This window comes from Streptomyces adelaidensis, from assembly GCF_016598475.1.
Taxonomy (GTDB): domain Bacteria; phylum Actinomycetota; class Actinomycetes; order Streptomycetales; family Streptomycetaceae; genus Streptomyces; species Streptomyces adelaidensis.
In genome coordinates, this window is the sequence record NZ_JAEMUX010000045.1 from 1 (window position 1) to 57671 (window position 57671).

General features: G+C 71.7%; 47 protein-coding genes (1 of these 47 running past the window's edge). 30 read left to right on the top strand and 17 right to left on the bottom strand.

Annotated elements, in window-relative coordinates; genetic code table 11:
* Positions 1–285: 285 nt before the first annotated feature.
* Positions 286–735 carry a DoxX family protein gene (locus I8N67_RS24335; RefSeq protein ID WP_307835350.1) on the bottom strand — a complete coding sequence of 150 codons (450 nt, stop codon included), beginning with the start codon at positions 733–735 and terminating at the stop codon, positions 286–288.
* A gap of 173 nt (positions 736–908) precedes the next feature.
* On the bottom strand, positions 909–3722 hold the full coding sequence (locus I8N67_RS24340) for an AAA family ATPase (RefSeq protein ID WP_200305490.1): 2814 nt from the start codon (positions 3720–3722) through the stop codon (positions 909–911).
* 189 nt (positions 3723–3911) lie between these two features.
* Here I8N67_RS24340 and I8N67_RS42860 point away from each other — a divergent pair, with 189 nt between their 5' ends.
* The 4 genes from I8N67_RS42860 to I8N67_RS42865 all read left to right on the top strand — a co-directional run bounded on the left by I8N67_RS42860 (position 3912) and on the right by I8N67_RS42865 (position 8179).
* Positions 3912–4262 (top strand): hypothetical protein, encoded by a 351-nt coding sequence (locus I8N67_RS42860; RefSeq protein WP_234046211.1) that lies wholly within the window; start codon positions 3912–3914, stop codon positions 4260–4262.
* A 111-nt stretch (positions 4263–4373) separates the two neighbouring features.
* Positions 4374–5015: a helix-turn-helix transcriptional regulator gene (locus I8N67_RS24350; RefSeq protein ID WP_200305590.1), complete on the top strand. Its 642-nt coding sequence runs from the start codon at positions 4374–4376 to the stop codon at positions 5013–5015.
* A 132-nt stretch (positions 5016–5147) separates the two neighbouring features.
* The gene (locus I8N67_RS24355) at positions 5148–5804 is read left to right on the top strand and encodes a Pvc16 family protein (RefSeq protein ID WP_200305494.1); all 657 of its coding nucleotides are present in this window, start codon (positions 5148–5150) and stop codon (positions 5802–5804) included.
* Positions 5801–8179, top strand: coding sequence for an ATP-binding protein (locus I8N67_RS42865; protein WP_307835351.1), 2379 nt, complete (start codon positions 5801–5803; stop codon positions 8177–8179). Before I8N67_RS24355 ends, I8N67_RS42865 begins: the two co-directional genes overlap by 4 nt.
* Positions 8180–8201: 22 nt before the next feature.
* Here the strand turns inward: I8N67_RS42865 and I8N67_RS24370 are convergent, their stop codons facing one another.
* From I8N67_RS24370 to I8N67_RS44290, 3 genes are all read right to left on the bottom strand, one after another.
* The gene (locus tag I8N67_RS24370) at positions 8202–9608 is read right to left on the bottom strand and encodes an RICIN domain-containing protein (RefSeq protein WP_200305496.1); all 1407 of its coding nucleotides are present in this window, start codon (positions 9606–9608) and stop codon (positions 8202–8204) included.
* A gap of 130 nt (positions 9609–9738) precedes the next feature.
* The gene (locus tag I8N67_RS24375; protein ID WP_200305498.1) at positions 9739–11184 is read right to left on the bottom strand and encodes a hydrolase; all 1446 of its coding nucleotides are present in this window, start codon (positions 11182–11184) and stop codon (positions 9739–9741) included.
* Between the two features lie 199 nt (positions 11185–11383).
* On the bottom strand, positions 11384–13450 hold the full coding sequence (locus I8N67_RS44290; RefSeq protein ID WP_307835352.1) for an eCIS core domain-containing protein: 2067 nt from the start codon (positions 13448–13450) through the stop codon (positions 11384–11386).
* A gap of 303 nt (positions 13451–13753) precedes the next feature.
* On the opposite strand from I8N67_RS44290, the gene I8N67_RS24385 reads away from it, so the two are divergent.
* From I8N67_RS24385 to I8N67_RS24400, 4 genes are all read left to right on the top strand, one after another.
* On the top strand, positions 13754–15334 hold the full coding sequence (locus I8N67_RS24385) for a phage tail sheath subtilisin-like domain-containing protein (RefSeq protein ID WP_200305502.1): 1581 nt from the start codon (positions 13754–13756) through the stop codon (positions 15332–15334).
* Positions 15335–15406: 72 nt separating this feature from the next.
* Positions 15407–15850, top strand: coding sequence for a phage tail protein (locus I8N67_RS24390; RefSeq protein WP_033526822.1), 444 nt, complete (start codon positions 15407–15409; stop codon positions 15848–15850).
* A complete protein-coding gene (locus tag I8N67_RS24395) occupies positions 15850–16386 on the top strand; it encodes a hypothetical protein (protein ID WP_200305504.1) in 537 nt (178 codons plus the stop codon). Before I8N67_RS24390 ends, I8N67_RS24395 begins: the two co-directional genes overlap by 1 nt.
* Positions 16383–16541: a DUF6760 family protein gene (locus I8N67_RS24400; protein ID WP_200305506.1), complete on the top strand. Its 159-nt coding sequence runs from the start codon at positions 16383–16385 to the stop codon at positions 16539–16541. The genes I8N67_RS24395 and I8N67_RS24400 overlap by 4 nt, the downstream gene beginning before the upstream one ends.
* A 512-nt stretch (positions 16542–17053) precedes the next feature.
* Here I8N67_RS24400 and I8N67_RS24405 read toward each other — a convergent pair.
* The 3 genes from I8N67_RS24405 to I8N67_RS24415 form a co-directional block, all read right to left on the bottom strand.
* The gene (locus I8N67_RS24405) at positions 17054–17599 is read right to left on the bottom strand and encodes a hypothetical protein (protein ID WP_200305508.1); all 546 of its coding nucleotides are present in this window, start codon (positions 17597–17599) and stop codon (positions 17054–17056) included.
* 180 nt (positions 17600–17779) lie between these two features.
* The gene (locus I8N67_RS24410; protein WP_200305511.1) at positions 17780–18979 is read right to left on the bottom strand and encodes a hypothetical protein; all 1200 of its coding nucleotides are present in this window, start codon (positions 18977–18979) and stop codon (positions 17780–17782) included.
* 366 nt (positions 18980–19345) lie between these two features.
* Positions 19346–19612: a hypothetical protein gene (locus I8N67_RS24415; RefSeq protein WP_200305513.1), complete on the bottom strand. Its 267-nt coding sequence runs from the start codon at positions 19610–19612 to the stop codon at positions 19346–19348.
* Positions 19613–19781: 169 nt separating this feature from the next.
* On the opposite strand from I8N67_RS24415, the gene I8N67_RS43930 reads away from it, so the two are divergent.
* The 11 genes from I8N67_RS43930 to I8N67_RS24470 all read left to right on the top strand — a co-directional run bounded on the left by I8N67_RS43930 (position 19782) and on the right by I8N67_RS24470 (position 32529).
* Complete coding sequence (locus I8N67_RS43930; protein ID WP_200305515.1) at positions 19782–20663, top strand: extensin; 882 nt, start codon at positions 19782–19784, stop codon at positions 20661–20663.
* A 93-nt stretch (positions 20664–20756) separates the two neighbouring features.
* Positions 20757–21182 carry a phage tail protein gene (locus I8N67_RS24425; protein WP_200305517.1) on the top strand — a complete coding sequence of 142 codons (426 nt, stop codon included), beginning with the start codon at positions 20757–20759 and terminating at the stop codon, positions 21180–21182.
* Positions 21183–21198: 16 nt separating this feature from the next.
* Entirely contained in the window at positions 21199–21924 is a 726-nt protein-coding gene (locus I8N67_RS24430) for a CIS tube protein (protein WP_200305519.1), read from the top strand.
* Entirely contained in the window at positions 21924–23843 is a 1920-nt protein-coding gene (locus I8N67_RS24435; RefSeq protein WP_200305521.1) for a VgrG-related protein, read from the top strand. The genes I8N67_RS24430 and I8N67_RS24435 overlap by 1 nt, the downstream gene beginning before the upstream one ends.
* A 131-nt stretch (positions 23844–23974) precedes the next feature.
* On the top strand, positions 23975–24418 hold the full coding sequence (locus I8N67_RS24440; protein ID WP_200305523.1) for a GPW/gp25 family protein: 444 nt from the start codon (positions 23975–23977) through the stop codon (positions 24416–24418).
* Positions 24418–26376, top strand: coding sequence for a putative baseplate assembly protein (locus I8N67_RS24445; protein ID WP_200305525.1), 1959 nt, complete (start codon positions 24418–24420; stop codon positions 26374–26376). Before I8N67_RS24440 ends, I8N67_RS24445 begins: the two co-directional genes overlap by 1 nt.
* 133 nt (positions 26377–26509) lie before the next feature.
* Positions 26510–27067, top strand: coding sequence for a phage tail protein (locus I8N67_RS24450; RefSeq protein ID WP_200305527.1), 558 nt, complete (start codon positions 26510–26512; stop codon positions 27065–27067).
* Complete coding sequence (locus I8N67_RS24455; RefSeq protein ID WP_200305529.1) at positions 27064–28443, top strand: NADase-type glycan-binding domain-containing protein; 1380 nt, start codon at positions 27064–27066, stop codon at positions 28441–28443. The genes I8N67_RS24450 and I8N67_RS24455 overlap by 4 nt, the downstream gene beginning before the upstream one ends.
* Before the next feature lie 105 nt (positions 28444–28548).
* Positions 28549–30729 carry an McrB family protein gene (locus tag I8N67_RS44295; protein WP_200305531.1) on the top strand — a complete coding sequence of 727 codons (2181 nt, stop codon included), beginning with the start codon at positions 28549–28551 and terminating at the stop codon, positions 30727–30729.
* A complete protein-coding gene (locus I8N67_RS24465) occupies positions 30726–31949 on the top strand; it encodes an McrC family protein (RefSeq protein ID WP_307835353.1) in 1224 nt (407 codons plus the stop codon). Before I8N67_RS44295 ends, I8N67_RS24465 begins: the two co-directional genes overlap by 4 nt.
* A 25-nt stretch (positions 31950–31974) precedes the next feature.
* Positions 31975–32529, top strand: a complete 555-nt coding sequence (locus I8N67_RS24470) for a glycoside hydrolase family 25 protein (protein ID WP_200305594.1) — start codon at positions 31975–31977, stop codon at positions 32527–32529.
* Between the two features lie 139 nt (positions 32530–32668).
* Here the strand turns inward: I8N67_RS24470 and I8N67_RS24475 are convergent, their stop codons facing one another.
* From I8N67_RS24475 to I8N67_RS24485, 3 genes are all read right to left on the bottom strand, one after another.
* Positions 32669–33388, bottom strand: coding sequence for an NADPH-dependent F420 reductase (locus tag I8N67_RS24475; protein WP_267912822.1), 720 nt, complete (start codon positions 33386–33388; stop codon positions 32669–32671).
* A 171-nt stretch (positions 33389–33559) separates the two neighbouring features.
* Positions 33560–33772 (bottom strand): EF-hand domain-containing protein, encoded by a 213-nt coding sequence (locus tag I8N67_RS24480; protein ID WP_200305535.1) that lies wholly within the window; start codon positions 33770–33772, stop codon positions 33560–33562.
* 72 nt (positions 33773–33844) lie between these two features.
* Positions 33845–34759, bottom strand: coding sequence for a MerR family transcriptional regulator (locus I8N67_RS24485; RefSeq protein WP_200305537.1), 915 nt, complete (start codon positions 34757–34759; stop codon positions 33845–33847).
* Positions 34760–34816: 57 nt separating this feature from the next.
* Here I8N67_RS24485 and I8N67_RS24490 point away from each other — a divergent pair, with 57 nt between their 5' ends.
* Positions 34817–35458 (top strand): GNAT family N-acetyltransferase, encoded by a 642-nt coding sequence (locus tag I8N67_RS24490; RefSeq protein WP_200305539.1) that lies wholly within the window; start codon positions 34817–34819, stop codon positions 35456–35458.
* Positions 35459–35468: 10 nt separating this feature from the next.
* Here the strand turns inward: I8N67_RS24490 and I8N67_RS24495 are convergent, their stop codons facing one another.
* From I8N67_RS24495 to I8N67_RS24520, 6 genes are all read right to left on the bottom strand, one after another.
* The gene (locus tag I8N67_RS24495) at positions 35469–36074 is read right to left on the bottom strand and encodes an ADP-ribosyltransferase (RefSeq protein ID WP_200305540.1); all 606 of its coding nucleotides are present in this window, start codon (positions 36072–36074) and stop codon (positions 35469–35471) included.
* Positions 36075–36172: 98 nt separating this feature from the next.
* Positions 36173–37423: a YncE family protein gene (locus I8N67_RS24500; protein WP_307835355.1), complete on the bottom strand. Its 1251-nt coding sequence runs from the start codon at positions 37421–37423 to the stop codon at positions 36173–36175.
* A 317-nt stretch (positions 37424–37740) separates the two neighbouring features.
* Positions 37741–38244: an ATP-binding protein gene (locus I8N67_RS24505; protein WP_200305544.1), complete on the bottom strand. Its 504-nt coding sequence runs from the start codon at positions 38242–38244 to the stop codon at positions 37741–37743.
* 340 nt (positions 38245–38584) lie between these two features.
* Entirely contained in the window at positions 38585–39352 is a 768-nt protein-coding gene (locus I8N67_RS24510) for an enoyl-CoA hydratase/isomerase family protein (RefSeq protein WP_200305546.1), read from the bottom strand.
* 174 nt (positions 39353–39526) lie between these two features.
* Positions 39527–40720, bottom strand: a complete 1194-nt coding sequence (locus tag I8N67_RS24515) for a L,D-transpeptidase (protein ID WP_200305548.1) — start codon at positions 40718–40720, stop codon at positions 39527–39529.
* A 241-nt stretch (positions 40721–40961) separates the two neighbouring features.
* On the bottom strand, positions 40962–42188 hold the full coding sequence (locus I8N67_RS24520; RefSeq protein ID WP_200305550.1) for a L,D-transpeptidase: 1227 nt from the start codon (positions 42186–42188) through the stop codon (positions 40962–40964).
* Positions 42189–42340: 152 nt separating this feature from the next.
* Between I8N67_RS24520 and glgX the strand changes: the two genes are divergently transcribed.
* From glgX to I8N67_RS24570, 10 genes are all read left to right on the top strand, one after another.
* A complete protein-coding gene (glgX, locus tag I8N67_RS24525; protein WP_200305552.1) occupies positions 42341–44611 on the top strand; it encodes a glycogen debranching protein GlgX in 2271 nt (756 codons plus the stop codon).
* A gap of 152 nt (positions 44612–44763) precedes the next feature.
* On the top strand, positions 44764–46599 hold the full coding sequence (locus I8N67_RS24530) for an ABC transporter ATP-binding protein (protein WP_200305554.1): 1836 nt from the start codon (positions 44764–44766) through the stop codon (positions 46597–46599).
* Positions 46596–48494 carry an ABC transporter ATP-binding protein gene (locus I8N67_RS24535; protein WP_200305556.1) on the top strand — a complete coding sequence of 633 codons (1899 nt, stop codon included), beginning with the start codon at positions 46596–46598 and terminating at the stop codon, positions 48492–48494. The genes I8N67_RS24530 and I8N67_RS24535 overlap by 4 nt, the downstream gene beginning before the upstream one ends.
* Before the next feature lie 125 nt (positions 48495–48619).
* The gene (locus I8N67_RS24540) at positions 48620–50368 is read left to right on the top strand and encodes an ABC transporter ATP-binding protein (RefSeq protein ID WP_200305558.1); all 1749 of its coding nucleotides are present in this window, start codon (positions 48620–48622) and stop codon (positions 50366–50368) included.
* Positions 50365–52137, top strand: coding sequence for an ABC transporter ATP-binding protein (locus I8N67_RS24545; protein WP_200305560.1), 1773 nt, complete (start codon positions 50365–50367; stop codon positions 52135–52137). Before I8N67_RS24540 ends, I8N67_RS24545 begins: the two co-directional genes overlap by 4 nt.
* A gap of 106 nt (positions 52138–52243) precedes the next feature.
* Complete coding sequence (locus I8N67_RS24550) at positions 52244–52462, top strand: hypothetical protein (protein WP_200305562.1); 219 nt, start codon at positions 52244–52246, stop codon at positions 52460–52462.
* A gap of 301 nt (positions 52463–52763) precedes the next feature.
* Positions 52764–54845: a M4 family metallopeptidase gene (locus tag I8N67_RS24555; RefSeq protein ID WP_200305564.1), complete on the top strand. Its 2082-nt coding sequence runs from the start codon at positions 52764–52766 to the stop codon at positions 54843–54845.
* A 324-nt stretch (positions 54846–55169) separates the two neighbouring features.
* A complete protein-coding gene (locus I8N67_RS24560; protein WP_200305566.1) occupies positions 55170–56831 on the top strand; it encodes a M4 family metallopeptidase in 1662 nt (553 codons plus the stop codon).
* A 75-nt stretch (positions 56832–56906) separates the two neighbouring features.
* On the top strand, positions 56907–57443 hold the full coding sequence (locus I8N67_RS24565) for a DUF1990 domain-containing protein (RefSeq protein WP_200305568.1): 537 nt from the start codon (positions 56907–56909) through the stop codon (positions 57441–57443).
* 197 nt (positions 57444–57640) lie between these two features.
* Positions 57641–57671, top strand: partial view of an AAA family ATPase gene (locus I8N67_RS24570; protein ID WP_234046225.1) — the 5' portion only. It continues 1376 nt past the right edge of the window; only the first 31 of its 1407 coding nucleotides appear in the window; it begins with the start codon at positions 57641–57643; its stop codon lies off the right edge, out of view.

Here is a 57671-nt window from a genome sequence, read left to right on the forward strand (position 1 = left end):
ACGCCGGTTCGTCGGCTCGGGCGAATGCTCGCCCGGACGTCGACGCCGTTCTTGATTCCGCCCGCACAGCGTATGCCGAGCGCTGCCAGATACCTTGCAGGTAAGCATCAGCAAGGAGTCCCCGAAAAATCCCGGGCGCCACGCGAGCCACGCTTTCTGCGCCAAAACGCCAGGTCAGCGCCTTGATCAAAAGCAGCTGACAGGTCCGTGAAGTACAGGGAGACGGCGCGGGGCGGGCTCGCGGAGAACGTCGTCGAGTGTTGAGGGGGAGGGTCTTCGTGTCTCCTACGAAGACTGCTCGCTCACTCGGTGGGAGTCCGGGCGGTTGGTGCTTTCGCGGCTGGTGAGGCCTGCCAGGGACAGGGCTCCTGGGCCCGTGAAGACCAGGAGGAGGAAGCCCCAGCAGAAGAGGGCGGGGGAGAGGCCGCCGTTCTGGAGGGGGAAGAGGCCTTCTTTTTGGTGTTCTGTGAAGTAGGCGAAGGCCATGATGCCGGAGCTGAGGAAGGCGGCGGGGCGGGTCGCCAGGCCGAGGAGTACGAGGATGCCGCAGGTCAGCTCGATGACTCCGGCGTACCAGAAGGGCCAGTCACCGACCGGGCTCGCCTTGCGGTCCAGTATGCCGAAGACCGTGGCGGCGCCCTCGCTGGCGAAGAGCACGCCCAGGACGATGCGGAACAGGCCCAGCACGAGGGGTTGTCGCGTGGTGAGCCAGTCGTTCAGGCGTGGGGTGTTCACGGGTGCTCCTCGGATGTGTGCGATGTGTTGGGTCGGTCGGCTCAGGGGTGGGGTGCTACGCGTGGGTCCTCCCGGTTTTTGGCTACGCATCTGCCCTGCTTCGGGTTCAAGGAATCCGCCGGGGGCTTTGCGGAGAGCGTGGTCTTGACGGTCGTCGCGAGTGGGCGGCCTCGTCATGCGCTCTCGCCGGTGTTCGCCAGGGCCGCGCCCAGTTCGGATCGGCGGCGTATGCCGAGTTTGCGGTAGGTGCTGGTGAGGTGGGTTTCTACGGTGCGGCGGGCGAGGTGGAGGAGTTCGGCTATCTCGGTGTTGGTGCGGCTCTGTGCGGCGAGTTCGGCGATGCGGCGTTCGCCGGCGGTGAGGGCGCGGGGTCCGGTCAGGGAGGCCGTGCGGCGGGCGCCGCCGTCGCGCAGGGCGGCCTCGGCGACGGTATGGAGGCGGACCGCGCCCAGCCGTTCGGCGCGTTCGGCCGCCTCCCGGAAGGCGTCCCGGGCCCGCGCACGCTCGCCGGCGGCGGCGAGTCCCCGTCCCTGTGCGACGAGCGCCGGGATCAGCTCCGTCTCGACGGGTTCTCCGGCCGGCTGGGTGCCGTCGACGCCCTGCCGTAGCACCCGTACCGCCCGGTCGCCCAGTTCCAGGCCCCGGCGGCCGCCCGTGGCCGTGCCGAGGGTGCTCAGGGCGCGGCCGAGGACTCGGGGGGTGTTCCAGGTGTTGGCCAGGCAGAGTTCCTGTTCGGCGAGGGCCAGGGCTTCGTGGGGGCGGCCGAGGGCCAGGTGGCACGCGGCGGCGGCGGTCCGCCACGGGGTGACGATCGGGCTGGCCACGTCGCGGGCGGACTGGCGGCGGCCGCACTCCAGGAAGTCGTCGAGGGCGGCCGCCGGGTCGTCAGTGGCGGCGCGGAGGAGGCCTCGGGCGTAGAAGAAGCGGTTCAACTCCCAGGAGTCGTGGGTGTTGCGGAGGTCGAAGCCGTCGGCCAGGTGGGCGGCTTCGGCGGGGCGGCCGGTCTCGACGAGGGCGATGACCGCGTGGGCCAGCGCGTTGGGGGATTCCGCGCGGCCGTCGGCGGGGCGCCACACCTCGGGGGCGGCGAGGACCTCGTCGTAGGAGCCGCGGGTGGCCGCGATGTCGATGCGGACGTTGAGCAGGGCCAGGTGCATGGGGTGGAGGAGCGACGTGCGCTGGCCGGTCAGGCCGCGCCGGACGAGGCGTTCGGCCTCGTCGAGCTGGTCGGCCCATTGGGCGACGGCGGCGGCGGTGCCCAGCAGGAAGACCTCGGCGAGCGGGTCGGCCGGCTGAGCGAGGAGGGCCCGCACGCGGTGCATCGCCGAGGCCGCGGAGGTGAGGCCGGCGGTCGCCTCGTAGCGTACGAGGAGGGCTTGGCCTGCCGTGCCGACCAGGCTGGGTGATCCCTCGGCGGTCTCGCGGAGCCAGCGGTACACCTCCTGTCGTACGCCCTGGTCGTGGTCGGAGAGGAGGGCGGAGGCGGTCTGGACCGTGCGGATCAGGTCCGGGTGGCCCGTCAGGTGTTCGTCGCGCAGGCCGCGCAGGACGTCGACGGCGGCGCGGGCCTCGCCGCGCCGGGCCAGGGCGGTGCCCAGCGCGACCGCCGCGTGGACGCGTTCGCGGGGCGGTCCTGGCAGGCGCATCGCCTCGGCGAGCCGGGGTATGCCGGCGGTGGATCGTACGGTGGCGTACTCCAGGGAGCCCAGTTCGGTGAGGACGACGGTCCGGCGGGCGGCCGGCATCGGTTCGTCGAGGGCGCGGCGGAGGTAGGCGAGGGCGTCGTCGCTGCGGTCCGCGCGGACGGCGAGGTCGGCGGCGTCGAGCAGCACACCGGTCGCCCAGGCCTCGCCGACGGGCCCGGACCGCAGCAGTTGTCCGGCGACGGCCTCGGCGTGGTCGCCGCGGTGCAGCATCGCCTCGGCCGCCCGGCGGTGGGCGGCCTGCCGCGGCGCGGTCGCCCACCCGGCGAGCACCGCGTCCCGCAGCAGCGGGTGGGCGTAGCGGGGGCGCCCCTCGGGGTCCGGGCACAGCAGGCCCAGGCAGGTCATCGCCGTGAGCCAGCCGGGTACGCGGGCGGGGTCGGCGCCGGCCGTCCGGGCGAGCAGCTCGGCGTCGGCCGACGCCGGGGTGTCCGCGTCGTCCAGTGCGGCGAGCGCGCGGGCGACCTCGGTGGTCGCGGGCCCGGCGCTGTCCAGCCACCAGGACACCGCGGCGGAGTAGGTGCCGGCGTAGAGCGCGGCGCAGGTGTCCGGCAGGGCGGCCGGGAAGCCGGCCGGGTCGGGGCTTCGCAGGTCGTCCAGCAGGGCGCGCAGCAGCAGTGGGTTGCCCGCGCCCGTCGTTAAGCAGGCGTCGACCCACTCCGGCGGGGCGCCGCCGCCGTGGGCCGAACGGACCAGCTCCGCCGCGGCGTTCCGGCTCAGCGGGGCCAGGGTGCGGGTGTGGACGAGGGCGGGCGAGAGGGCGTGCGCGAGGCCGTCCGCCGGGGGGTCGATGTCGTACTGGCTGCGCTCGGTGACCACCAGGAGCACCGGCAGGCGGTCGATGCGGCGGACGGCCTCGACGAGCCAGCGGCGTGAGGAGTCGTCGGCGAAGTGCACGTCGTCCACCGCGACGAGCAGCGGGGACTCGGCGGCGTGGGAGTGCAGCAGACGCCAGAGCCGGGCAGGCCGGCCCCGGTGCGGCGGGGTGCCCGGCGGGTCCGGTTCCTCGCCCGCCGCCTGGTCGAACTCCGGGCTGTGGGAGAGGAGTTGGAAGATCGTGTCGAACGGTACGGAGGTGTGCTCGGGTGAGCAGCGGGCCCGTAGGACGCGCATGCCGTTCGCTGCCGCGTGGTCGGCGGCGGCCTCCAGGAGCGCGGTGCGTCCGGTGCCGGTGGCGCCCCTGAGCAGCACGAGGCGGCCGGCGCCGGTGCGGGCTCGGGCGGCCTCGTTGGCCAGTAGCTCCAGGGGTTCACGGCGTTCCAGGAGCGGTTCGGGTCCGCACATCACTGCCTCCTGTCGTGGACTGTCGTTGCCGACAGCCGTGGACCCCCGTGGATGGTCGTGCTCTACAGCTGTGGGCTGCCGTGGCTGTGCTGACTTCCGTGGCTGTCGTGGACTGTCGTTTTCCGCTTCCGTAGACGGGGCATGCGCTGTCCAGGTGCACCGGACGCGGTCGTTTGGCGTGGAAGTGCCGTGATCGGGCGGGAGACCGGCTTCCATGTGATCGGCCATGTGATCGGGCAGGAGGCCGGGCGCGAGACCGATCTCGTGGTCGGGCGCGGGACCGATCTCGTGGTCGGGCGCGGGACCGATCTCGTGGTCGGGCGCGGGACCGATCTCGTGGTCGGGCGCGGGACCGATCTCGTGGCCGGGCGCGGGACCGATCTCGTGGCCGGGCGCGGGACCGATCTCGTGGCCGGGCGCGGGACCGATCTCGTGGTCGATCTCGTGGTCCTCCACGATTGCGCGGGGCGCACAGGACACAGAAGTGTGGATCGAGCCCATCGGCCACTCCCCTCACAGGAGCGGCGATTTCGCGCATAGCAGGAGAAACGGTTGCGCACCACATTCCGGAACTCGGACGCACTCCCGGCGGAGTCCCAAGGTCCCCAGGGCTCCCAGAGCTCCCAGGGCCCCAAGGGTTCCCAAGGCGGCCTGGGTTCCCAGGAGTCCCAGCGCCGCATCCCCGTCGCGGTCCACACCTCCGACCCCCTCTCGCGGGCCGGTGTGCTCAGCCAGCTGCGCGGGCACCCGGTGATCGAACTGGTGCACGATGCCAGCGTCCGGCCGGGCACCGTGGCCGTGCTGGTCGGTGAGACACCGGACGAGACGCTGCTCGCCGCGCTGCGCCGACTGGTGCGCAGCGAGGGGGCGCGGGCCGTCCTGGTGGTGGGCCTGATCCGCGAGACCGAGCTGCTCGATGTGATCGAGTGCGGGGTCGGGGCCATCGTGTGGCGCCACGAGGCCACCGCGCACCGCCTGTCGCAGGCCGTGCTCGCGGCGTCCCGGGGGGACGGTGATCTGCCCGCCGACCTGCTGGGACGGCTGATCAACCAGGTGGGTACGTTGCAGCGTTCCGTGGCCGGGCGGCCCGGAGCGCCGCTGTCCGGCCTGGTGCCGCGTGAGATCGACGTCCTCCGGCTCGTCGCCGAGGGGATGGACACCGGTGAGATCGCGAGCAAGCTCTCCTACTCCGAACGCACCGTCAAGAACGTGATGCACGGGCTCACCACCCGACTGCATCTCCGCAACCGGGCGCACGCGGTGGCCTATGCCCTCCGGGAAGGCTACATCTGATCGAACGGGCAGACTCACCAGGCCGGTTGGGCAGCATGGAATGCCCCCTGGACGTCCCCGGTGTGTCTACGAGGGCGGCGCCGCGACGGGCAGGATCGGCGGACAGGCATACGACGCGGCAGGAGCACGACCGTGATCCACGAGGTGGACGACGTCCTCAAGGGACTGATCGGCGGTGGTGCCCTGGCCGGCTCCGGCATCGACGTCTCCTTCGAGGCCCCGACCCGCGACTGGGCGGCCCGGCGCAACGCGCCCACCATCAACACCTATCTGTACGACATCCGTGAGGACGTCTCCCGCCGCCAGCGTGGCCAGATGCCGGTCCGTGACGAGCGCGACATCGTCGTACGGCGTCGTCAACCGCCCCGCTGGTTCCGGCTGTCGTATCTGGTCACCGCCTGGACCAAACAGCCGCAGGACGAACACCGGCTGCTGTCGGCGGTGTTGGCCACCCTGCTGCCGCACGAGCTGCTGCACCCCACCGAACTCCCGGGCGCGCTCGGCGCGCTGGGCCTGTCTGTGCCGGTCTCGGTGGCGGGGCTGCACTCCGAGTCGCGGTCCCTCGCCGAGATCTGGTCCGCGCTGGGCGGCGCACTCAAGCCGTCCCTCGACCTCGTGGTCACCGCCCCCTTCCCGGCCTTCCCCGAGTACGACGCCGGGCCCCCGGTCACCGAGGGCGCGGCCGTGCGGGTCCGGGGCATGGACGGCTCCCTGGAGGGTTCCGAGGAGCGCGCCCACCGGCCGCGCCACCTGGCGCCCGCGCCGGACACGGGAGAACGGCAGCGGTGACCACGCACTCATCCCACGCCGGTTCCCGGGCGGCCCACGCAGTTCCCGCCGCCGCCGACCCGCTCCTGACCCGGCTCGCCCGGCTGCGTGACCGGGTGGCCGAGCTGGTGGCCGAGCGCGGTGCCGCCGATCCGACGGCGGGTGACCCGCTGCGGGGGCTGTACCTGTCCGAGGAGGCCGTACGGCATCTGCTGGGGCCCTCGGCGACGCCGTACGCGGCCGTGTTCGAGGGCGGCGAGAGCTCCGGGGCGGTTCCGGAGGGCCGGCTGGAGCGGCTCGCGGGGCGGCTCGGGCTCACCGAGCTGGACACGCGGATCCTGCTCATCGCGCTCGCGCCCGACCTGGACCGCTCCTACGAGCAGCTGTACGGGTATCTGAATGACGACGTCAGCAGGCGGCGGGCCACCGTCGGGCTCGCGCTCGATCTGTGCGGGCTGCCCGTGCACCTGGCGGCGGCACGCGCCCGGTGCCGGCCCTCGGCGCCGCTGAGCGCGCTCGGGCTGCTGACCGTCGAGGACGCCGAACGCCCGTTCCTGAGCCGGGAGTTGAGGGTGCCCGACCGGGTGGTCGCGCATCTGCTCGGTGACGACACGCTGGACGCGGCGCTCGCCGGTCATGTCCGGGCGTTGACCCGGCCCCCGGTCCCGGCGGTGCCCTCGGCGGACGGCGGGTTCACCGCCAGGCTGGCCGACCGGCTGGCCGCCGCGCCGGTCACGGTGTACCTGCGTGAACACCGTGAGGGCGACGGGCTGGTGCGCGCCGCGGCGGCCCTGCGCGCGGCCGGCGTAGAGGCCCTGTACTGCACGCCCCCGGCGGCCGAGGAGGAACTCACCGGGCTGCTCCCCCGCCTGCTGCGCGAGGCCCGGCTGCGCGGCTGCGCGATCGTCGTGTCGCCGTTGCCGGAGCGGCCGGCCCCGCTGCTACGGGCGCTGACGGCGGCCGACGTCTCCGTACTGTTCGCGGCGTCACGGCCGTACGACCCACAGTGGTGCGACCGCGATCCGCTGGTCCTCGACGTGCCCCGGCCGCCCACGGGCGCGGTGGACGTCTGGGCCGCGGCGCTGGGTGTGGGGGCGGGGGGGCCGGGGTTTGGCGCCGGGGCGGACAGTCCAGGGCTCGGCGCCGGGGCAGACGGCCCGGGGCCCGGCGCCAGGGCAGATGGTGCCGGGGCGGACGGCCCGAGGCTCGGTCCCGGGGCGGACAGTCCAGGGCTCGATGCCGGGGCAGACAGCCCGGGGCCCGGCGCCAGGGCAGACGGTGCCAGGGCGGACAGCCCGGAACTCGGCGCCAAAACAGACAGCCCGGGGCCCGGCGCCAGGACAGACGGTGCCAGGACAGACAGCCCGGAACTCGGCGCCAAAACAGACAGCCCGGGGCCCGGCGCCAAGACAGACCGTGCCGGAGTGGGCGGCCCAGGGTTCGACCTCGCGGCCACCGTCGCCCCGTACCGGCTCGGTGGTGATCGGATCGAGCGGGCGGCGCGTGCGGCACTGGGGCTCGCCGCGTTCGACGGGACGCCGGTGACAGCCGCGCATCTGCGGCTCGCCACGCGGCAGCAGTCCGCCTCCGGGCTGGAGCGGCATGCCCGGCGGATCCGTCCCGAGGTCGGCTGGGGCGACCTCGTGCTGCCCGACAAGCCCCTCGCCCAGCTGCGGGAACTCGCCCTGCGCGCCCGCCATCGCGACCGGGTGCTCGGCGACTGGCGGCTGAGTGCCGGTGGCGGCCGGGGCCATGGTGTGCTCGGGCTGTTCGCGGGGGAGTCGGGCACCGGCAAGACGCTGTCCGCCGAGGTCGTGGCCGCCGAACTCGGCCTGGACCTCTATGTCGTGCAGCTCTCCTCGATCGTCGACAAGTACGTGGGCGAGACCGAGAAGAACCTCGAACGGATCTTCACCGAGGCCGACCGTACCGACGCCGTGCTGCTCTTCGACGAGGCGGACGCCGTGTTCGGCAAACGCTCGGAGGTCAAGGACTCCCACGACAAGCACGCCAACATGGAGAGCGCCTATCTGCTCCAGCGGCTGGAGTCCTTCGACGGCATCGCCCTGCTCACCACCAATCTCCGGGCCAACATCGACGAGGCGTTCACCCGGCGGCTGGATCTGGTGGTCGACTTCCCGTTCCCGGACACCGCCCAGCGGCTGGCCCTGTGGCGGCACAGCCTCGCCGCGGTGCCGTGCGCGGACGGCACCGATCCGGGCGCGGTCGCCCGTGACTTCGAACTGGCCGGCGGTTCCATCCGCAGCGCCGTCGTCACCGCCGCCTACGCCGCGGCCGGGCGCGCCGGGCCGGTCACCACCGCCGACCTGCGGGAGGGCGCGGAGCGCGAGTACCGCAAGGCCGGCCGGCTGGTGCCGGGCGAGGGCAACTGGTGACGGCCCCGCCCACCGAACAGGGCTACTCGACGCGCCACTTCTGGTTGGGCGTGCCCGCGCACGTCCACAGCTGAAGTTTCGCCCCGTCGCCCGTGCCGTTGTCCTTCACGTCCACGCACTTGTCGGCCTGCGGGTTGACCAGGTCGCCCTCGGTGCTCAGCACGAACTGCTGGGCCGGGTTTCCGCTGCACCTGGCCACCTGGATGACGGCGCCGTCGTCCCGGGAGCCCCAGGCGACGTCCATGCACAGGCCGAGGGAGCGCACGGTGCCGTCGCCGCGGAAGTCCCACTTCTGGTTGGCGGTGCCGGCGCAGTCCCAGATCTGGAGCGGGGTGCCGTCCTTGCCCTTGCCGTTCTCCGCGTCCGTGACGTCGACACAGCGGTCCGAGCCCCGACCGGTGATCAGGAACCCCTTGGCGGCGGCCGGCTGCTTCGACGTGGCCTTCGTGTCCGGCTCCTTGTCCGACCCCGACCCCGACCCCGACCCGCCCGAACCGGAGCCGGACCCGGAGCCCGAGCCGGACCCGGAGCCCGAACCGGAGTCCTCGGGCTGCTCCTCCTGCTTGGGGACGTCGGGGGTCTGCGAGGGCAGCGGCGCCGCCGAGATGCTCGGCGCCGGGGCCATCGCGGACGGACTGGCGCTCGGCAGAGCCGTCGTACCGGACTCCCCGAGCGGCGTCGCGGCGCTGATGAGCTGGGGCCTGTAGGCGAGCCACAGCGTCACGAAGGTGATCGCCAGCGCGAGGAAGATCCCGAGGCAGGTGGCCAGCCAGCCGGGTAAGAATCCGCGCTGGACATAGGTGCCGTCCACGGACTGCGGTGCGGCGCCCGCCCGTTGGACAGCGAGCGCGTACGGTCGCTCCTGCTTCGATCCGAACCAGATGATCTGCCGGGGCTTCAGCGTCGTCTTCACGAACGCGGCCCGGCCGGGTTCGATCTGGACGTTGGCCGGGTGGATGTCGTACGACAGCTGGTCGCCGTTGTCGCTGCCGCTGACGGCGGCGGTGAGGCGGGTGTTGCCGAGGTTGTCGACGGCCAGCTTGGGCCGTCCCCGGAAGCGTCCCTTCACGGTCGGCGGGACCAGCTCCGCCCGCACCTCCGTGAACGGCGTGATCGTCAGGTTGCCCTCGGGAACGGTGGTCGCCTCGGGATGCTCGGTCGGCGAGATCCGTACGGCGTACGCGTTCGGGCCGGCGGTCGCGTCAGGCGTACGGGGCGGCGCGAACACAAGGTCCACCGACCCCGTCGTCCCCGGATACAGCCGAAGCGACTGCGGCTCGACCATCGTCCACGGCGCAAGGTCGCCGACCGGCTCGAAACGGTACTCGTCGACCACGTCACCGGTGTTGCGCAGCCGCAGCCGCACGGTCGTACTGCCGCCCGGGTCCACGGTGGCGGAGGCGGGTTCAAGGGAGGTCCAGAGACTCACCGTTCGACGTTACGGGGGCGACCCGTGTCCGTCAGGAGCCGCCGGGGCAGGCCGGGCTGCCCCGGCGGTCACCGGGGCCGGCCCGGTTGACCCCGGCCGGCCCCTTCGGCCCACCCTCGGAGAGCCCTTGTCACACGGTGAACTTGACGGCTTCGAGCCAGACGCCGTTGTCGAGGGTGCCGCCGAAGATGAAGCCCTCCCCCTCGTTGGGCTTGTCGCAGGCCATGTTCTGCCAGCCCCTGTCGTGCTGGCGGACGGTCTGGCAGACCGCGCCGCGGCCGCTGTCGACGTTGATGGTGAAGCCCAGCAGGTTCGGGGCGTCCTTCTTGCTGTCGCCGAAGTAGTTGTTGCTGCCGTCGGGGGCGGAGGCCCACGGCTCGACGTAGTGGCCCTGGCCGTTGGTCGACTCGGGGTTGTGGACGAAGGCGGCGCCGGCCGTGCCGCTGACCCCGGACACGGCGACGTTGAGGGCCGTGAGCGGCCTGTTCTCACCCACCGTGCCGGCCATGTCGCCGTCGCACTCGGGCTCCGTCCAGCCCTTGCCCGCCACAAAGGCGCGGTAGCAGATGTGTTTGCCATCGGGGTCGTTCGCGGCCAGTTGCTGGACGGCGGTCGCCGCGGTCCGCTGCTTGGGCTTCTGCTCCGTCTCCTCGGAGCCGCCGCCACCCGACCCGCCGTCGCCGCCGCCGTCGCCGCTGTCGGTCTCCGGCTCGACCGTCGCCTGGGGCGGCGCGACGGGTTCGGAGGACGCGGGCGCCGGAGGGGCCGACGCCGGCGCCGACGGGCTGGGCTCCAGCGTGCTGATGGCGGCCTCTTCGAGCGGTGTCGCGGCGCTGGCGACCGGGCGCTTGTAGGCGATCCACAGCGTCACGAAGGTGATCGCAAGCGCCAGGAGGATCCCGAGGCTGGTGGCCAGCCAGCCCGGCAGGAAGCTCCGCTGCACATAGGTGCCGTCGACATCGAGCGGCGTCACCCCCGACCGCTTCACGGCGAGCGCGTACGGCCGCTCCTCCTTCGACCCGAACCAGATGATCTGGCGCGGCTTCAGCGTGGCCTTCACGAACACCGCCCGGCCGGGCTCGATCTGGACGTTGCTCGGATGGATGTCGTACGACAGCTGGTCGCCGTTGTCGCTGCCGCTGAGCGACGCGGTCACCTTGGTGTTGCCCAGGTTGTCGACGGCCAGCTTGGGCCGTCCCCGGAAGCGTCCCTTCACGGTCGGCGGGACCAGCTCCGCCCGCACCTCCGTGAACGGCGTGATCGTCAGGTTGCCCTCGGGAACGGTGGTCGCCTCGGGATGCTCGGTCGGCGAGATCCGTACGGCGTACGCGTTCGGGCCGGCGGTCGCGTCAGGCGTACGGGGCGGCGCGAACACAAGGTCCACCGACCCCGTCGTCCCCGGATACAGCCGAAGCGACTGCGGCTCGACCGTCGTCCACGGCGCAAGGTCGCCGACCGGCTCGAAACGGTACTCGTCGACCACGTCACCGGTGTTGCGCAGCCGCAGCCGCACGGTCGTACTGCCACCGGGGTCGACGGTCGCGGAGGCTGGTTCGAGGGAAGTCCAAAGGCTCACACAGGGACGCTACGGCAGCGCCCCGCGCCGGATCAGAGACGCCGGGGCAGCCTTCCTTGCCTGAAGGGGCAGCGCGGGGTGGCGGCGGCCCCGTTCACGGTGTCCGCGGCCTTCCCGGTGTCCGCGTCTTCCCGGTGTCCGCGTCTTCCCGGTGTCCGCGTCTTCCCGGTGTCCGCGTCTTCCCGGTGTCCGCGTCCGGTCAATTGCTCTTGCCCTTCACCCGGGAGATCTCGGCCGTCGAGATGTCCACCGAGTTCGGCATCATCGCCTGGGGGCGCAGGAGTTCCCGGAGCAGGAAGTCCATCAGCTCGGCACCGCCCATGGCCTTCAGCCGCTGCGCCAGCGGCGGGTTGGCCTCCTCGAACCGCATGATCTCGACCACCGTGCGCTCGACCAGACCGGGCACGATGTCGGAGCCGGCGAGGATGTTCTTGTGGAGGAGTTCGGGCCGCTTGACCTCCTTCTCCGGGCCGTAGACCATTTGGTCTCCGGGCACTGTGCGGGCGAGCTGCCGCGCGAACGTGTGCGCCTGTTTTTCCTCCGGATCCTGAATGTGGTTGAAGGACGTGGCCATTTCCATCAGCACGTCCTCTCCGAGGCCGCCCCGCTTGAATTCACGCACCGACTTGTAGTCTTTCTGCTTCTCCTTGAGGTCGTACTGATCCGACTTCGCCTTGTGCTCGGGCAGCTCCGGCCGGCCCGGAGGTGCGACGAGTGCGGGGTAGTCACGCTGGATGAAGTCGCTCAGCATGATCCAGCCCTCGCTGACCAGCCTGTCCATGGCGAGCTCGATCCGGAACTCGCCGAAGCGGGGGGCACGGTCCGTCTTGCCCTTGGGCTCGATGTAGAAGAAGACGAAGGCCTCGTTGCCGAGCACCAGTTCATCGACGTTCTGGGTGTTGTTCTTGCTGCCCTCGGCCAGCTCCGACTTGGGTTTCAGCTTCTTCTCGGCCTGCATCATCGCGTCGAGCTGCTCCTGCTTGGTGTAATGGGCGACCACGCTGTTCTGGAATTCGTTCTCCAGTTTGCGCCTGACGTCCTTCACCCAGTCCTTTTTCCCCGTGCTGCCGATCTCCTTCGTCAGTTCCGCCCGGTTCATTTCCGACATCTCGCGGACATAGCCGAACCCGGACATTTCGAAGTTCACGGTCCCCTGCTCGAACTCCGGGTCCTTCCACATGGTGCCCCGGTCGGTCATGGCCTTGTAGGGCTCCAGTGCCTGGGCGGACAGGCTCCCGTCGCGCGCGGACTGGTTTGCCACGGTGTCGATCTCGGTGCGGACGGCCGAGAGCACCTGGGCCAGGTAGGTCTGGTCACCGGCCGGCGCGCCCTCACGCATCGGCATGGCGAGCATCTGGAGGTTCACCAGCTGCTCCAGGCAGCGCTGAGGGTCGCGGACGGTGGACCTGTCGTACGCCTCGACGGCCGCCTTCACCGGCGCCATCGCCTCGGAGACGGGCTTGGCCTTGATCCAGCCGGTGAGCCGGTTGGCCAGCGTGGCGGGGGGCTTGGCCATGTCCTCCAGCGTGTCGTTCCCCTTGCGCTGCACGGTGTGGCCCGGTTCGCGCCGCGCGGTGTGGCCTGATTGGCGCACGGTGTGGCCCGCTTGACGCTGCACCGGGTGGCCCAGTCGCGCCGTGGCCGGCGCGTCCAGGGCTCCGGCGTGCTCCGGGCCGTCCGTGGCGCGCTGAACGGGAGCCGGTCCGCTCATCACCCGCCGGGCGGTTGCCTCCGCCTCCTGTTCGGCCCAGTCGGAGGGGTCGGAGACGCGCAGCCCGGAGCCGTTGTCCGTGCCGGGCACCGTGCCCCGCCGCTGCTGGCGGTAGTGGTCCAGCTCATGGGCGAGCGTGTGCTTGTCCCGGCCGTCCCACACCACATGGGAGCCGGACGTGTACGCCTTCGCGCCGATCTCCGCCGCGGACCGCTGGGCCACGGTGTCGGTGTGGACGCGTACGCCGCTGAAGTCCTCGCCGTCGAACCGGCCCTCCATCTCCGAGCGCAGCGCGGCGCCCAGGGGCTGCCCCGAGGTGCCGAGAACCTGGTGCACCGCCGAGCGCTGCACGGAGGAGGCACCGGCGCCGTGCCCGCAGCCCGCGTCGTGCTCGTGGCGCTGCTCGTCGACGGCACGGGCCACGGCCGCGTTGCCGGCTGCCCGTTGCAGCGCCAGGAGGGCGGCGGCGGGGCCGTGCGCGGGGACGCGTCCGGCCGGGCGGCCCGCGCCGGTCCGGCCTCGGTCCTTGGCGGTCGCCTTGTCCTGCGCGCGCACCGGCACTCTCCTCGAAACTCGCAACTCGCAACTCGCAACTCGCAACTCGAAAGACGGGTACTCGACGGGGTACTCCAGCCCATCAGACATACCGGACGGCCGCGGCACGCGGAAGGTACTCGGGGGCAGATCCGGGGGCAGCACGTCGCCATCGCCTTCACCATCGCCATCGCCGTTGCCCTCGCGACTGCCCCTGCGGGCAACGGCACTGCCCCCGACCAGGCCCCCGAGGACGTTTCGAAGGACGCGCTTCGCGCGTGAGGGTGAGAGGCGACCTGTCTCGTACCCCAAGGAGAGCAGAGCATGCCGTCCTACCTGTCGCCCGGCGTATACGTCGAGGAGGTGGCCAGCGGCTCGCGTCCCATCGAGGGTGTGGGCACCTCGGTGGCGGCCTTCGTCGGCCTGGCCCCGACCGGCCCGCTGAACGAGCCGACGCTGGTGACCAACTGGACCCAGTACGTCGCGGCCTTCGGCGAGTTCACCGACGGCTACTACCTCGCGCACTCGGTGTACGGGTTCTTCAACAACGGCGGCAGCGCCGCGTACGTCGTCCGGGTCGGCGGCACCGCCGCGGACGCGGCCGCCGGCGGACCGGCCGCCGTGACGGGCTCCGCCGCGCCGGCCGCGCTGCCGTCGGGCGAGCCGAAGCAGCTGGGCACCTTCCAGGTGACCGCCATCGCGGGCCGTTCGCTCAGCGTCGAGGTCGCCGACCCGGAGGGCGAGGGTCCTGCCGAGCGGTTCAAGCTCATCGTCAAGGACGGCGACAAGACCGCCGAGACGTTCGACGTGACCGCCAAGAAGGGTGGCCGCAACTACGTCGTCACCCAGGTCAAGGAGCGCTCCAAGCTCATCTCCGTTCAGGAGGCGGCGCCCGCCGCACAGCTGGCGCGCCCCGACAACCAGACCGTGGCGCTGGCGGCCCCCGCCGCTCCCGCCGCCGTCCCGGCCGCCACCGCCTCGGCGGGCGCCGACCACCCGGGTCCGGCCGAGTACCTCGGCGACTCCGCCGACCGCACCGGTTTCGGCGGTCTGGAGGCCGTGGACGAGATCTCGATGGTCGCGGTGCCCGACCTGATGGCCGCCTACCAGCGCGGCGCGATCGACCTGGAGGCCGTCAAGGCGGTCCAGCTCGGCCTGATCGCGCACTGCGAGCTGATGGGCGACCGGGTCGCCGTCATCGACCCGCCGCCCGGCCTCAACGCCCGTCAGATCCGGGTCTGGCGCCAGGAGACCGCCGGGTACGACTCCAAGTACGCGGCCCTCTACTACCCCTGGATCAAGGTCTTCGACCCGGCGTCCGGCCAGTCCCGCATCATTCCGCCGAGCGGCCATGTCGCCGGTGTCTGGGCCCGCAACGACTTCGAGCGCGGCGTGCACAAGGCGCCCGCCAACGAGGTCGTACGCGGCGCGGTGGACCTCGAACTCCAGATCACCCGGGGCGAGCAGGACCTCCTCAACCCCATCGGCGTCAACTGCATCCGCGCCTTCCCGGGCCGCGGTATCCGCGTCTGGGGCGCCCGCACCATGTCGTCCGACCCGGCCTGGCGCTACCTCAACATCCGCCGGTACTTCAACTACCTGGAGGAGTCGATCCTGATCGGCACCCAGTGGGTGGTGTTCGAGCCGAACGACCACGCCCTGTGGGCCCGGATCCGGCGCAACGTCTCCGCGTTCCTGGTCAACGAGTGGCGCAGCGGCGCCCTCTTCGGCCAGCGGCCCGAGGACGCGTACTACGTCAAGTGCGACGACGAGACGAACCCGCCGGAGTCGGTCGACCTCGGCCGGGTCATCTGCGAGATCGGCATCGCCCCCGTCAAGCCCGCCGAGTTCGTGATCTTCCGGCTGGCCCAGTTCTCCAGCGGCAACGGGGAGCTGGAGGAGTAGGCCGTCCGGCCCGCGCCCACCTGCCTCCGTACGCCAGCCATTCCTCAAGCCCCCTAGAAGGACACAGAACAGATGAGTCTCGCGCCGGGTGACGCCCTTACCTCACACAATTTCGGCCTCCAGATCGACGGGGTGATGGTCGAGTACCTCGCGGAGGTCAGCGGCCTCACCCTCGAACAGGACGTCATCACGTACCAGCAGAACTCCGCCCAGGGGCGGCCCGAGGTCAACCTTCTGCCCGGTGTGCAGAAGAACGGGCAGTGCACCGTGGTCCGCGGTATGACCCAGTCGGCCGCGTTCAACACGTGGATCAACGACTCCATCAACGGTCAGATGGGCTCGGCCCGCAAGAACGCGTCGATCATCATGATGGATTATCAGAACAATCCGGTGAAGCGGTACAACATGCGCAACGCCTGGTGCAGCAAGATCGACGCGAGCACCCTCAAGGCGGGCGAGGCGTCCGCCCTCACCGAGACCGTGACCATCGTCTTCGAAGAACTGGTCATCGAGTAATGCGGCGTACGGCTGCCCGGGCGGGCTTGGGCGCGAGCATGAGCGCGGGCTCGATCGTGGACGTACCGGGTGCGGGGGAGGGAGAGGCCGCGGCCGCTCCCGGCCCCGCACTCACGCCCGCGCCCTCTCCCTCGCCGGCTCCGGCCGTCGCGCCGATGGCGCAGCGGCTGCGGACGGAGTTCCCCTTCGAGCTGCCGCGCGGCTATGTCGACGAGGCGGGGACGGTCCACCGGGAGGGCGTGATGCGTCTCGCCACCGCCCGGGACGAGTTGATCCCGCTGCGCGACGTCCGCGTGCAGGAGAACCCGGCGTATCTGTCGGTCGTGCTGCTGGGGCGGGTCATCACCCGCCTCGGCAACCTGCCGATGGTCCACGACGGGATCGTGGAGAACATGTTCGCGTCCGACCTCGCGTTTTTGCAGGACTTCTACCGCCAGGTCAACGCCGAGGGCCACACCCGCGCGGCCGTGGAGTGCCCGCACTGCTCCGAGCCCTTCGAGGTCGAACTCGGCGGGAGCCGCCTGGGGGAATCGTGACGTACGCGACCGACCGGCTGCACGAGGAGATCGCGTACGTCGCCTTCCACTTCCACTGGGGCCACGAGGAAATCCTCGACCTCGAACACCATGACCGCCGCCGCTACACCGAACAGATCGCGTCCCTCGTGACACGGGGCGGGGCGGAGGGCTGACACGTGGGCTTCTTGAACCGCCTGCGCGGCGGCCCGGCCGGATCGACGGGGCGTCGCGGTGGGGACGACGGGGGTGTGGACGCCGGCTCGGGTGCCGGGGCCGGCTCGGGTACTGGGGCTGGCTCGGGTGCCGGGGTCGGCTCGGGTACTGGGGCTGGCTCGGGTGCCGGGGCCGGCTCGGGTGCCGGGGTCGGCTCGGGTGCCGGGGCCGGCTCGGGTGCCGGGGCCGGCTCGGGTACTGGAGTCGGCTCGGGTGCCGGGGCCAGCTCGGGTGCCGGGGCCGGCTTCCGTGGTGGGGTGGGCTCCGGTGCCGGGGCCGGCTCGGGCGGCGGGGTGCGCTCTGCCGCTGGGGCTGGGGTGGCTTCGGAAGCTGGGATCGCTTCGGGGGCCGGTTCGGCTTCGGGAGTCGGGGTGCCTTCTGTGGGTTCCGTGGGTGGGGCCGCTCCGGGTGACGGGGTCGCTCCCGTCGGCGGGGTCGCTTCGGCCGGTGGGTGGAAGGGGCTCGCTCCGATTCAGCGGGCCGTCGTCGGGCGGGATGTCGTCGCCGACGCCGGGTTCAGCGGGCGGTTGTCCACCTGGCAGAACCCGTCCTTGACCGGGACCCTGTCCCACGCCGTCCTGCCCGGAGCGCCGGGTGGGCTGGTCAAGGACGCCCTCACCACGTCGGCGACCCCGGTCTCCGGCCTCGAACTGCCCGCACGCACCTTGCCGGTGGCGTACGACGAGCCCGAAGCTCCGGCCGAGGCGCACGGCGACGCGCCGCCCGTACAGCGCGCCCCGTACCGGGTCACGGGGTCCCGCCCGACCGGGCCCCGCGTGACTCCGGTACCGCCGCGTGTCACTCGGCCGACCCCGTTGACGAGGGTGCCCACCGCACCTGCGGTGCAACGGCGGACGCTGCCGTCGGCACTGCCGCAGAGTTCCGGGACCAGCGGGGCGTCGGGCCGTACGGCATCGGCCGCTACGGCGCCGGGCGTCGCCTCGTCGGGGCCTACCGGGCCGGCGCGTACGGCGTCGGCCTCGGCCGGTTCAAGTGCGGCTGCCGCCGACTCGGCCACGGGTCCGGCCAGTTCAGTCGCGAGTCCGTTCGGAACAGCTCCCGGCGCCGGGGCCTCCGGCGGGGGCTCCGTGTCGGGGCGTACGGCATCGGGCTCGGCCAGTCCGGGCGTGGGTCCCGCCGATTCGGCCCCAGGCCCGGCCAATCCGAGCACAGGTCCGGTCCGGGCAGCCGCCGACACCTATGCCCCCGGTAGCGGCACCACGCCGAGGCCCCCGGCATCGGGCTCGGCCAATTCCGTTCCGGTCAGCAGAGCCGCCAGCCCACGCGGGACGACACATGGCGCCGACACCCCGTTGGGCGGCACCACACCGGGGCCCTCGGCATCGGGCTCGGCCAACTCGGTTCCGGTCAGCAGAGCCGCCAGCCCACGCGGGACGACACATGGCGCCGACACCCCGTTGGGCGGCACCACACCGGGGCGTACGGCATCGGGCTCGGCCGACTCGGGGGCAGGTACTGCCCGTTCGGCCGCAGGTCCGGCCAGTTCGGGCACGGGTCCGGTCGGCCCAACTGCCGGCACCGGCACCTCCGGCGGCGGCTCCGCGACGGGGCCTACGACATCACGCTCAGCCAACCCACGTAGGAGTGCCGGAAGTTCAGTCCCAGACCCGGCCAGCTCAAGCACGGGCCCGATCAGCCCAACCGCCGGCACCCACACCTCCAGCGGCACCCCCACAGCGGGGCGTACGACACCCCGCTCAGCCAACGCACGCACAGGCCCCGCCAGCTCAAGCACCGGCCCGGACAGCCCAACCGCCAGCGCCGACACCGCCGGCGGCACCCCCACAGCGGGACGTACGACGTCGGGCTCAGCCAACTCCCGCTCCGCTTCCACCGGTTCGGCCTCGGGTCCGGCCAGTTCGAGCACAGGTCCGGCCCGAGCAGCCGCCGGAACGGGTGCCCTCAGTAGCGGCGGCACCACGCCAGGGCGTACGACATCTGGCCCAGCCAACTCGGGTGGAAGCCCGGGCAGTTCCGTTCCGGTCAGCAGGGCTGTCAGCTCGCGTGGAACGACATCTTCCGCCGGAGCAGCTGACTCCGGTGGCGGCTCCGCCGTCACGGAGAGCGGCCGGGTCGGCGCGTCGGCCGCGCCCAGCAGCCCGACTCCCAGCGGTTCCGGTAGTCCGTCCGCCGAGGCCGGAGGTCCGGTGACCGAAGCCGCCGGTACGGTGGCGGGGCTCCGCCCCTCCACAACGTACCCCCGCAGCACGGGAGTTGACGTCCAGCGGGCGTCGGCGGATGTCAGCGGCACGGCCACCGGCCCCAGCGCCACGGCGGCCGACCTCAGCCGCGCGGGCATCGACGTCCAAAGGTCGACGCCCTCTCCGGGTCGTACGACAGCCGCCCCCGCCGGAACGGCGACGGGACCGGACGCCACGTCCAATGGCTCCACTGGCTCCACTGACTCCGCTGGCCCCCGCCGGACCGCGAACGGCGGCCTCGGTGGCATGTCGGCGGTCGCCCCGAGCGACGCACCGAAGCATGCAGGCGCAACGGCTACGGGCCCCGGCTTCTCCACACCAGGCAGCTCTCCCACGAGGGCGACCGGCCCCAACAACCCGGCCGCCGGCATCCAACGTGCGCCAATCGCCCCCGGCGGGACGCCAACCGCCCCGGGCAACGCGGCGTCCGGCATCCAGCAGTCGCCGACCGGACGCGGCGACGCACCGAACCGGGCGGGCGCAACGGCGACGGGCCCCGGCTCCACACCGGGCACTCCTGACGCGAGGGCGACAGGCCCCAGTCACCCGGCGGTCGGCATCCAGCGTGCGTCGATCAACCCCAGCAACACGCCACCCAGCACCACCAACGCCGGCTCCGGCTCCGGCTCGACCAGCACCCCGTCACCCGAAGGGGCCGACGTCCAGCGGGCGACGACCGGTCCCAGCCGTACGGCAGCCGCAGCCGCAGCACCCGGACCACCGACGCACCCCGGCGGAACGGCGGCCACCCCTGCCGCCCCCGCCGCCCCCGCCGCCCACTCCCTCCACACGACGACCAGCCCCAGCAACCCGGCACTGGAGCCCGTCCCTCCGGCGGCAGACCAAAGCACCCCTACGGCTCGCCCCACCCCCACGCCCCGGGTCACCCCATCGGCCCTCCCGGGCAAGCCCCCCGTACAGCGAAGCGCTGCCCCCGGCGCAAGGCGCATCGGCCTCGGTGCCCCAATCCCCGGAAAGGTGCCGCCGACCGCCGCACCGCCCGCCCACCCGAGGGCAGCGACCCCACCCGCCCCCACACACCCGACCGGACCCACGCCTCCGGCTCCCCCACGCCAACGCCCCCTGCTCGGCGCCCCCCTCTCCACCCCGCCCCAGAACACGAAGCCCCTGCCCGGCCGCGCCGCCCCCAGCACGCCGAGCCGCGCAGTCCCCCCTCCCCTGCAGCGCACCGCGACGACGGCGTACCCGGCAAAGACCGACCCCGCGCCGGCAGCCCAGCCCCAGCCCGTACGCCTGACACCCCCAGCCGTCGCACCCACGCGCCCCCTGACCCCCACCCGCGCCCTCACCTCAGCGCTGCCCCCCACCGCCCGGCGCCCGGCGCCCCCCGCCGCCGCACCCCTGCGCCGCCCCTCCTCACCGGGCGCCGCCCCCGCCGTACAACGCCTCACGGCCGACAAGCCCACGCCCACTCCCACGCCCCGTAGCGCAGCCGCCCCCGCACCGCCGAAGCGGAGCGGCTCCCCCCTCCCCGTAATCCCCCGGCGCCAGGCCATCCCCACCCCCGCTCCGGCCCCCAAGGCGCCCGACCCCGCCCCCGTACAGCGAGCCCCACGAACCCCCCTGCACCCGACCCCCGCCACCCCAACCACGGCCGTCTCCCCCGACACAGCCACCACAACCCACCGCACAAGCACACCGACCACACCCACCACACCGACGGCCGCCTCGCCCCGAGACACCGCACCCCCCAAAGACCAGTTCGACCCCCGCTCCCTCACCGACTTCCAGCTCGACGAGCTGACCCACAAACTCATCGGCCGCATCACCCGCCTCGTCCGCACCGAGCTACGCCTCGACCGCGAACGAATCGGCAAACTCCGCGACCCCCGCCGCTGAGCCCTCCACCACCCCCACCCCCACCCCCACCCCCACCCCCACCCCCACGCCCACCCCCGCCCCCAACCCCAGTCCGCAGAAAGGCCCTCCCCGATGCCCCGCGATCTCGACCCGGGCTCCACCATCTTCTTCACGCTGACGATCGACGGCGAAAGCCTCGGTTACTTCAACGGGTGTGAAGGGCTGTCGTCCACGGTGGAGATCGAGCAGCGCCAGGAGGGCGGGAACAACGGGTTCGTCTGGCAGCTCCCGTCACGGGTGACGTTCTCGAACATCCGGCTGACGCGGCCGCTGACGCCGGACACGGCGAAGGTCGCGGCGTGGATCTCGTCCGTGGCGACGGGGGTGAAACGCCCGACCGCCCAGATCGCGGCGCTGCGCGCCGACGGCTCGGAGGTGGCGCACTGGGGGCTGATCGACGTCCTGCCCGTGAGCTGGCAGGGCCCGTCGCTGGACCCGGCGAACCCGAGCGTGGCGACCGAGGTCCTGGAGATCACGCATCACGGGTTCACGGACTGAGGGGCGGGGACAGGACATGGCGAAGGGCAACAAGGGCGGCGCGGGCAAGAGTCTCGTGCGGGCCACGCTGGCCATCCACGAGCCGCCGGTCGGGACGAGCACGACACCGGGCGCGCTGAAGAAAACGTTCAACTTCGAGTTCAACCCGGCCGAACTGACACTGCGCCAGGGCGCCCAGTGGAAGCGGACGACGAGCGCGGCGGTCCGTGACGGCGCGCTGCCGGAGTTCATGGGGCCCGATCCCCGGGAGATGAACGTCGAGATCTTCCTCGACTCCTCCGCCAAGCCGAGCGGCACCACGGTGCTGAAGAAGGTGGACACGCTGCTGTCGTGCTGCGAGGTGACGGCCAAGAGCCTCGCCGCGGACCAGCCGTCACCGCCCTGGGTGGTGTTCCAGTGGGGGTCGTTCTCGACGGCCCGTTTCACGGCGTACGTCAGTTCCGTGGACGTCACGTACTCCCTGTTCGGGACGACCGGTGTGCCGATCCGGGCCGCCTGCCGGATGACGCTGCACGAGATCCCCAGTCGGACCGAGGGGCAGAACCCGACGTCGGGCGCGCTCACCGCGCGGAGTGTGCACCGGGTCGTGGCGGGCGACTCGCTGCAGTCGCTGGCGTGGCGGGAGTACGGGAACGCATCCGCGTGGCGGGCGATCGCCGAGGCCAACGGCATCGACGACCCCACGTACCTGCCCACCGGCACCGAACTCGTCCTCCCGGCGGCCGGGGAGGTGGGCCACTGATGGGCGGGAACCAGGCCGGGAAACCGTCCTTCTCCAACGTCATCCGGGTCACCATCGACAGCAGGAAACTGCCGACCGACGCCGCCGATCTGCTGGTCGGCGGCTGGGTCGACCTCGGGGCCGGGGTGCCTGGCGCGTTCCGGCTCACCTTCCGGGACCCGCACGGGCTGCTGCTGGGCAAACTGAACGTCAGGTTCGGCTCCAAGGTGGTCATCTCGCCCGTGGCCGGCGGGAAGGGCGCGGCGAGCCCGGTGTTCACCGGCGAGGTCACCGGTATGGAGACCGACTACGACGGCACCGGCACCTTCACCGTCGTCCGCGGCTACGACCCGGGCCACCGGCTGATGCGGGTGCGCAGGGTGGCGGCGTACCGCAACCAGACGGCCGCCGACATCGCCCGCAAGCTGGCCGGGATGAACGGCGTCCCGATCGGCCAGGTGCAGTCCACCAAGACCGTCTACGACTTCATCAGCCAGTCCAATGTGACGGACTGGGACTTCCTGGCTCGGCTCGCCGACGAGAACGAGATGGTGATGTCGCTGGACGCCAAGGGGAAGTTCCAGTTCGTCAAGCCGAAGCCGGCGTCCGGCGCGGCCCCCCCGAGCCCTCCCGGCCAGAAGAGCCCCTATGAGCTGAAGGCCGGGGTGGACATCCTGCGCTGCCGGGCCGCCGTCACCGCCGCCGACCAGGTCGACAAGGTCGAGGCGCGCGGCTGGAACGTCACGACGAAGAAGAAGCTCACCGCGATGGCGAAGGCGAGCGTCGCCAACCCCGGCATCGCCATCGGTACCACCCCGCAGAAGGCGGCCAACCCGTTCAAGGCCGCCAAGCTGGTCGAGACCGACACCCCGTACGACCTGCAGAGCGAGGTCACGCACGCCGCCGGTTCCCTCGCCGACGACATCACCTCCTCCTTCGCGGAGCTGGAGGTCATGGTGCGCGGCAACCCGCTGCTGCGCCCCGGTGTGCCGATCACGCTCTCCGACGTGGGCGCCCCCTTCGAGGGCAAGTACACCTGCACCTCCGTACGGCACACCTTCGGCGACGGCAGCCACTACGAGACCTGGGTGACCGTCAGCGGGCGGCAGTGGCGCTCGCTGTACGGGCTGACGTCCGGGGGCGGTACGGCGGCGCCCCGGCTGCCGAGTGTGGCCAACGCGCTGGTCACCGACGTACAGGATCCGCTGAAGCAGGGCCGGGTGAAGCTCCAGTTCCCGTGGCTGGACGACGCGTACGTCAGCGACTGGACGCGGACCGTGCAGATGGGCGGCAAGGGCGGCGGCGGGATCTTCCCGCTGGACGTCGGCGACGAGGTGCTGGTCGCCTTCGACCGGGGCGCGCTCGACCACCCCTTCGTCATCGGCGGTCTCTACAACGGTGTCGACAAGCCGACCCCCGTGAAGGACGTGTGGCTGCACGACCCGGTCCGCAAGAAGGCGATCCGGCACACCGTGGCCGACCGGGAGGGCAACCGGATGGACCTGCTCAGCCAGCAGACCGGCCTGCGCAAGCAGGGCGTGCGCCTCGCCACCGGCAACGACCGGCTGATCATCAACCTGGACCGGACGAAGACCGAGATCACCGTGGACAGCAAGGGCGCCGTCTCCATCACGGGCGGCACCTCCGTGTCCGTGAAGGCCGGCACCGATCTGACGCTGAGCGCGCTGCGGTCCGTGACCATCCGGAGCGGCGGGCCGCTCAACCTCCAGGGTCAGGGGCTGGTCAGCCTCAGATCGCTCGGCGGCGCCGTCAATGTGAGCGCGCTGGGTGCGCTCAGCCTCAGCGCGGCCGGCGCGGCGACGCTCAACGCGGCCGGGACCGTGCAGATCAACGCCGTGGGCCAGTTGGGCCTGAAGGCCGTCAAGGTCGACATCTTCGGCGGGTTCTTCGTCAACACGGTCAAGTATCCGTTCGGGTGACGGCCGATGGCGGCCCCTGACGGCCTATGACGGCCGGGAGCCCACCGGCAGCTCACGCACTTCGCACACCACGTACTCGGAAACTCACGTACTCGGAAACTCACGTACTTCAGGAAGGAGGGCGGCCCACGATGGCCGAGCAGTTCGTCGGATCCGGCTGGGCGTTCCCGCTGCGCATCGGGCCCACCGGGGGCATCGCCCTGGTCAGCGGGGAGCGCGAGGTCGAGGAGGCCATCCGGCTCGTCCTGGCCACCGCGCCGGGTGAGCGGCCGATGCGCCCGGAGTTCGGCTGCGCCATCCACGACCTGGTGTTCGCGCCGGTCAACGAGGCCACCGCCGGCCGTATCCAGCACGAGGTGTACGCGAGCCTCGACCGCTGGGAGCCGCGCATCGAGGTGACCGACGTCGACGTGACGGCCGGCGCCGACCAGGGCGTCCTCTTCATCGACGTCCGCTACGCGATCCGCGGCACCAACAACCCCCGCAGCCTGGTCTTCCCCTTCTACGTCATCCCCTCCCACGACGAGCCGGACCTTGCTTCCGAAGGCTCCGAACGTCCTGAAAGCGACCTCTGATGGCCCTGCCCTCCCCGAACCTCGACGACCGCCGCTTCCAGCAGTTCGTCGACGACGCCAAGCGCTACATCCAGCAGCGGGCCCCGGAGTGGACCGACCACAACGTCTCCGACCCCGGCGTCACCCTCGTGGAAACGGTCGCCCACATGGCCGACCAGATCGTCTACCGGCTCAACCGGGTGCCGGAGAAGAACCATCTGGCGTTCCTGGACCTGGTCGGCATCACCCTGTTCCCGCCCTCGGCGGCCCGTACGGACGTCACGTTCTGGCTGTCCGCGCCGCAGGAGGAGCCGGTGCCGCTGCCCGTCGGCACCGAGGTCGCCACCGTGCGCACCGAGAGCGAGGAGGCGGTCGTCTTCGCCACCGAGCGCGAACTGAGCGTCGTGCCCTGCGAGTTGCGGTATCTCGTCGTGCAGCGCAGCGGTGAGCCGGTCGCCGACCTGACCACCGACCTCGCCGAGGGCAAGGACCTGATGTGCTTCGCCGAGGCCCCCCGGCCCGGCGACTGCATGCTGCTCGGCCTGACCGCCGCCGTGCCGCACTGCGCGGTCGCGCTGGAGCTGGACAGCCGGGTCGACGGCGTCGGCGTGGACCCGCGGCAGCCGCCGCTGGTCTGGGAGGCGTGGACCGAGGACGGCTGGACCTCCTGCGAGGTCGACCGGGACGGCACGGGCGGCCTGAACCGGCCGGGCGCGGTGGTCCTGCACATCCCCGGCGGGCACACCCTGTCACGCACCGGCGGCCAGGAGGCCGGCTGGCTGCGCTGCCGGGTCACCGATCCCCTCCCCGGCCAGCCCTTCTACACCACCTCGCCGACCGTCCGCGCCGTCGACGCCTTCACCGTCGGCGGCACCACCGCCGTCGTCAACGCCGAGACCGTGTACGACGAGGCGCTCGGCGAGTCCACCGGCCTGCCCGGACAGCGGCTGCGCCTCGCCCACTTCCCCGTGGTGGGCGACACCCCGCCCGTCCTCCTGCAGAGCGCCGAGCACGACGGCTGGACCGGCTGGGACGTCGTCCCGTCGTTCTCCGCGTCCACCTCCTACGACCGGCACATCACCCTCGACGCGGCCACCGGCGAGATCGCCTTCGGCCCGGCGGTACGGGAGCCCGACGGCACCCTGCGCCAGTACGGGGCCGTCGCCGCCAAGGGCTCCGTCATCCGCGCCGTCCGCTACCGCACCGGCGGCGGCCGGGCCGGCAACGTCGCCCGCGGCGCCATCCGGGTGCTGCGCACCTCGATCCCGTACGTCTCCGAGGTCGTCAACCGCGAGGCCGCGCGCGGCGGTGTCGACGCCGAGACCGTGGAGGAGGCGAAGGTCCGGGCGCCCATCACCCTGCGCGCCCAGGAACGCGCGGTGACCCTGCGCGACTACGAGGAACTCGCCCGCCGCGCGGCCCCCGAGACCGCCCGCATCACCTGCCTTGAGGGCGAGGAGGGCGAGCACGGGGCGTACGCGGTACGGGTACTGGTGGTCCCGCAGGCCGTCCCGGACCCCGGCGGCCGGCTGCGTTTCGAGCAACTGGTCCCCGGCGACGCCCTGTTGCGCCGCATCACCCGGCACCTGGACGAACGCCGCCTGATCGGCACCCGGTTGGCCGTGGGCCCGCCCTTCTACCAGGGCGTCACCGTCGTCGCCACGCTGCACGCCTTCCGCGGCACCGACACCGACCGGGTCCGCCGCCAGGCCCACGACGCGCTCTACCGCCACCTCGACCCGCTGACCGGCGGCGCCGACGGCCGGGGCTGGCCCTTCGGCCGTCCCGTCCAGTCCGGCGAGGTCTTCGCCGTCCTCCAGCGCGTCCCCGGCGTCGAACTCGTCGACGAGGTCCAGCTCCACCCCGCCGACCCGCTCACCGGCAAACGCGGCGACGCCACCAACCGCATCGACCTCTCCCCCCCGTCCCTGGTCTTCTCCTTCGACCACCGGGTCCGCGTGATCGGCGACAAGCCGTGAGCGCCCCGAAGGGGCGCGGGGCTGTGACATATGCGGCTCCGCCGCGCGGACGCGAGCAACCACGATGGCGCCGCACCCGCCACACAACGCATCCCCCCGAGCTACTACGCGCGTCACCGAGAGGCAACCACACATGAGGGGCTCCATAGACGGCCTGGCCTCCTCCGCCCCCATCGGCCAGATGCTCCCCGCCGTCTTCGCCGACGACGACCTCGCCCAACGCTTCGTAGGCGGCCTGGACGACGTACTCGCCCCGATCCTCTCCGTCCTCGACTGTCTGGACTCCTACTTCACCCCGTCACTCGCGCCCCTGGACTTCACCCAGTGGCTCGCCGGCTGGGTAGGCGCCGAGACCGACGGCACCGAGCCGGAGGCCCGGCTGCGCGCCGCGGTCGCCGCCGCCGCGTACCTGCACCGCGTACGCGGCACCCGGCGCGGCCTGTCGGAGGCGGTACGCCTGGTCTTCGGTGTGACCCCGGAGATCACCGAGAGCGGCGCCGCCGCCTGGGACGCGCGTCCGCTCGGCCCGGTCCCCGGCGAACAACGCCCCCGGCTGCACGTGACCGTGCGCCTGCCCGACCCCACCCCGGCGGACGAACACCGGCTGGACAGCCTGGTGGCCGCCGCCCGCCCCGCCCACATGCCCTACACGGTCAAGGTGACCGCCGCCGAAAGGATCCCCGAGAGATGACCAGCCAGACCCCCGGCACCGGCCAGGCCCAGAGCTGCGCCGAATGCGGAACCCGCGGGGAGCCCGGCCAGTCGTTCTGCGACGCCTGCGGCGCGGTACTCGGCTGGTCCGGCGCCCCGGACCGGCCGGCGGCCGACTCCGCCGCCCGCACGGACGCCGGGCGCGCGCGGACCGAAGCGCCGGACCGTACGGCGGACCCGGCCCCGGCCTCCGCCCACCCGAGGGCGGAGGGCCGTACGCCTGGCTGGGACGCCTTCGCCCTCCCGGGCTCGGGCACGGGCACGGCCCGCACGGGCCACGACCCGGCCCCGGCGACCCCGGCAGGTGCCACGGCGGTCCGCACGGACACACCGCCGCCCGCCGCCCCGGAACCGGCCACCCCGGCTCCCCCGGCCTCGCAGGACGCCGAGGCCGACACGACCCCCCTCCCGACCCACACCACCCCCTCGCCCTCACCCTCCCCTTCCTCTTCCTCTTCCGAGGCCTCCGACCGGGCGAGGTCCCTCCTGGTACCGGTCGCCGACCCCGAACCCCGCGCTCCGGCGGAGCCGCCCGTCGCGCCCGTGCTGCCCGGCCGCCCCGATGTGCAGCGACCCCAAGTCCGCGCCCCCGGCCCGGAGTTCGGCACGGAGGGCGGCATACCGTGCCCGTGGTGTGGCACTCCGACGCGGCCGGACCGGCACTTCTGCGGGCGCTGTGCCATGCCGATGGCCGGCCGCCCTCAGGCCCCGGCGCGGCTGCCGTGGTGGCGCCGGATGCTGGACTCCCGCAACTCGGCGACCCCGTGGGCGGGCGACCGCCCCCGGCTGCGCCGGGGCTTCGGCCACATCCTGAACTGGCTGGTCGGCGCCCTCGTACTGGCTCTGATCGTCACCCTCGCCCTGTACGCCGACGACGGCTACCAGGCGACCCGCGACCACTTCGCCAAGCGCGCCCCGGTCGGCCCGAACAGCTTCAAGGCGTCCCGCTCGTTCCCCGCCCACGGCCCGGGGATGGCCTTCGACAAGCACAACAACACCTGGTGGGGTCCGGGTGTCACGCAGTCCGGCGAGGGTGAGTGGGTGGAGGCCCGCTTCGAACAGCCGACCCGCCTGCTCGACGTGATCATCACCTCCGGCGTCTCGACCAAGGTGGACCAGCTCACCCAGTCGGCCCTCCCCCAGCGCATCGAGGCCAGGATCACCGCAGCCGACAGCTCCACCTCCACCAAGATCATCACCCTCGACCAGGCCGCCGGCGGCCAACGCCGCAAATTCCGCGTGGCCGACGCCGTCGCCGTCCGCTTCACCGTCCGCTCCGCCTACGGCGCCGACGCCAAGAAGCAGATAGCCATCGCCGAGATCGAGTTCTTCGGCCGCTCCAACAGCAACAGCTAGCAACTCCTTGAACGGGCCCGGCGCATCCGGCCGTCCCTCGTCGTGACGAGTGCCCACCCCCCTTCTAGGGTGGGCACTTCGAACGCGCGAGGGGCGGGTGGGACTGTGGCGAGACGGCCGGACAGCGCCGATGTGGTGGCGGCGGTGCAGCGGATCTTCCGAGACGGACTGCTGACCGGGAGGTCCGCGTTCGCACCGGATCTGGAGGCCTGGACCGCCGGGACCGCCTCCGATCTGCGCGCCCGCTTCGTCGACCGGCCCGACGAGTCGTCGGACACCTTCCTGGTCAAACTGCGCCGCCAGCTCGCCGGGGCCCCCGACGAGACGATCGCGCTCGCGGCCGAGCTGCTCTTCGTGAACATGGCCCCGCTGGTACCTGAGCAGATCGGCCTGCCGAAGAAACTCCAGATCCTCCGCGAGGTGCTGTCCTGGGCCGACCGGCCGATCGCGGTGCCCGAGAGCCTGGAAGCGGGCCTCAAGGGCTTCCTCCACGGCGGCCAAGGCTTCCTGAACTACCGCTGGGCCCAATTCCAGATCCTGGTCCTCCTGGTGGAGCGACTGGCCGGAACGGACCACCGGGACCGAGAAGCCCGTATCAACGACCCCTGGCGTTTCCGGGACCTCTGCTTCGACATCCAGGACGCGGTGGGCCACAAAAAGGGCCGCGCCCAGATCCACGTACTTCTCTACGCCCTCTTCCCCGACGCCTTCCAGCCCATCGCCAGCGCCCACCACAAACACCAGATCCTTCAGGCGTTCACGGACGAACTCCCCGACGACCCCACCGGCAACGACGACAGAGACCTGCTGGCCCTCAACAGGTCGCTCGAAGCCCAGACCGGCGCGCCCGTCGACTTCTACGACGAACCCTGGGTCGGCCGCTGGCGCAAGGGAGCCGTCCAGCACGAGCAACGCGGCTGGCTGGTCCGTGGCCACAACGTCGACGGACAGAACTTCATCCCGGCCTGGATCAGCCAGGGTTACTGCTCGGTCTCCTGGCGCGAGGCTCCAAAGATCCCCGCCGGAGCCACCAAACCGGACATCCAACGGGCCGTCGCCGAGGCCCTGCCCGAGGCGAGCGCCCAGCTGCGCGCGGCCGCCGCCTACCAGCTGCACGTCTTCCTCACCGTCATACAGCCCGGCGACCTCGTCGTCACCGTCACCCCGGACGAGGTGCATGTCGGCACGGTCCAGGGCCCCGCGTCGTACGACCTCTCGGACGGCCTCGACAACGCCCGGCGCCGCCCGGTGCGCTGGGCCACCGCCGAGCGCCCCCTCGTACGCGCCGACCTCCCCGAGAAGGTGCGGGCCAGACTCCCCCTGCCACCCACGGTGTACGACATCAGCAGCGTGGCGGCCGAGTTGGCGGAGCGCGCGGGCCTGGAGGACGTGGTCGCCGAGGAACTCGCCGGCATCGACGTCACGAAGCCCCTCGAACTACCGCCCGTCACACCGGAGTTGGCCGAGGAGCTCCTCATGCCGCTGGAATGGCTGCGGGAGACCGCCGAGCAGCTCCAGGACCAATGTCAGCTGGTGCTGCACGGCCCGCCCGGCACCGGCAAGACGCATCTCGCCCGCGCGCTCGCCGACCACCTGGCGGGCCCGGACCGGGTACAGCTCATCCAGTTCCACCCCTCCTACACCTACGAGGACTTCTTCGAGGGCTTCCGTCCCGTACGCGGCGAGAACGGCTCGGTGGTGTTCGACGTGCTGCCGGGCCCGTTCAAGCTGCTGGCCGAGCGGGCGCGGAAGGACCCGGCCAACCCGTACGTCCTGATCATCGACGAGATCAACCGGGCCAACCTGGCGAAGGTCTTCGGTGAGCTGTACTTCCTGCTGGAGTACCGCGAGGAGCCGGTCACCACCCAGTACAGCCCGCACGACCCGTTCCATCTGCCCGGCAATGTCTTCCTGATCGGCACGATGAACACCGCCGACCGCTCGATCGCCCTGATCGACGCGGCGATGCGCCGCCGCTTCGCCTTCCGCCGCCTCTCCCCCGAGAAGGCCCCCGTCCAGGGGCTGCTGGCCCGCTGGCTCCGCGCCCGGGGCCTGCCGGACACGGCAGCCCGGCTGCTGGACGAGCTCAACTCCCGTCTCGGCGACGCCGACCGCGCCATCGGCCCGTCGTACCTGATGAAGCCCGGCGCGGCCCGCCCCGAGGGCCTCGACCTCGTCTGGCGCACCCAGATCCTGCCGCTGCTGGAGGACCAGCTGTACGGCACCGGGGTCGACGTCGAGGAGGAGTACGGCCTGGCCTCCCTGCGCGCGGCGCTCGAATCGTGACCGCCGTGCTCACGCCCCCGCTCCGGCTCCCCGTCGACGAGACCGGGCCCGGCACCGTACGGGACCTGACCCCGGACCAGGTCGCAGGACTGCTCCGCGCCCCCGCTCTCGTACGCCTGCTCCCGGCCCCCGGCGGCCGCTGGCGCGTCGCCGGCAACCAGAAGGTCGGCGTCGCCCGCCTGCGCACCCCGACAGGCGACGCGATAGACCTCCTCCTGCGCCCCAAGCTCCCGATCCGCGACCTGCTGTTCCTGCTCTCCTACTCCCCCACGGACCCCTGGCACCCCGAGCCGGTGACGGCGGCCACGACCGACGAGCTGCTGCCCGCCCTCGCGGAGCTCCTGGCCCGCACCACACGCCGCACCCTGGAATCCGGCGTCCTGCACGGCTACCGCACGGTCGAGGAAGACCTCCCCCTGATCAGGGGCCGCATCCGCACGACGGCCCAACTCCGCCGCGTCGGGCTGCCCCTCCCGGTGGCCGTCCGCTACGACGACCACACCCCGGACATCGCCGAGAACCGCATCCTCCTCGCGGCCCTCCATCGCGCCACCCACCTGCCGGGCGTCCCCGCCCCGACCCGCCTGACCCTGCGCCACCTTTCCGACCACCTCCCCGGAGTCCGCCTCCTCCACCCGGGCGCACCCCTGCCCACCTGGACCCCGAGCCGCCTCAACTCCCGCTACACCCGGGCACTCCAGCTGGCGGAACTGCTGCTGTCCGGCCGGTCGATCCAAGCGGAGGGGGGCACGTCCTTCCCCACGGACGGTTTCCTGCTGGACATGCCAAAGGTCTTCGAGCGCTTCCTCGCACTGGCACTCGGTGACGCCCTGTCCCGCCACGGCGTCCGCTGCGCGGCCCAGGAGACCCATCACCGACTGGACGAGGCGGGCCGGGTCCCCTTCCGGCCGGACCTGGTCCTGTACCGCGCGGGCCGCCCCGTCTCGGTGATCGACGCGAAGTACACCGTCCTCGGCGCCACGGCCCCACCCGTGGACCACCTCTACCAACTCCTCGGCTACTGCACCGCCCTGGGCCTGCCGAGCGGCCACCTGATCTACGCGGCGACGTCCGGGGCCACCGCCCCGACGGACCACATCATCCGCGGCTCCGGCATCACGGTCACAGCCCACGCCCTGGACCTGACCCGGCCCCCCGCCGAACTCCTCGCGAAGATGACCGAACTGGCCCACACGACAACGAGCACACCCCCCACCTGACCCCCACACCCCTCGGAGCCCCCCCCTGCTGCGCGGCATAGACGTCAGCTCCCACCAGCCCTCCGCCTACGCGACCACCGGCCTCTCCTTCGTCTTCATCAAGGCCACCGAGGGCCGCACCTACACCAACCCCAAGCTCACCGCCCAGACCAGGACGGCCCGCGAGGCCGGCCTGGTCGTCGGCTACTACCACTTCCTCTGGCCGGGCAATCTGACCGCCCAGGCCGAGTACTTCGTCGGCAAGGCCCCGGAGAAGGCGGGTGACATCCTCGCCGTGGACTGGGAGACCACCGGCGAGGGCACCCACGCGAGCAACGCCGAGAAGGACCGCTTCCTACGCAAGGTGAAGGAACTCCGCCCCCGTCACCGGGTGGTCCTCTACTGCAACCGCAACTTCTGGCTGAACCTCGACTCCACGTCCTACGCCGGCGACGGCCTCTGGATCGCCGACTACGTCGCCGCCGGCAAGCCCCGCATCAAGGCCAAGTGGCGCTTCCACCAGTACACGGACGACCCGCTCGACAAGAACGTGGCCGGCTTCGCGAGCAAGGCCGCGCTGCGGGAGTGGGCCGGCGGCTGACGTGCCGCCCGAGGGAGCCCAGCCGGGAGGTACGCCTTAGGGCGCTTCTGATGGATCTCCGTGGGAGAAGGAGCGGCGTTCGGTGCGTGCTCTCGTCGTGCCGGGCGTCGCGACGCCGCGGAGATCCATCAGAAGCGCCCTAGCCCCGGAACCCCGGCTTGCGCTCCGGCGACGCCTCCGACAAGGCCTTCGCCACGGCCTCGACTCCGGCGCGCAGCCCGTAGACAGGCGTGTCCGGCTGCTGGCGCCAGGAGTCGTCCAGGCCGCCCGCGTCGACCGTGTCGAAGCCGAGTTCGTCGATGAGGGTGCGGATCTTGGACTTGGCCGGCTCGTCGTCGCCGGCGACGGGGAGGGCGAGGCGGTCGGGGGCGTCGGCGGGACGGGGGCGGTCGAGGATGTCCTGGGCGTAGGTGCCGTTGAAGGCCTTGATGACGGGGTGGCCCAGGTGGCGTTCGGTCCAGCGGCTCTCGGTGAGGCCCTCGTCCTCGATGGCGGCGATCCGGCCGTCGCGCTGCTGGGGGTAGTAGTTGCCGGTGTCGAGGACGGCGACGCCGTCCGCCGCGCCGTCGAGGAAGCCGGACGGGAGGTCCGGGACCGCCTTCAGCGGGACCGCGACCACGACGATCTCGGCGCCGCGTGCCGCCTCTTCGACCGGGACGGGCGTCGCGCCCGTCTCCTCGGCCAGGGCCTTGAGGGTGTGCGGGCCGCTGGAGTTGGCCACCGAGACGTCGTGGCCGAGGGCGGTGAGGCGACGCGTGAGGTTGCCGCCGATGTTGCCCGCACCGATGATGCCGATCTTCATGAGAGGCCGCCGTCCTTCAGTTTGCGGGGTCGGGTTCGGGTTCGGGTTCGGGGTCAGGTTCCAGAAGAGCTTGCACAGTCAATGCATGTGCATGCATTTGGTGGCGTCAACCCTGGCGTCCCGTCCGCTGTTCCGGTCCCCGGGATTCCGGTCCCCAGGCGTGGCGAAGCGGCATGGCGAAGGGGCGCCCCCTCCGCACTGCACGGTGGGGCGCCCCTCGGCCACGGCTCACTTGTTCAGGTGGGCCCAGAACTCGTCGAACGACAGAAGCTTGTCGCCGTCGAGGTCGCGGGCGGAGATCAGGACCTCCGCCACGGACTCGGTGACGTTCCAGTCGCCTTCCTGGGCCAGGGCGGTCTTGAACTCGGCAGCGGTGATGAACCCGTCACCGTCCGCATCGATCCGCTTGAACTCCTTGCGTGCTACCTCGATGTCCGCCACCGATCCGCCCCTCCTTGGTGCTCTGCCGTCTCTCAGGCAGCCCTGCTCACAGTCCTACTGACGCAGGTCAGATTAACCGGCCACGTGAGCCCGGAGTGCGGCGACCACCCACGCGAACTCCTCCGCGTGCGCGGACAGCGGCTCCACGCCACGCACCAGCGCGGCCAACTCCCGGAAACGGGCCAGCTCGGTGTGCGACGCCGACTCCATACGCTCCAGTACGGCGGCCCGGTCGGCGTTGCCGACCATTGCGACCAGCACCTCCTCGGCGCGGGGCGACGCGGGGTCGACGCCCTCCCGCAGCGCCTCGCCCGCCAGCCCCACCAGACGGCTCATGAACCACAGCGAGGTGCCCGCCAGCACGTGCGGCCCCCGGTCCGCCGCGTTGAACTCGACCGTCTGCCGCATCCGCACCCGGAACCCGGGGTCCTGGATCAGCTCGGCCAGCTCCACCCAGGCGTCCACCTGCTCGGGTGTGGGGTCCTCGGGCAGATCGCCGAGGCTGAACCGCAGTCGGGTACGGATGTCGGGGTCCGCGGTGTCGAGGCCGCCGAAGGTCTCCTCCAGGAAGTCGTCGATGATCCGTTTCCGTTCGGCGGCCGACAGGCGCGCCAACTTGTTCATCAGTGTCGTCTCCTCCGCGGTCGAGCCGCGTCGCGCCACAGTGGACAGCACCGCCCGGGTCACCTTCAGCGCCCTGATCTGCGCGTCCAGCGCGGCCACGTGGGCGGCCGCGACCTCCGCGACGGTCGTCTCGCCCGCCAGCACCCGGCGTACGTGGTCCAGGCCGAGGCCCAGCTCCCGCAGGGTGCGGATGAGTTCGAGCCGGGCCATCGACTCGGCGTCGTACAGCCGGTAGCCGCCCGCGCTCCGGGTGACCGGGTGCAGGACACCCTCGTCGGACCAGTAGCGGATGGTGCGGACGGACAGGCCGGAGCCCCGGGCGAGCTGCCCGATGGTGAAAAGGCCGGTGCCGTTCTCGATCATGTCTGCGAGTGTGGGCCTTCCAGTGGGTGGAGACTCAAGAAGCACGGTGGTGGGGAATTGGAGACTCTGCGGGAGATTCTCGACGCGGCGGCCCTCGGTGTCTTTCCGCCGCCGGACGGCCGCACGACCGTCGTCCCCCAGCCGTCCCCCCGTGACGCGGGCGTCCTCGCCTTCACCGCGCACTCGGTCGTCTTCACGGACGAGGACCCGGAGTGGGTGGACGAGGCCTTGCGGGCCGTGGACTGCGACGCTCTCGCGGCGACCATGAACGCCCGGTTCCTCACCGCGCTCATGGACCGCACCGGACGCCGTACCGACACGATCGACGTGCTGACGGTGGGTTCCCCGCTGCCGGGCGAGCCGCCGCTCGCCCTGACGGAGATCGACGACCCGGCGCATCCACGGGTCGGGACTTCCCGCGGGCGCCGCGACGACGTGCGGGTCTGGACGGCGCAGGAGGGCGGCGGCCTGCTGGTCCTGGGGCGCGGGGTCGCGGGGCGCCTCGAGGTCGCGGTCGAGGTCGCGGAGGACGTACGGCACCGAGGGCTCGGCCGTGAACTGGTGCACGCGGCACGGCGGTTGAGCGGGGGCGAGCCGGTGTGGGCCCAGGTGTCGGCGGGGAACGCCCGCAGTATGCGGGCGTTCCAGGCGGCGGGTTATCTGCCGGTGGGCTCGGAGGTGCTGCTCAGCGCCCGGTAGTGCGGGGGCGTCAGTGCCAGGGCTCGTAGTGCGGGTTGCTCTCGCACTCGCTCATCTTCTCGGTCTTGGTCTTCTTGTCGACCGGGCAGACGCCGATGACGTACTGCCGTGCGATGCCGCCGGGGAAGGCGACCTCGACCTGGTCGGCCCACCTGTGGGTGTCGCCGATGGTCCTGTTGACGTCCACGCCGCCGGGGGCGTCGATGTAGTAGTTGAAGCCGGACTTGTACCAGGTCTTGTACAGGTCGTGGTCGTACGTCGTGGAGACGTACGGCGAGGGCTGGTTGACCAGGACGTACTGCTCGATGTCGTACTGCCCGTCGATGACGTCCCTGGGGTGGAAGCCCTGCTCGAAGACGATCGCCGGGCCCCGGCTGTCGCTACGGTAGAGGGTGCCGCAGGTCTCGCGCCAGACCGGGTCGGGGGTGATGCGGTCGACGTCCACGCGGCGGTCGACGGCGGCGTGGACCTTGTCCTCGAACTGGGGACAGGCGGGAGCGGCGGCCTTGGCCGGCGCCGGGGTCTGCGCCGGAGTGGTCGCGGCGGAGGTGGTGAGAACGGCGGAGAGGGACAGGACGACGGCGGCGGCCCGGCGCCGCAGACGAGTTGTGATCATGGGGAGCACGATCTCGGCTGTGCGACGCCGGGCCGTGGACCATCACCCGTACGGCGGCGTGTCCACCCGCGCGGTTGCCGACGGGAGATGACCGGGCGTCAGCGGAAGATACCGGTGTGACCGAGCGAGTAGCGGCCCGGCTGCGGATAGACCGCGAGGCCGTGCGGGCCGCTGCCGACGGGGATGCGGGCGCGCTGTTTCCCGGTGCGGGTGTCGATGGCGTACACCTCGGAGTCGTAGCGGCCGGAGAGCCACAGGACCTTGCCGTCGGCGGAGACACCGCCCATGTCGGGGCTGCCGCCGTCGGGCAGGTGCCATTTCTTGGTGAGCTTGTTCTTGGTGAAGTCGAAGACCGACACGGTGCCCTCGCCCCGGTTGGAGACGTACATCTCGCGGGAGTCGCGGCCGACGTACAGGCCGTGGGTGCCCTTGCCCGTGGGCAGGAGTTCCGGCTCGTCGAACTTGTCGCCGTCGAGGACCCACATGCCGTCGGCCATCATGTCGGCGATGTAGAAGCGTTTGCCGTCGGGTGAGATCTTCACGTCCTGCGGCATGGCCCCGTCGAAGGGCAGTTTCTGCTGCCCGATGACCTTCATCTTCGCGGTGTCGACCTTCAGCAGCTCGCCGCTGAACTCGCAGGACACGATGAAGTACGTGCCGTCGGCCGAGAAGTCGGCGTGGTTGACGCCGTAGCAGGTGACGGGTTCGGTCTTGACGCGTTTCATGGTGTGCGGGTCGCGGAAGACGAGTTCGCGGTCGAGGGAGGCCATGACGACGGCGTACTTGCCGTTGGGGGTGAAGTAGAGGTTGTACGGGTCGTGCACGTCGACCGGCTTGCCCGCCTTCCCGGTGCTGGGGTCGATGGGGGTGAGGGTGTGGCCCCGGTTGTTGTTGACCCACAGGGTCTTCATGTCCCAGGAGGGCACGACGTGCTGCGGCTGGCGGCCCACCGGGATCGTCTCGATGATCTCGTACGTCTTCGGGTCGATGACGGAGACGGTGTCGGACTCGCTGTTGGGGACGTACACGCGGGGCGGGAAGTCCTTGACCACCGGGGAGAGCCGGTTCGGGCGGTCGGCGGCGTAGACGTCCTTGGGGTCCAGCACGGGCGGCATGCCGTGCAGTCCCTGGACGCCTTGGACCGCTTGGGCCGCCCGCTGTTTCTTCTTCCGCTCGGCGGTCTCCGCGGCCTCGGCCGCGGCCTGCGAGGCACGGGCCCGCTCGGCCTGTTCCTTGGTCTCGGCACCGCACGCGGCCACGGCCGCGAGAACGGCGACCGCGAGAAGAGTGCGCTGCACGAGGTCGCGCTGCCTGGCGGCGCGCGGGATGAGGATGGGGGGCGTGGTCACGCGCACCATTTATAGGGATCCGAGGCAGGAAATCCGGCGATTGGCCCGATCGTCGGAGATGCGCGTTGCGGGACGGGCGCACGCCGGGGGAGGGAGGGAGGAGCGGGACCGTCCGGCTAGGGCCCTTCTGATGGATCTCCGTGGGAGAAGGAGCGGCGTTCGGTGCGTGCGATCGGCGTGCGGTGTGGAGGGTCATGCGGCGGAGCCACCTGGCCCTCCGCGCCGTGCGGCGGTGGGGGCCCCTCCCGTTCGAGCGAAGCCGAGAATGGGAGAGCGTGCATGGCGTCGCGAGGCAGACGGGAATTTGACGACACGGCCTAGCGGTCCGCGACCCTCATCTCGAACCATGTCGTCTTCCCCCGCGGCAGCAGGTCGACGCCCCACCGGTCGGACAGCTTGTCCACGAGGAACAGCCCCCGCCCGCTGATGTCCATCTCCTGCACCGGGATCAGACAGGGCAGCCCCCGCGACGGATCACGGACCTCGACCCGGATCCAGCCCGGGCGGCGGCGCATGCGGAGGCCGAAGACACGGGCGCCGGTGTGCCGTACGGCGTTGCCGACGAGTTCGGAGACGAGCAGGACGGCGTCCTCGGTCATCTTCGGGGAGAGCCGCCATTGGCGGAGGACGACCACCTGGGCGAGCCGCCGGGCCGTGGCCGCGGACTCGGGACGGGACGGGAGCGGGACCTCTGCCTCGGTCGGATCGCCGAACAACTCCAGCGCCTTCCGCGCCCGTTCGTCCTCGATCGCAGGCGACCAACGGGCCGCGGTCGCACTCCCGTGCCGCCGCGGCTGTTCGATACCCTCCAGCCCCGCCATGCCCCCATCATGGCCGCCCGGAGCGCCGTACGGGGCCGTTCCAGCGGAATGCAACCCCCGGAACCAACCATTCCGGGAGTTTCCCATGACATATGCCAGCGGCAGCACGCGCCGCACGGCAGTGCGCCTGACCTGCGTAAACCGTCTGAACTTCGGTCAATACGAAGGGGCTTGAGCCGGGATCTCTTAAGGTTGCCTTAAGGCTCTGATAAACCGCTCCTTCGAGGGACGCGGGTAATACATCGCGTCAACTACAAGTGGATCAGCGGAACTTGAGAGCTGGATTTCGGGACCCCCACGGAACCCCACGGAACCCCACTGAGACCCAGGGGGCGTGCCGTCAGACGAACTTCGCCTTCCCCGGCCCCTCTTCCACGAAGCTCCGCATCCCGCGCTCCCGGTCCTCCGTGGCGAACAGCCCGGCGAACCAGTTCCGCTCGATCGCGAGCCCCGTCTCCAGGTCGGTCTCAAGGCCCGCGTCGATGGACTCCTTGGCGGCCCGCAGCGCGATCGCCGGCCCCCGCGCCAGCCGGGCGGCCCACTCGTGCGCCGCGCTGTACACCTCGTCGGCCGGCACGACCCGGTCCACCAGGCCGAGCGTGAGGGCCTCGTCCGCCTTGACCATACGGCCGGTGAAGATGAGGTCCTTGGCCTTGGAGGGGCCGATGAGGCGGGCCAACCGCTGGGTGCCGCCCGCGCCCGGGATCACCCCGAGCAGGATCTCCGGCTGGCCGAGCTTCGCGTTCTCCCCGGCGATGCGGTAGTCCGCGCACAGCGCCAGCTCGCAACCGCCGCCCAGCGCATAGCCCGTGACGGCCGCGACGACCGGCTTGGGGATACGGGCCACGGCGCTGAAGGAGTCCTGCAGGGCCCGGGAGCGCGCGACCATCGCCGCGTGGTCCATGGCCTGCATCTCCTTGATGTCCGCGCCCGCCGCGAAGACCTTCTCTCCTCCGTAGAGGATGACGGCGCGTACGTCGTCGCGGCGCGTGGCCTCCTCGGCGAGTTCCTTGAGGCGGTCCTGGGTGGCGATGTCCAGGGCGTTCATCGGGGGGCGGTCGAGGCGGATCGTGCCGACGCCCTCGGCGACTTCGAGATGCACAGTCATGCAGGCAGGTTAACGGGGACTAACGGCAATCGTTCCGGTGCGGTCGATCACATCCGGCCGGGGGTCCGGGGGTTGCCCCCCAGGCAGACACAGCACGGGGACCAACGGCAACGGCCCCGGTGTGCTGTGTCACAGCACACCGGGGCCGTACACCAAGCCATCAGGCCGGAGGGTTCACGCCGTCCACTTCTCCCACGACATGTTCCAGCCGTTGTACCCGTTGTCCGGGTCCACGGTCCGGTCGTTGGAGTTCTTGACGACCACGACGTCACCGACCATCGAGTTGTCGAAGAACCACGCGCCCGGCGCGGCCCGGTCGTAGCCGCCCCGGGTGTCGCGCAGGCCGATGCAGCCGTGGCTGGCGTTGTAGTTGCCGAAGGCGTCGCCGCCCCAGTAGTTGCCGTGGATGAAGGTGCCCGAGTTGGTCAGGCGCATCGCGTCGGGCACGTCCTTGATGTCGTACTCGCCGCCGTAGCCGACCGTCTCGCCGTTCATCCGGGTCACGCTGAGGCGCTCGCTGATGACCATCTGGCCGTTCCAGGTCTCCATGCCGGGCTTGCCGGTGGTGACGGGGATGGTCTTGATGACCTTGCCGTCCCGCGCGACCTTCATGGTGAGCTTCTTGACGTCGACCGTGGAGACCTGGCTGCGGCCGATGGTGAAGGAGACCTTCTTGCTCTGCTCGCCGTAGACGCCGTCGCGGCCCTCGACACCGTCGAGGTTGAGGTCGACGGTGACCTTGGTGCCGGCCTTCCAGTACTTCTCCGGGCGGAAGTCGATGCGGTCGTTGCCGAACCAGTGGCCCTCGACGTCGACGGCCGGCTCGGTCTTGACGGTGATGGCCTTCTCGACGTCCTCGGGGGCGGTGATGCCCCGCGTGAAGCGGATCGAGAACGGCATGCCGACGCCGACCTTCGAGCCGTCCTCGGGGGTGAAGATGCCGACGAAGGTGTTCTTCGGGGTCAGCGTGGTGAAGGACGAGTCCTCGGCCGCCTCCCGCCCCTCGGAGTCCTTGGCGACAGCGTGCACCTTGTACTCGGTGGCCGAGTTGAGGTGGATGGACGGCGTCCAGGTGGCGCCGTCACTCGCGATCTCCCCGGCGATCTTCTCGCCCTTGTCGTTCTCGACCGTGACCTCGGACAGTTTGCCCTTGGCCGCGGTGACCTTCAGGGCGCCGCTGGTGGCCACGGAGTCGGCGCCGTGCTTCGGCGCGATGGAGACCACCGCTTCCGACGCCTTGGTGGCCGCCTTGTCCGAAGCGCTCTTGTCGGCGCCCTTGCCCTTGTCGCCGTCGGAGCCGGAATCCGAACCTCCGCCGCCGCACGCGGTCACCGCGAACAGCAGCACGGCGAGCATGGTGGTCAGCATCCCCCCGCGTCCCCGAGTCCGCGCGTCAACCGACGCCCCCGATATCGGTCGCCCGTTCAACTTTCTGTTCTCCCCTCGCACGGCCTGATCAGGCCCGCACCCCTACGCGCAGCACGCGCGTACGCTCGTACATTAACCAGATGATCGGGATGGATTGACCTCGGCGTATGTCACCGTTCAGTCCCAACTTGAACCATTCCCAGCGCCCTGGTTCCCCCCACGCGCGTACGCCTATGTCGGTCTACTTCACGGCGGCACCCGCTTTCCATTCGTTCCAACCCATGTTCCAGCCTCCGAGGCCGTTGTCGGGAGCGACCTTTTTGTCGTTGCTGTTGACCACCTCGACGACGTCCCCGATGAGGCTGCGCTCGAAGAACCAGCCCGCGGGGGTGCTGGAGCTGCCGCCCTTCACATCGCGCAGGCCGACGCAGCCGTGGCTGGCGTTGGTCCTGCCGAAGGTGTCCGGGGCCCAGTAGTTGCCGTGCAGGAAGGTGCCGGAGGTGGTGAGGCGCATGGCGTGCGGGACGTCCGGGATGTCGTACTCGCCCTTGCCGTCCGCCTTCTTGAAGCCGACGGTGGCGCCGTTCATCCGGGTCACCTCCAGCATCTCGGTGACGACCATCTTCCCGTTGTACGTCGTGGTCCCGGGCGCCCCGGCGGTGATGGGCAGGGTGGCGAGCACGCCGTCGCCGCGCTCCACGCGCATGGTGTGCTTGGCGGCGTCGACGAGGCTGACCTGATGGCGGCCGACAGTGAAGGAGAAGGTCTTGTACTGCCGGCCGTAGACACCGGGCGCGCCCTCGACGTCCCGCAGCCGCAGGCCGACGGTGACCTTCGTGCCCGCCTTCCAGTAGTTCTCCGGGCGGAAGTCGAGGCGCTCCTTGCCGAACCAGTGCGGGCGGATGTCGACGGCCGGCTCGGCGGTCACGGCGACGGCGCGTTCCACGGCGGCGCGGTCCTCGATCTCCCGGTTGAACTCCAGGGAGACGATCATCCCGGTGCCGACGGTGGCCCGGTTCTCCGGCGTGACGTACGCGATGAAGCGCTCGTCGGGGACGTATGTCGTGAAGGTGACGTGCCGAGCCGAGCGGCGGCCGTGACCGTCGAGGGCGACCGCGTCGACGGTGTACTTGGCGGCCAGCGCGAGCTTCTGTGAGCCGGTGGGGCGCCAGGTCAGCCCATCGGCGGACATCCGCCCCGGTACGGGTGACTCCTGCGCGTCCTGGGATTTCACCACCTTGACGGACTCCAGGCGCCCGCTGGGCACCCGTACTTCGAAGCGCTGCTCCGGGCGCACGCCCTTGCTGCCGTCCTCCGGTGCGACCCGGATCGTGTCGTCGGGTGCCTTTTCGCTGGTCAACGGCGTTCCGGCGGTGCATCCGGCGGCGCCGGCCAGCAGGCCGGCCCAGATGAGTGCGGCGGCCAGGGCGGCCCCGGCCCGGCGCGCGTGCGTCTGTGCGTGGTTCACGTGCGGCCCAACGACGGCGCACGCCCCCGGGAAACGTGAGTGCGAGGCGTGCTCTGGGCAGAACCCTTGGGAGGACGACTCGGTGGGGAGCGGTGGTCGGGACCGCTCGCTCCTCCTTTCCCGTCGCCCCACCGAGCCGCGGGAGGCCTGAAGTGTCGAGCGCAGCCGAGCAGGAGGCAGTCAAGGAGACGCGCGGGGTGCCGGCCGCGCGTCCGGCACCCGTGCTGAACGGCAGTCGGCGTGACGAGGCCGGGCCGGAGCCGAGGCCCGTGTGGCCGGGGGCGTCGACGCCGCTCGGCGCGCGGTTCCGGATGGGCCCAGACGGCGTCGCGGGCACCAACTTCGCGCTGTGGGCGGGCGGGGCGGAGGCCGTGGAGCTGTGTCTCTTCTCCGCGGCGGGCGAGGAGACCCGGCTCGGGCTCAGCGAGCTGACCCACGAGATCTGGCACGGCTTCGTGCCCGGCGTCCTGCCCGGTCAGCGCTACGGCTACCGCGTGCACGGCCGCTGGGACCCGTGGACCGGCGCCCGCTGGAACCCGGCGAAGCTGCTCCTCGACCCGTACGCCCGTGCCGTGGACGGCGCCAAAGGAAATGATTACAGCAGTCTGCCGCCCGAGGTGTACGCGCATGTCCGGGACTGGCCCGAGCAGCAGGTCGCGGACACCGTGCGCGACGAGCGGGACTCGGCGCCGTACGTCCCGAAGGGGGTCGTCGTCCACGATGACGACGACTGGGCGGACGACCGCCGCCCGAAGACCCCGTGGGCGGACTCGGTGATCTACGAGCTGCACGTACGCGGCTTCACGATGACCCACCCGGGCATCCCGGAGGAACTGCGCGGGACGTACGCCGGTCTCGCGCACCCCGCCGCGATCGAGCACCTGGTGAAGCTGGGCGTGACGGCGGTGGAGCTGCTGCCCGTGCACCAGTTCGCCCACGAGGACCATCTGCTGCGCCGGGACATGCGGAACTACTGGGGCTACAACTCGATCGGCTACTTCGCCCCGCACGCGGCGTACGCGGCGGCCGGCACGGCCGGGCAGCAGGTCGGGGAGTTCAAGCGGATGGTGCGGGCGCTGCACGCCGCCGGGATCGAGGTCGTCCTCGACGTCGTCTACAACCACACGGCCGAGGCCGACGAGCGCGGCCCGAGCCTGTCGCTGCGCGGCATCGACAACCGGGGCTACTACCGCCTGCAGAACGACGCGCGTCGCTACGCCGACTACACGGGGTGCGGGAACACGCTCCACGTGGTCCAGCCCCATGTCCTGCGCCTGATCACGGACTCGCTGCGCTACTGGGTGACCGAGATGGGCGTGGACGGCTTCCGCTTCGACCTGGCGGCGGCGTTGGCCCGCTCGATGCACGACGTCGACATGCTGTCCCCGTTCCTCGCCGTCATCGCCCAGGACCCGGTCCTGCGGCGGGTGAAGCTGATCGCCGAGCCGTGGGACGTGGGCTCGGGCGGCTATCAGGTGGGCGCCTTCCCACCCCTGTGGACGGAGTGGAACGACCGCTACCGGGGCGCCGTCCGGGACTTCTGGCGGGGCGCGCTGCCGGACGTACGGGACCTGGGGTACCGGCTGTCGGGGTCGAGCGACCTGTACGCGTGGGGCGGTCGGCGGCCGTACGCGTCGGTCAACTTCATCACCGCGCACGACGGCTTCACCCTGCGCGACCTCGTGTCGTACGAGCGCAAGCACAACGAGGCGAACGGGGAGGGGAACCGCGACGGCACGGACGACAACCGGTCCTGGAACTGCGGCGCCGAGGGCGAGACGGACGACGAGGGCGTACGGGCGCTGCGGCGGCGGCAGTTGAGGAACCTGCTGACGACGCTGCTGCTGTCTACCGGCGTGCCGATGCTGGTCGCCGGTGACGAACTGGGCCGCACCCAGGGCGGCAACAACAACGCGTACTGCCAGGACAACGAGATCAGCTGGGTCGACTGGGGGCTGCTGGAGGAGCCCGGCTGGAAGGCTCTGTTCGACCTCACCGCCCGCCTGATCGCCCTCCGACACGACCACCCGGTGCTGCGCCGGCGGGCCTTCTTCTCCGGGCGGGCCCATTCGGCGGACGGGCTGCGTGACCTGGCCTGGTTCACGGCACGCGGCACGGAGATGACCGAACGGGACTGGTACGCGCCGGCCGGGACCCTCGGGATGTACCTGTCCGGCCGCGACATCCCCGGCCGCGACGGGCGGGGCGCCCCCATCCTCGACGACAGCTTCCTCGCCGTCCTGCACGCGGGCGACCGGCCGGTGAACTTCGTGCTGCCGGGGACGCCGTGGGCAAAACGGTACGAGGTGGTCGTCGACACGGCGCGGGAGGATCAGGAGGAGGGGCCGGGGGTGGTGCACGGGGCGGGGGCGGCGGTGACGGTGCCGGCGCGGGCGGTGCTGCTGCTGCGGGTGATCGGCTGAGAGTCACGACCACCGGTCCGGTGGGGGCAGGTCTCGGGGTTCCCCGCGCCCGTGACGGGGCTCGGGCTCCCCATGTCCCCTCGGTGCGGCCGAGTCGGGTCCGGCCAAAACTGAGTGGGCGTTGTCAGTGGCGATCCGTAGGCTCGCTGCCGATGCCCACGACACGTGCAACCGCCGAGGAATCCGAGCAGATCCGGGAAGCCGAGAAGGCCGAGGGGCGGTCCGCCGTGCGGACGCTGCTGCGGCTGTGGCCGTATGTCCGGCCGGTGCGGGTGCGGTTGTCGGTCGCCGCGTTCGTCGCGATAGTCGCCTCGTGCGTAGGGCTGGTCATCCCGCTCGTCCTGAAGTGGATGGTGGACGGGCCGATCACCGACCGGGACCCCGCGGGGGTGTGGCTGGGGGCGCTCTGTCTGCTGCTGCTCGGGCTCGCGGAGGCGCTGCTGTTCGGGCTGCGGCGGTGGCTCGTGGCGCGGCCGCTCGCCGGGGTCGAGGCGTCTATGCGCGCGGATCTGTACCGGCATCTGCAACGGCTGCCGATCGCCTTCCACGACCGCTGGGCCTCCGGTCAGCTGCTCTCGCGCGGCACGACCGATCTGATGCTGCTGCGCATGTTCCTGGCCTTCCCGCTGACGTTCCTGCTGGTCAACGCGGTGACGATCCTCGTCGGCGTGATCATCATGCTCATCCAGGACTGGACCCTCGGCCTCATCATCCTGGGCCCCGCCGTCCCGGTCGTCGTCACGTGCGTCGCCTTCGAGAAGAAGTACGCCACTGTCGCGCGCCGCGCCCAGGACCAGGTCGGCGACCTGACCACGGTCGTCGAGGAGAGCGTCCTCGGCATCCGCGTCATCAAGGGCTTCGGCCGCCACCGCAGCCAGGCCCACGCCTTCCGCGAGCTGTCCCGCACCCTGCGCGGCACCGAGCTGCGCAAGGCGCGCCTCCTCTCCGCCATCTGGGGCGTCATCGTGACGCTCCCCGAGCTGGCCATCGGGGCGGCCCTCGTCCTCGGTGTGGTGCGGGTGGCCGACGGGGCGCTGTCGGCGGGCACGCTGGTGGCGTTCCTGTCGACGGCGCTCGCCCTGCGGTGGCCCGTCGACTCGATCGGCTTCCTGCTCGCGATGAGCCAGGAGGCGGCGACGGCGACGGAGCGGTACTTCGAGGTGATGGACGAGGAGCCGGAGTCGTCGACGAGCCGGGGGACACGTGTGTCCGTGGCCAAAAAGGGTGCGGTGGCGGGTGGTCTGCGCTTCCACGACGTCACGTTCCGCTACCCCGACGCACCGCCCGGCACCGCCCCCACCCTCGACCGGGTCGACCTGCACATCCGGCCCGGCGAGTCCATGGCCCTGGTCGGCGCCACCGGTTCCGGCAAGACGACGCTCACCGCCCTCGTACCTCGTCTGCACGAGGCGACGTCCGGTCGCATCACGCTGGACGGTCACGACATCTGCGAGATGCCCCGGGATTCGCTGCGCGCCCTGGTGTCGGTCGCCTTCGAGGAACCCACGCTCTTCTCCGCGACGGTCGGCGAGAACGTCCTCATGGGCGCGCTGCCGGACGCGGGCGAGCCCGAGTTGGACCGCGCCCTCGCCATCGCGCAGGCGGAGTTCGCGCACGCGCTCCCCCAGGGCACCGGCACCCAGGTGGGCGAGCAGGGCCTCAGCCTCTCCGGCGGTCAGCGGCAGCGGCTGGCGCTGGCCCGGGCGGTGGTCGGCCGGCCCCGCTTCCTGGTCCTCGACGACCCGCTGTCGGCGCTGGACGTGCACACGGAGGCCGCGGTGGAGGCCGCGCTGCGCCGGGTGCTCGCGGAGACGACCGCGCTGATCGTGGCCCACCGCCCGTCGACGGTGCTGCTCGCCGACCGCGTGGCACTGCTCTCCGGCGGCCGTGTCACCGCCGTCGGCACCCACCACGAACTGCTGCGCACGAACGCGGAGTACGCCCATCTGATGTCCGGGACCGAGGGGAACGAGGAGGACGAGCGATGACGGCGCCCACGACCGCCGCGCCGAACAAGGGGCCCGACCGGGCCACCACCGGCGACCCCGTCGGCCACGACAACGACCGCGACCGCGACCGCGACCACGACTTCGACTTCGACTTCGACCACGACGACCTCCCCACTCCCCCGGGCGCCACCCTCGCCCTGCTGCGCTCCCTGCTCGCGCCGATGAGGACCCGGGTGGTCATCGCCAGTGTGCTGCTCCTGCTCCAGCAGGCGGCGGTGCAGGCGGGCCCGCTGCTGGTGGCGTACGCCATCGACAGTGCCGTACCGGCGTTCCGGGACGGCCGGCACGGGCCGCTGGTCACCGTGGCGGTCGGGTATCTGGTGTGCGCGCTGGCGGCCGGCGGGCTGCAGTACGCGTTCATCGGGGCGTCCGCGCGGGTGAACCAGGACGTGCTGCTGGACCTGCGCGGCCGGATCTTCCGGCACGCGCAGGCGCTGAGCATCGACTTCCACGAGCGGTACACCTCGGGCCGGCTCATCTCCCGTTCCACCACGGACGTCGAGTCGCTGCGCGAGCTGCTCAACGAGGGTCTGCAGGAACTCATCGGCGTGATCCTCGCCTTCGTCTACATCTCCGCGATGCTGCTCTGGCTGGACCTCGGGCTGGGCGCGGCGGCGCTGGCGTCGTTCGTACCGCTGTACGGGTTCGTGCGGATGTACCGGCGGCGCGCGGCGAGCGTCTACACGGCCCGGTCCACCGCGATCGCCGCGGTGATCGTGAAGTTCGCGGAGACGATGAACGGCATCCGCCCGGTGCGGGCGTTCCGCCGCGAGGCCTCGAACGACGCGGAGTTCCTCACCCTGAACCACCACCACGAGCGCACCAACGGCAACGCCATCCTGGAGATGGCCCGCTACGTGGTCTGTTCCCGGGTGACCGCCAACATCACGGTGGCGGCGATCGTGCTGTGGGGCGCGTACCGGGTGGCGGCGGAGTCGCTCGCGCTGGGTGTGCTGGCGGCGGCGGTGCTGTATCTGCGGCGGCTGTACGACCCGATCGACCGGCTCGGCATGTTCCTCAACTCGTACCAGTCGGCGGCGGCCTCGCTGGAGAAGATCGCGGGCCTGCTGGCCCAGACCCCGTCCGTCCCGGAGCCGGCGGAGCCGAAGGAGCTGCCGGCCCCGGCCTGCGAACTGCCGGGCCGCGAGGTCGCGTTCGAGGACGTACGGTTCGCGTACCGCACCGGCGGCGAGGTCCTGCCCCGCTTCGACCTCACCCTCGCGGCGGGCAGCACGGTGGCGGTGGTCGGCTCCACCGGCGCCGGCAAGTCGACCCTCGCCAAGCTGGTGGCCCGCTTCTACGACCCCTCGGCCGGGCGGGTCCTCCTCGACGGCGTCGACCTGCGCGACCTCGCGGTGCCCGAGCTGCGGCGCGGGGTGGTCATGGTGACCCAGGAGTCGTTCCTGTTCTCGGGCACGGTCGCCGAGAACATCGCCATCGGCCGCCCCGACGCCGGCCGCGAGGACATCGAGCGGGCCGCCAAGGCCATCGGCGCCCATGACTTCATCAGCGCGCTGCCCGACGGCTACGACACCGACGTACGCAAGCGCGGCGGCCGTATCTCCGCCGGCCAGCGCCAGCTCGTCGCCTTCGCACGGGCGTTGCTCGCCAACCCGGCCGTCCTCATCCTCGACGAGGCGACCAGCTCCCTCGATGTCCCCGGCGAACGGGCCGTGCAGCGCGCGATGTCCACGGTCCTGCGGGGCCGTACGGCCGTCGTGATCGCCCACCGGCTCTCCACAGTCGAGATCGCCGACCGGGTGCTGGTCATGGAGCACGGCCGAATCGTCGAGGACGGCAGCCCGGCGGAACTGATCGCGGGCAAGGGCCGGTTCTCGGACCTGCACCGGGCGTGGCGGGACAGCTTGGCGTAGCCGCACCCCCGGCCCCGACAGGGGCGCGGGGCTGTATCCATGCGCGGCTCCGCCGCGTGGGCGCGACAAGCCCCCACCCACCCGCAGCCACAACACGACCCGTCCCACACAAGAATCGGGGGCCGATGATCAACGCGTACGAGGACCCCGGCAAACCCGACTGCCGCGGCGGAGCCCACTACCTGTGGTGGCTGGTCCGGCAGCAGGCAGGCCGCTCCGCACTCGGCTCCCTCATCTCCTGCGTATGGATGGTGCTGCTCGCGGCCACCCCGTATCTCCTGTCCCGGGCGATCGACGAAGGCCTCGAACCCGGCGACCACCCGGCCCTGGCCGGATGGACGGCCGCACTGTTCGCGGTCGGCGCGTTCAACGCCTGGCTGAGCATCATGCGCCACCGCACGATGACGCGCGTACGGATGGACGCCAACTTCCGCACGGTGAAGGCCGTTCTCGGACACGCGGTCCGACTGGGGGCGGCGCTGCCACGGAGCGTGGGCGCCGGGGAGGTCGTCACGATCGGCGTGGGCGACGTCAACACGATCTCCTCCTCGCTGACGGTCATCGGGCCGGGCGTCGGCGCGATCGCCGCGTATCTGGTGGTCGCCGGGCTGCTGGTGTCGTTCTCGGTGCCGATCGCGGCGGTCGTCCTGCTCGGGATGCCGCTGCTGGCCGTGATCGTGGGGCCGCTGATGCGGCGGTTGCAGGGCAGGGAGACGGAGTACCGCGAGCGGCAGGGCGTGCTCACCGCGCGGATCGCGGACCTCGCGGGCGGGCTGCGCGTCCTGGGCGGCCTCGGCGGCAAGGGGCTGGTCGCCGACGCGTTCCGCCGGGACTCGCAGCGGCTGCGGGCGCAGGGGTACCGGGTCGGGTCGGTGACCAGCTGGATGCAGGCGCTCGGGGTGGGGCTGCCCACGCTGTTCCTCGCGGTGGTGACCTGGCTGGCGGCCCGGCTCGCCGCCCAGGGGACCATCACCGTGGGCGAGTTGGTGTCGGTGTTCGGCTACGTCACCGTGCTGGTGCGGCCGGTGTCGTACTTCGTCGACTGGGGATACGAGGTCAGCCGCGGGGTGGTGGCCGCGCGGCGCGTCATCCGGTTCCTGACCCTGGAGCCCCTGCCGGACCACGGCACGAAGGACCCGCCCGCCGAGCCGTCCACGCTGCACGACCCGGAGTCCGGTGTACAGGTACGGCCCGGCCGGCTGACCGCGCTGGCTTCCGGCCGGCCGGCGGAGGCGACGGCCGTGGTGGACCGGCTCGGCCGGTACGCGCCGACTGCGGTGACCTGGGGCGGCACCCCGCTCGACGAGATCCCGTTGGCGCGGCTCCGCGAGCGGATCCTGGTCGCCGACCACGAGGCCGACCTGTTCGCGGGGCGGCTGCGCGAGCTGCTCGGCGGTCGCGGCGATGTCGACGACGCCGGGGCCGCCCGGGCGCTGCGCGCGGCCGTGGCCGAGGACATCGTCCAGGGCCTGGCGGACGGTCTCGACTCGGCGGTCGACGCCCAGGGCCGCAACTTCTCCGGCGGCCAGCGGCAACGCCTGCGGCTGGCCCGGGCCCTGGTGGCCGACCCCGAGATCCTGCTCGCGGTCGAGCCCACCTCGGCGCTCGACGCCCACACGGAGGCACGGGTCGCCCAGCGGCTGCGGGCCGCCCGCGAGGGCCGTACGACCCTCCTCACCACCACCTCGCCCCTCGTCCTCGACCACGCGGACACGGTCCTCTACCTGGTCGACGGCAAGGTCGCGGCCACCGGCGGCCACCGCGAACTGCTGGCGGACGAGCCGGGATACCGGGCGCTGGTGGCACGGGACGCGGGCGAGACGGAAGACCCGGACAGCATGGACGATGCCTCATCCCCGGAGGTCGTACGGTGACGACGGAACCCCTTGCTCACACCTCGGGCCGGCTGCCGATCGCCGAGCCGGCCGCCGTGCGGCGGGCCGCCGTACGGCTGGTGCGGGCCGACGGACGGGCCTTCCTCGCGGTGCTGGGGCTGAACGCGGCGGCGGCCGCAATGGGGCTGGCCGGGCCGTGGCTGGTGGGGCGGATCATCGACGAGGTGCGCGGCGGGGGCGGCGTCGGGGCGGTGGACCGGCTGGCGGCGGCGATCCTGCTGTGCGCGGTGGCGCAGCTGCTGCTGGCGCGCTGGGCCCGGTATGTGGGGCACCGGTTCGGGGAGCGGATGCTGGCGCGGGTGCGCGAGGAGTTCGTGGACCGGACGCTGGCGCTGCCCGCGTCGGTGGTGGAGCGAGCCGGTACCGGTGATCTGACGGCGCGCGGCACCGCCGACGTGGACTCCGTCGGCAGGACGCTGCGTGACGTGGGCCCCGAGCTGCTCATCAGCTCGGTGCAGGCGTTGTTCCTGCTCGGCGCGGTGTTCGCGCTGGACCCGCTGCTCGGTGTGTGCGCGCTGTCCGGTCTGCTCGGCATCGGGGTCGTGCTGCGCTGGTATCTGCGCCGGGCGCGCACCGGCTATCTCGCGGAGAGCGCGGCCGGTTCCGAGGTCGCGGAGATCATCGCGGCGACCGCGTCCGGCGCCCGTACGGTCGAGGCGCTGCGGCTGGAGAGGCGGCGGATCGCCGCGAGCCGGGACGCGCTGGAGGTGTCCCGGCGCCGCCGGTTCCACACCCTGTTCCTGCGCACGGTGTTCTTCCCCGGCGTGGACATCTCGTACTTCGTGCCCCAGGTGCTGGTCCTGCTGGCCGGCGGGGCGCTGCTCGCGCGCGGCTCGGTCAGCCTGGGCGCGGTCGTGTCGGCTGCCCTGTATCTGCAGCAGCTGAGCGGGCCGCTCGACGAGATCCTGATGCGGGTCGAGCTGCTGCAGAGCAGCGGCGCCTCGTTCGCACGGGTCGAGGGTCTGGCCGGGGCGCCGCGCGCGGAGTCCGCCGACTCGCCGGAGCCGGCGGACGACCGCATCGACGTGACCGGGGTCCGTTACTCCTACGACCGGGGCGGCGAGGTGCTGCGCGGCGTCGACCTGACGGTGCGGCCCGGCGAGCGGCTGGCCGTGGTGGGCCCGTCCGGCGCCGGGAAGACCACGCTGAGCAGGCTGCTGGCCGGCATCGACGCGCCGACCTCGGGCACGGTGACGGTCGGCGGGGTGCCCGTCGTCGGCCTCGGCCCGGAGCGGCTGCGCCGCCAGGTCGTCCTCGTGACCCAGGAACACCATGTCTTCCTGGGTTCGGTCCGCGACAACCTCCTCATCGCCGAACCCACCGCCACGGACGAGGAGTTGTGGACCGCGCTGGCGGCCGTGGGCGCGGACGGCTGGGTACGCGACCTGCCCGACGGCCTCGGCACCCGCCTGGGCGAGGGCGGTCGCCGTACGGACGGGCCCCAGGCCCAGCAACTCGCCCTCGCCCGCGTGGTCCTGGCCGACCCCCACACCCTCATCCTCGACGAGGCCACGGCCCTCCTGGACCCCACCACCGCCCGCCACACCGAACGCGCCCTCGCCGCCGTCCTCCGGGGCCGCACGGTCATCGCCATCGCCCACCGCCTCCACACCGCCCACGACGCCGACCGCGTCGCCGTCATGGAGGACGGCCGCGTCACCGAACTCGGCACCCACGACGAACTGGTGGCGGCGCAGGGGGCGTACGCGGCGCTGTGGCGGCGGTGGCACGGGGAGGGGGCGGCGTGACGGAACGGGCTCCCTCGCCGCGGACCGCCCGTGCCTCGCGCGGGTGTTCGCGGCACGGTGCAGAATGCCGGACAGCCCTACGAGAACCAGGAGTTCACGTCCCGTGATGCCCCCGATGTGTGCCGTCTGCCCTGCCGCCCCGCACAGCGCCGGGAAGTTCACGGACTTCGTGCTGGTGCACTTCCGGGAGACCGTCACGTACCCCGAGGGCTGGGTCGGCCACCCGGAGAACGCCGTGTGGTTCTGCGCCGGCCACGCGTCCGTCGTGGAGGGCCTGACCGACCTGACGGCCGACGAGGCCCTGGAGCGGATCAGGCAGGGCTGACGGCACGGGCCGACCGAGCGGGCCCGACCGAACGAAACCCGGCAGGACCGATCGAACAGTCCGTATACCGAACATGACCAACCGCCCAACGAACCATTTCCGGCCAACTTCTTGACGCGCTCCTGACAGGCACCACGATCTCCTGCCACTCTGCCCACAACCACGTCACAGCAACCTCACAACCGCCACCACCGCTGTGCCGCGAAGCACCCTCCACGCATGTGGTTTTCGCGTTCCACCCCTTGTTCTGCCCGGGCGGTCACCAATCGCCCGGTCTCCCCTGGCCGTGCGAACCACGGCCATGCAGAAGGAGTCAGTGTTGAGACGCCAGTCCCACAGACGCACCTCCCACACCGGCACCATCCGATCGCGCTCCGCCCAGCGGCGCGCGGCCGCCGGCGCGCTCGTCGCCGTCACCGCCCTGCTGGCCGCGGCCGTGCAGACGGGCTCCGCCACCGCCGCCCCGGAGAAGGCACCGTCGGCCGCGGGCAAGGCAGACCCGGGCGCACTCCCCGTGAAGCTCACCCCCGCCCAGCGGGCCGAGCTGCTACGCGAGGCCAACGCCACGAAGGTGGAGACCGCCGAGGAGCTGAGCCTCGGCGCGAAGGAGAAGCTCGCCGTCCGTGACGTCCTCCAGGACCGCGACGGCACCGTGCACACGCGGTACGAGCGGACGTACGACGGCCTGCCGGTCCTCGGCGGCGACCTGGTCGTCGAGACGTCGAAGGCGGGCGAGACCGAGGGCGTCGTCAAGGCCACCAAGGCGACGATCAAGGTCACCTCGCTGACGCCCGCCATCACCGCCGGCAAGGCGGAGAAGCAGGCGCTCGGCGCGGCGAAGGCGGAGAAGGCCAAGAGCCCGGACGTCAACCAGGCGCCCCGCAAGGTGATCTGGGCCGCGAACGGCAAGCCGGCCCTCGCCTACGAGACGGTCGTCGGCGGCTTCCAGCACGACGGCACCCCGCAGGAGCTGCACGTCATCACGGACGCCACCACCGGCGCGAAGCTGTACGAGTGGGAGGCGGTCGAGACCGGCACCGGCAACACGGTGTACTCCGGCCAGGTCACCCTCGGCACCACGCAGTCCGGGTCGACGTACAACCTGACCGACGGCGCGCGCGGCGGCCACAAGACGTACAACCTGAACCGCGGCAGCTCCGGCACCGGCACGCTGTTCTCCGGCTCGGACGACGTCTGGGGCAACGGCGCCCCGTCGAACCTGGAGTCGGCCGCCGCGGACGCCCACTACGGCGCGGCGCTGACCTGGGACTACTACAAGAACGTGCACGGCCGCAGCGGCATCCGCGGTGACGGCGTCGGCGCCTACTCGCGCGTGCACTACGGCAACAACTACGTCAACGCGTTCTGGCAGGACTCCTGCTTCTGCATGACGTACGGCGACGGCTCGGGCAACGCCAACCCGCTCACGTCGATCGACGTGGCCGCGCACGAGATGACCCACGGGCTCACCTCGGTCACCGCCGGCCTCAACTACAGCGGCGAGTCCGGCGGCCTCAACGAGGCCACCTCGGACATCTTCGGCGCGACGGTCGAGTTCTACGCGGCGAACTCCTCCGACGTCGGTGACTACCTCATCGGCGAGGAGATCAACATCAACGGCGACGGCACGCCGCTGCGTTACATGGACCGGCCCAGCCAGGACGGCTCGTCCAAGGACGCCTGGTACTCGGGCATCGGCTCGATCGACGTGCACTACTCGTCGGGCCCCGCGAACCACTTCTTCTACCTCCTCTCCGAGGGCAGCGGCGCCAAGACCATCAACGGCGTCAGCTACAACTCGCCCACCTCCGACGGCCTCGCGGTGACCGGCATCGGCCGCGCCAAGGCGGAGCAGATCTGGTTCAAGGCGCTCACCACGAAGTTCACGTCCACGACGAACTACTCGGCCGCCCGCACCGGCACCCTCGCGGTCGCCGGTGAGCTGTACGGCACGACGTCCGCCGAGTACGTGGCGGTGCAGAACGCCTGGGCGGGCGTCAACGTGGGCACGCGTCCCGGCGGTGGCGGCGGCGGCACGTCGTTCGAGAACACGACCGACGTATCGATTCCGGACAACGGAGCGGCGGTCACCTCGTCGATCACCGTCTCCGGCCGGACCGGCAACGCGCCGTCGACTCTCCCGGTCGCCGTGGACATCGTCCACACCTACGTCGGTGACCTCCAGGTGCAGCTGATCGCCCCCGACGGCACGGCGTACACCATGAAGGCATACGGCACCGGCGGCAGCACGGACAACATCAACACCACCTACACGGTGAACGCCTCCTCCGAAGTCGCCAACGGGGTCTGGCAGTTGAGGGTCCAGGACAACGCGGCCCAGGACACGGGCCGCATCAACGGCTGGTCGCTGACGTTCCCGTAGGGACCGCCGGCACACTCGTACGGCTCGTACGGCTCGTACGGCTCGCACGGCTCGTACGGAAGGGGCGCCGCCCCGGGGTTCAACTCCCCGGGGCGGCGCCCTCTTTGCCGTAGCGGGAGGGCCTCTTGATCGGCGCTTTACCGTGTTCGAAACCGGTTTACACGGCGGCAATGTTTCCGGACGGTTGACTTTCGGCCAACATCACCTCGCCCTCCTGACATGTACGCGCCATAGGTGTCACTCTTCACCCACCCGCCGCACTCGCAACTTCAGATGCACCGGGCGGACCCCATACCGCCCGGTCTCCCCCACCAAGGAGCATGAGTGACTCCGTTCTACGCGCGTCACCAGCGCACCACGCTGGCCATCGCGACCGCTGTCGCCGCCGGAGCGCTGCTGACCACCGGCCTGACCTCCGGTGCCACCGCCCATCCCGCGCCCGTCGCGGACAAGGCCCGGCCGGCCGGTGCCCCGGTCCCGCTGACCCCCGCCGCGCGCACCTCCCTGATCAAGCAGGCGGACGCCGCCACGGGCGACACCGCCGACGAGATAGGCCTGGGCACCAAGGAGGAGCTCGTCGTCCGTGACGTCCTCAAGGACGCCGACGGCACGGTCCACACACGCTACGAGCGCACCTACGGCGGCCTTCCGGTCCTCGGCGGCGACCTGGTCGTCCACGAGTCCAAGGCCGGTGACATCAGAAGCGTCACCAAGGCCACGAAGGCCGCCGTGAAGGTCGCCGACCTCACCGCGGACGTCACCAAGGCCACCGCCGAGAAGCAGGCGCTCAAGGCCGCCAAGGCCGAGGGCTCCACCAGGACCGCGGCCGACAAGGCCCCGCGCAAGGTCGTCTGGGCGGCGGACGGCAAGCCCGCCCTCGCCTACGAGACGGTCGTCGGCGGCTTCCAGCACGACGGCACCCCGCAGGAGCTCCACGTCATCACCGACGCGGAGACCGGCAAGAAGCTGTACGAGTTCGAGGCCATCCAGACCGGCAGCGGCAACAGCCAGTACAACGGCTCGGTCACCATCGGCACGACCCTGTCGGGCTCGACGTACAACCTGACCGACGCCGCGCGCGGCAGCCACAAGACGTACAACAAGGCCCGCGCCACATCGTCCTCGGCCGGCACGCTCTTCACCGACGCGAACGACGTCTGGGGCACCGGCACCGCCACCAGCTCCTCGACCGACCAGAACGCCGCGGTGGACGCCCACTACGGCGCCCAGGTCACCTGGGACTTCTACAAGAACGTCCTCGGCCGCAACGGCATCAAGAACAACGGCGTCGCCGCCTACTCCCGCGTCCACTACGGCAACGCGTACGTCAACGCCTTCTGGTCCGACAGCTGCTTCTGCATGACGTACGGCGACGGCGAGGGCAACGTCAAGCCGCTGACCTCGCTCGACGTGGCCGGCCACGAGATGAGCCACGGCCTGACCGCCAACACGGCGGGCCTGAACTACTCCGGCGAGTCCGGCGGCCTGAACGAGGCCACCTCCGACATCTTCGGCACGGCGGTCGAGTTCTACGCCGCCAACACCAAGGACGTCGGCGACTACCTCATCGGCGAGAAGATCGACATCAACAGCGACGGCTCGCCGCTGCGTTACATGGACCAGCCGAGCAAGGACGGCTCGTCGGCCAACTACTGGTCGTCGTCGCTCGGGGGCTTGGACGTCCACTACTCGTCGGGCCCGGCGAACCACTTCTTCTTCCTGCTGAGCGAGGGCAGCGGCTCGAAGACGATCAACGGGGTCTCTTACAACTCCCCCACCTCCAACGGCGCCACGATCACGGGCATCGGCCGCGACAAGGCCGTCCAGATCTGGTACAAGGCGCTGACCACGTACATGACGTCGACGACCAACTACAAGGGCGCGCGTACGGCGACCCTGAACGCGGCGTCCTCCCTCTACGGCGCCGCCAGCACGGAGTACGCGGCGGTGAACGCGGCGTGGGCGGCGGTCAACGTCACGGCGTGACACCCGCATAACGGTCCGGCTCGGGGCGGTACCCGGAGAGAAGGCGACTCCGGGTGCCGCCCTAGTCTTTGGACCATGTCCCACACCGACGGCTCACTCCCGTTCCCGGACGGCTTCACCTACGAGGCCGTCGGCGCGACCCACGAGGGCCACTGCCCGCCCGGCTTCAACCCCCTCCACGTCCGCACCCGCATCGGCGAGGGCGTCGACGTCTTCGAACGCGCCGCCCACACGGTCCTCACCTGGGAGATGCACCGAGCGATGGGTGTAGGCATCCAAGCCTCCGCCCCCGAAGCGTCCCCGGGCGTCGACGTGACGGTGACACTGGCCGGCCTCATCAAGGCCCCCTGCCGCGTCGTCTGGACAGTCAACGAACCCCGCCGCAAGGGCTGGGCCTACGGCACCCTCCCGGGCCACCCCGAATGCGGCGAGGAAGCCTTCATCGTCGACCGCACAGGCGACGGCACGGTCTGGCTGACCGTGACCGCCTTCAGCCGCGGCGCAAAGTGGTACGCCCGCGCGGGCGGCGCCGCCACGAGGGGATTGCAGCACGCGTATGCGCGGCGGTGCGGGGTGGTGTTGCGGAGGCTGGCTGGGGACCCGAAGGAGTGAACTTCCGCTGTAGCGGACTGTGCCAAATTCTGTCTAAGTACGCTTAGACGAGATCTGCACAGTCGACAGGCAGGAGTCTCCCTGTGGGAGAACGTGGCGCTCAGCGCCTACCCCTTCCCGCCAAGCCCGGCAGGCTGGTCGACCGCGATCGAGAATGGGCACTGCTCACCGATTTTCTCAGCGACCCGTCGCCCGAGATGCGGCTCGGCATCGTGTCCGGTCGGCGAC

Bases quoted from the DNA above. Each gene is read 5' to 3' on its own strand.
- I8N67_RS24340 (WP_200305490.1), bottom strand. From the start codon at position 3,722: ATGTGCGGACCCGAACCGCTCCTGGAACGCCGTGAACCCCTGGAGCTA.
- I8N67_RS24385 (WP_200305502.1), top strand. From the start codon at position 13,754: ATGCCGTCCTACCTGTCGCCCGGCGTATACGTCGAGGAGGTGGCCAGC.
- I8N67_RS24390 (WP_033526822.1), top strand. From the start codon at position 15,407: ATGAGTCTCGCGCCGGGTGACGCCCTTACCTCACACAATTTCGGCCTC.
- I8N67_RS24395 (WP_200305504.1), top strand. From the start codon at position 15,850: ATGCGGCGTACGGCTGCCCGGGCGGGCTTGGGCGCGAGCATGAGCGCG.
- I8N67_RS24425 (WP_200305517.1), top strand. From the start codon at position 20,757: ATGCCCCGCGATCTCGACCCGGGCTCCACCATCTTCTTCACGCTGACG.
- I8N67_RS24430 (WP_200305519.1), top strand. From the start codon at position 21,199: ATGGCGAAGGGCAACAAGGGCGGCGCGGGCAAGAGTCTCGTGCGGGCC.
- I8N67_RS24435 (WP_200305521.1), top strand. From the start codon at position 21,924: ATGGGCGGGAACCAGGCCGGGAAACCGTCCTTCTCCAACGTCATCCGG.
- I8N67_RS24440 (WP_200305523.1), top strand. From the start codon at position 23,975: ATGGCCGAGCAGTTCGTCGGATCCGGCTGGGCGTTCCCGCTGCGCATC.
- I8N67_RS24445 (WP_200305525.1), top strand. From the start codon at position 24,418: ATGGCCCTGCCCTCCCCGAACCTCGACGACCGCCGCTTCCAGCAGTTC.
- I8N67_RS24450 (WP_200305527.1), top strand. From the start codon at position 26,510: ATGAGGGGCTCCATAGACGGCCTGGCCTCCTCCGCCCCCATCGGCCAG.
- I8N67_RS24455 (WP_200305529.1), top strand. From the start codon at position 27,064: ATGACCAGCCAGACCCCCGGCACCGGCCAGGCCCAGAGCTGCGCCGAA.
- I8N67_RS24485 (WP_200305537.1), bottom strand. From the start codon at position 34,759: ATGATCGAGAACGGCACCGGCCTTTTCACCATCGGGCAGCTCGCCCGG.
- I8N67_RS24495 (WP_200305540.1), bottom strand. From the start codon at position 36,074: ATGATCACAACTCGTCTGCGGCGCCGGGCCGCCGCCGTCGTCCTGTCC.
- I8N67_RS24505 (WP_200305544.1), bottom strand. From the start codon at position 38,244: ATGGCGGGGCTGGAGGGTATCGAACAGCCGCGGCGGCACGGGAGTGCG.
- I8N67_RS24510 (WP_200305546.1), bottom strand. From the start codon at position 39,352: ATGACTGTGCATCTCGAAGTCGCCGAGGGCGTCGGCACGATCCGCCTC.
- I8N67_RS24515 (WP_200305548.1), bottom strand. From the start codon at position 40,720: ATGCTGACCACCATGCTCGCCGTGCTGCTGTTCGCGGTGACCGCGTGC.
- I8N67_RS24530 (WP_200305554.1), top strand. From the start codon at position 44,764: ATGCCCACGACACGTGCAACCGCCGAGGAATCCGAGCAGATCCGGGAA.
- I8N67_RS24535 (WP_200305556.1), top strand. From the start codon at position 46,596: ATGACGGCGCCCACGACCGCCGCGCCGAACAAGGGGCCCGACCGGGCC.
- I8N67_RS24540 (WP_200305558.1), top strand. From the start codon at position 48,620: ATGATCAACGCGTACGAGGACCCCGGCAAACCCGACTGCCGCGGCGGA.
- I8N67_RS24550 (WP_200305562.1), top strand. From the start codon at position 52,244: ATGCCCCCGATGTGTGCCGTCTGCCCTGCCGCCCCGCACAGCGCCGGG.
- I8N67_RS24555 (WP_200305564.1), top strand. From the start codon at position 52,764: ATGCAGAAGGAGTCAGTGTTGAGACGCCAGTCCCACAGACGCACCTCC.
- I8N67_RS24565 (WP_200305568.1), top strand. From the start codon at position 56,907: ATGTCCCACACCGACGGCTCACTCCCGTTCCCGGACGGCTTCACCTAC.